Raw genomic sequence first — 57671 nt, forward strand, 5'->3', positions numbered from 1 at the left:
TATTAGGGGAAAGATTTTGAAAAAGCTTAACATGTATTTATTTTTACATAAATGTAAGATGTAGTAAATTGATAATGTTTATACTTACTATTACTAATATTCAATTAAGATAGTTAATACTATTTATATAGTGTTAACTGGTGTATAGTACAGTATAGATTTAGAAATTTAATATTAGATTTCATTTGTTAAAAAAGTTAATAGATATATTATTTCAAATTCTAACTAACATTTAAACGATTTTAATTGAAATTGGTTGTGTATTAACCTTTATAAGCCAATAAAAGTAAATAAAAGTAAATAAAATAAACAAAGACCCTGTAATAAATACAGGGCCGGGTACAGGGTTAAGGGAACGCATAGTTTCTTAATATCATAGTAGCATATATTCTTTGTATAGCTACATGAGGATTTTGACAGAATTAAGAACAAGACAGAAATTCTGTAAGAAAGCAAATATAGTGCTGGAAATGTGATTGGAAATTAAGTTATAAGTATATTGAAATAGATGAAAATTCTTGAGTGTATGATTAAATTACCTTTAAATATGAGGCTTAGGTTAGAGGGCTAATTGGATCTTACTAAATAGGAGAAATGTTTTTTAGATTAAAAGAAGAAAAGACACCTTTTGGTTGTCTTTTCTTTAGGTAAACAGTTCACATATTGCTGAATTAGATACGAAACTATAATTCGACTACGAAGTAAATCCTAACATAATCTGAACAGAAAAAATATGTAATATTACATTTTTAGTTTTTAATTATTTTATTCAATATAGAGAAGCAACGTAAATAAAAGGGCATGCAGTCGTATCTGCAGCCCTTTTTAGGAGGAATTCAAGACACCATTAGGACACGTATCGGTAAACAGGTTCAAAAATAGTATGTGTGAAAAGAAAAAGTCCTATACCAAAAGTAGACAGGATCTTATCTTTTTTACATTTTTAAAAATGAAATGCTGTCCTTTTGAAATCAGTACAGCACACATTTGGTTTGTAATGAAATTAGAAAAAGTATACATGAAAATGGCAGACAACTATTTTGTTGCCTGCCGGTGCCAGTGGATTGAATGAGTTAGTCAATTCAATAAATTGTGCTATCTCATTACCAGAAGAGTGAAGCCGCTAGTTCAAACGGCTTAGACATAGTTTGTCTAATAAAGAAAAAATTATGAGTAGAAATTTTGTTTGCTCTATATGAAAAGATAAATAGATATTCATCAGACAAGGATAATTTAGCATATCTTGAATAGGGTGTAGGAACGAATTAAAGAAAGGGATATTTGTTTAGGAAGGGACTGACTCAGGAGTGGGACTTTCGGACAGGGTTTGGGGAGCGGTGATTGCCTTTGGCATTGCGACTAATATCGTTGCTTGTATAATGGCGGTATACATTCAAAAATATGAGCTAATGATAAATCATCTTACAAATATTTTATTTTTAATAATTATCTCTTTAACGTTTATAAAGATGAAAATTAACAGATGGGTGGCTTTAGGATTTACATTAGTTGTAATAGAGAAAGGTATTAAAGCGGGCTATGACTTCTACACACATAATTATTATAGTGTCAGTTGGAGTTTAGCTATCATTGTCTATTGCATATACGAGATGGAAAAGTATCATATTGAAATAAACGAATAGGCGCAACAAAAAGGTGTTAGTAGGTGGAATTCTTTTTAAAATACTATAAAAAAGACACTACAAGAGTGTCTTTTTTTTGAAAATACTCTATAATTAACTTTGGGGAAGGTAATGTTAGAGTATTCGTTTAGCATTATCTTTATATTTGATAAACCATGAAATCGAAAGATTTTGTGGTTTATTTTATGAACAATAGATATTACAGTATTGGCAGTGAGTTATTAACCATTTTAAGCATTAGGGGAGAATGGATTAAAAGTCTAACATCGAATAACGGTTCCGGAATATAGTGTTGCGAAATGATCTCCCATATCCCAAACGGTACTTGCCTGTATATAGCCCTTAAAGCCTTCTGAAGAATAATAAATCTCTTTTGGTATACTTTCTTTAGTTTGGAAATGTGCTTTAGAGTACTTTACATAATGGTTTTTAACAACTTTTGCTTCTGGAACAATAGTGTTTTTTTGTTCCAATTTTGGCCTAGCACTAGAAGGTGGTATGAATTTTATATTGTCTTGGTAATTAGGATCTAAGGTGTCAGCTTGTACACTGTGTGACGAAACAAAGGTGCTTAGACTACTTCCCGCGATTAAAGTTGCAAATACTAACTTTGAGAATTTTGTTAATCTACTCATTCTATAATCTCCTTTTTATTATTTTGTAAGGTATCTCCTTACACCTCACAGTCTATATCCACTACAAAAGGGTGTACATACATATTGATAGACAAAATTCTACAAAATACCGCATGTTTTTGGGATTTATGTATAATAATCCAATGTCTAATAATCTATCAAAAGTAAAAAGGTAGGTCTTATATAAAAGAAAATGAATAATTTATGCAGGTAATGTATATGGAATTATTGTTTAAATATTCTAAAATGAGTTGATAAAGATGTTGGTAGTTTTTTTGGAAAACAAATAATTCCCTAGGTGAAATTTGGAAGGAAGATTCTCTGTTAGAGTTTTTATAAGGGAATTCATTTTCGTAGATTCAAAATGTAAAAATAACTAAAAGAGCAAGTGTTTCAATGGGTAAAAAGCTATGTTGAGTCTTTTTTCTCTGTCGGTGGTCGTCTAATCAATGAAATGACGGATGCTTATGATAGTTTGTGTCTAGCAACATTCGTGTATAAACGAATGAATTAAGAAAAGGGTGAAATATTGGATAACTCGAAATGGATGCCTTTAAGTAATGTTGATGATGATGAGGAAATTTGGGTAGGAGCAAGAGTTAGGGTGTACAATGTTGGTATGAATAGAGAAGATAAAGAAAATAATTTCTATGAATATATTATTTCTTATATCTACGACAACACTAACTACTTACAACTAACTAATTTAACAACAGGAAAAGCAGGTTATATTATTTGTGTCATTGAAAAAGAATTACCAAATAATTATGCTTTGGTCAGAACATTAAAGCAAAGAATAGGTTTAGAAAATACCTATTTTAGATTTGAATAATCAACAAATAAGGGAAGCACCAACTCTAAGGTGTCTTCCCTTATTTAATACTTTTTATCAATAATCAATATTAACAGAGCCTAAATAAAAAAGTGAGAAAAATGATAAACACTCTTCTCACTTTCATCAATTAGGGTGGCATATACATAAATATGCGTTTGGGTGGATTTTGGATGAAAAATCCACATGCATAGTATAACAAAAAAATTATGGCTTTTCGCATGTAATATTGCATATGAAAAATAGTAAAGTTTTAAATTTTAATATTAACAACTTATATATATGTGTTACAATGTAATTCTCTAATTTATTTTATTCTCCTATTTAGAATTTATAGTTTAGTGATTCAATAATACAAAAGTGGTTGTAATAAATAGATAAAACGATGAAATAATACAGTTAGAATGGTTAAAAGGCAGTTGAATATAAGTATTAAAAGAAATAAATTTACTTATTTATGTTTAGTGAATGTATTATGGTAAGAATTTCATCCGATTGGATTAGCGCTAAACTAGATTTTTATCCAAACAAATCCAATAATTATTTTTTAAATGAAGTATATGTTGCATCAAGTTTATTTGGAATAATTCGTAGTCTAATAATTGCTGAATCTAGAAAAATAACATATTCGAAAGGAGAGCAGATAAAACTCTGTCTGTGAAAATTAAATCTCTAAATTATAAAGTACGGATAATAGGATGTAATTGTGGTTTCATTTCGAATGGTACCATAAATGAATGTGGAAAAGTAAAGGAGAAAAATTTAAATAAACTATATAAGTAGTAAAAATGAAAAGGAGAAGTAGCTAGTGTTTAATATAAAAGAAAGATTGGGGCAAATAAAGCTTAAAACGAAGTTGTCTATGACATTTATAGCAATATTAATTATACCAAGCCTTATCGTAGGAGTATCATCTTATAATAAAGCAAAAACAGATCTTAATGAAACAATTCTACAATCAGCAAAAGATAATATAAGTATTTTAGATAAGATTGTTGATGATGAATTAGAAAATAAGCATACAGATATCACTCATTTTGCAAAGGTACTCACACAAGGGGATTATAATCCTGAACAATCGCAAAATGTACAGAATAAATTTGATCAATATATACAGTTACATCCAGAGATAGAAACGATTTATACGGCATCCAGTAACAATCAATTTATTCATGCACCTGTTGGAAAAATACCAGAAGGGTTTAATCCGCTAGAAAGCAGTTGGTATAAGGATGCAGTAAAAGCAGATGGAGAGATTATTGTTTCATCTCCATATAAATCAAAGTCTACAGGAAATATGGTAATTGCAATTGCAAAGCAGAATGCAGATAAAAGTGGTGTCATTGGCGTAGATTTGAATATTAAAGATATCGTAAAAACATCCAAAATGATAAAAATTGGGAAGCAAGGATTTGTATCTATAGTTAGTCAAGATAAAACTATAGTTGTTCATCCATCACTAAAACCTGGAGAGAAATTAGATAAAACTTTAGTGGATGAATTGTACAAGACAGAAGATGGAGTAATTACTTATAGCCTCAATGGTGAAGATCGAAACATAAGCTTTAAGACAAATAAAAAAACAGGTTGGAAAATAGCTGGCGTAATGCCTACGAAAGAAATTGAAGAAGCTACCAATCCTATTTTTTATAAAACGCTCACTATAATAGGTGCTTCATTATTGTTAGGTGGAATTGTAATTCTATTCATACTCAAATCTATAATTACTCCACTAAGACAATTAGTCATTTCAGCTCAAAGAATTAGTCAAGGAGATTTAACCGAGAAAATAGATATTCGTTCAAAGGATGAACTTGGTCAATTAGGTGGTAGTTTCAATACAATGGCAGAGTCGTTACGTAATATTATTTCTCAAATTAACACATCTGCAGGACATGTAGCTGCGTCTTCTGAGGAACTAACTGCTAGTGTAGAGCAAGCAAGTGTTGCGACAGAACAAATTACAAAAGAGATGGAAGAAATCTCGAACAGTGCAGAGGTTCAAAATAATGAAGTTGAGTCTGGAGCTGAATTAATTGGTGAGGTAACACGAAATATTCAATACGTAGCTGAGAATGCTTCTGAAGTATCGGCTTCATCCATATACACTAAACAAAAAGCCAATGAAGGTGAACAATTAGTAGAACAAACTGTAACACAAATGCAGTCTATCCATCACTCTGTTTCTCAATCCGATAATGTCATAAAATTATTAGATAAGAAATCACAGCAAATTGGCAGTATATTAGAAGCGATTCAAAATATTGCGGAACAAACAAATTTATTAGCATTAAATGCAGCGATTGAAGCAGCTAGAGCTGGGGAACAGGGGAGAGGATTTGCAATTGTTGCCGATGAAGTTAGAAAGTTGGCGGAGCAATCATCCGGATCTTCAATGGAAATTGGAAGTTTAATTAAGGAAATACAAGCAGACGTACATGAGACTGTAAAAGCTATGAATGAAGTAGGCGTAGAAGTACAGTCGGGAATTAAAGTTGCTAACGATACAAAACAAAGTTTTTATGAGATTTCAAAATCTGCAAATGATATTGTGTCAAAAGTGCATGGTATGGTGGAACTATCTAATACAATGACTACTGATGCAATGAAAGTCGATACATCGATTGATCAAATAGCTATGGCTGTAAAAGAAAATTCTTCAAGTATGCAAACGATAGCTGGTTCATCTGAGGAACAACATGCTTCTATGGAAGAGATAAATTCTTCAGCAATACAATTAGCACAGATGGCGGAAGAACTTCAAGAGTTAATTGGTGGATTTAAGATTTAAGTTGAGATTCTAGGAGAGAATGCTAGAATCTTGTTACAGAGTGGAAATGAAAAATCTTATAACATAGTAAATAAGTATAATATGTACTCTCTATGCGTATTGAACAGGCAGATAAGCCATTTAAAAACCCTCCATTTGGAGGGTTTTTAAATACATTTACATTAAATTTGTGGTGGTGCACCACCATAATCGCCAACACTATATGAAGGAGCAGGATAATGCCCATGAGTAGCAAGCTGATCTGTTTTAGAAAACTGAAAAATTCCCACCGTTAATACCCCAATAAAAGCAATGCTTGATAATAATAAGCTAATTTTTTTCATTATTTTAACACTCCTTTTGCGATTGATTTTTGTCTTGCTTGATAACAAATATGGAAATAGTCACTTACTTTTTGGTGGTTCTCTAATTGTCTACATTTTGTGGCAAATAATTCGGCGTATTCGACAACATATTCCCATAATTCTTCTTCCTCAAAGTATAAGATTCCTTCTTGAATGATTTTTTCTAATTCTTCCAATGGAATATTTTCATTTAATTTTTTTAAAATAGAGAAGTGGTGTGTATATTCTTCGTTATGAATCTCTCTGCAAATCTGTAGTCCCTTATCAATGAGTTGGCTGGCCGTTGATTGTTCTCCTAACTTATAATGTTCCTTAGCTTGTAGGAAGATGGCCTTGAAGTGTGTAGGGATTTTCTCTGTTACTTCTGAAAGGTGACGAATAGCTAAAGTAGACATACTTTGATCAGAATACAGCCACCCCATAGTATTTTTTACGTATAACAAGGAATCTTCTTCCCTATTTTTTTGTAGTAAATCAATTGCACAATGTAGATATTCTTCTGCTTGTTCGTACTGTTTTAAATAGATGCAGCAACCACCTAGCAAACTATTACAAAAGGCTGTTTTTACTTCATAACCTTCGTACTTTGAAAAGATTGCTCTCGATTTATTTGCGTATTCGATAGAAGCGAGATTGTTATAGGTATGGTGATAGAAAGTAGCAATTCTATAGTAAAATTCGGCGTGTTCAATTTCATCTGGTATAGCTACCAATATTTTTTCTGCTAGTTTATAATGTTCCTCTGCCTCAGTATAATTTGATATAAAAGTGGAATGAATGGATTTGAAAAAATGATAATAGAATTGTAGAAATTGATCTGTAGGCATATCATAATCGCTAATAGTATCAAAACTATTTTGTTGAATACCAAGGCTATCTGTTAAGACCTTGTAACGAAATTCGAGTAGTGAATAGTATAGTAACAAATTTTGATCCTGATGCTCTTGATTCGGTTCAATGCTTAACTTATTAATTTTTTCATCAATTTTCTTTTTTAGATTAGTAGCTTTTATAACTTGCTGAGATAGCATAGATCGATACCAGTCGTTCAATAGAGAGGTTAATTGCTCATTTCCTTTTACTGAGACACTCATAATATACGCCCCCATTTTCTAAAAAAATCCTAATCCAATTTAATTATAAACATCATAACAAAATAGAAGAAAAAATGGAGTGATATTACAATATTTTTCAAGAAAATTCATAAAAAACAATCAATTTGTGTCGAATATACGTAGAATAAAACATCCAAAAATAATCAAAAGATGATATGAGTCTTTATACGTTCTATTAGGTGAACTAAGAAACTGTGATTGAAGATTTATGAAATTTCTTTTTCTTAAAACGATCAATTATGTGTTAATTTTTAGATTATTTTATCGGATAAATATAGTATGTATCACCACCAAATGTATAAATCTTGCGTATGTAAATAAGAAGAGAATAAAGGAAATAAAAAAGAACTTGTAAGAATTCCTACAAGTTCTTTTTTAGATAATGTAAAAGGTGAAACAGACTATGTCATTATTTGTAATAGTAAAATTATCTTACGTATGGTTTTGTTTTATTTTATCATTTTAGCCAAGAAGACTCCCTCCATAAGGAACTCACAGCAAGTATGGGTAAGTGGGAAGTAGTTCAAAGCATGCAATATTGTTTGATTTGGCTAATACATAGATTTCTCATCTCAGAACTGGTGTAAGAATTATAATGTTTATACCATTCTATTGTATTTTCTAAAGTCTGTTGTAGGGACCATTTTGGCTGCCAATTAAGATTGAATTTTGCTTTGCTAATGTCAAGGTTTAGTAAATTTGCTTCATGAAAATTTATTGGACCTATATTTTCTGCTGTCCAATCCCCGCAGCCCCAAATATCTAGTAAACTGGTCACTAATTTTTCTACTGAAACAATATTGCTTAGGGATGGCCCGAAGTTCCATGCTCCTGAAAAAAGGATACCATTATTTATAATTTTTTCTGTAAGGAGTAAATACCCGCTTAAAGGTTCTAGTACATGTTGCCAGGGTCTAATAGCAGTAGGATTTCTAATAATAATCTTTTTGTTTGATTCTAATGCTCGTATACAATCGGGAATAATTCTATCTATTGACCAATCACCACCACCAATTACATTACCAGCTCGAACACTTGCAATTATTTTCTTGTGTTGAGAAAATTTTTCTTCTGAAAAGTAAGAATTACGATAGGAAGAAATTAAAAGTTCGCAGCATCCTTTGCTTGAGCTATATATGTCATGGCCGCCCATAGGGTCAATTTCACGATAACCCCAAGGCCATTCTTTATTTTCATAGCACTTGTCACTTGTCACCATAATTCCTATTTTAGCTGATTCATGTAATCGAATTGCCTCTAGTACATTCATAGTTCCTACAACGTTTACCTCGTATGTTTCTCTAGGATATTCATATGAATACTTAACTAGAGGTTGGGCAGCTAAATGGAATACAATTTCAGGTTTATAATCTGTAAAAACCTTATTTAATTTATTAAAATCTCTAATGTCTCCACGAATATCAATTATATTATTTTGGAGGTTAGTAATGTTAAAGTTATCATTTTTATTTTTAGGATCTAATGAATATCCGATTACAGCAGCACCTAATTCATTCAACCATAGGGATAACCAAGAACCTTTAAAACCAGTATGTCCAGTAATTAAAATTCTTTTTCCGTAAAAAGCATTATTAAAGTTTTGGTTTAACAATTAGTCCACCTCCTTTAGTACCCTATTTTTAGGGAGTTAGGTATAAATGTTTATTATTTTTATACCAATTAACAGTTTTTATAATTCCTTCTTCAATATTAATTCTAGGTTCCCAGGAAAGAGAGTTTTTTATTTTTTGCACATCCGCTTCAGGAACCCATCTTTCATTTGTTCTAGAGGAAATTGCACCGTAATTTGGTCTGGAATTGGTTTTCAAATGTTTGAATAATAATTCTACATAATGTTTCAAGGGGTGAATAGTGCCGCTCCCAATATTAAAGATTTCATTTTGTACAGTAGTATTTTCTACTGCTAGGATACAGGCATCTATTACATTTTCTATATAACAATAATCTCTTAATTGATTACATAAAGTTAAATTTACATCTTTGTTTTGTAATACTCGCAAGATTATATAGCTAAAAATTTTATGCGGCTCTTCGCCTTCTCCGAATATGCCAAAAGGTCTTAATGTTATAAGATTAATATTGTTTTCGCTAGCAATTTGATGGGCGAGTATAGTAGCAGCAGCTTTGGTACTTCCATAGATGTCCACAGGAGTTAGTAACATATTTTCATGAATAGGTTCCATCTTGTTACCGTATTCAGAACTACTCCCAAAATTGATGATTTTTTTACAATTCACCAATTTTGCTGCTTGAATAATGTTACAAGTCCCTATAACATTTGTTTCTATAGCATGGATGTAATCTGTATGGGCAGAATTTACACCATAGGCTGCCAGGTGAAAGATATAATCGGGATTAATTTTCTTTATTGCATCTTGTACTTGTTTTTTATCTCGTATATCTATTTCATAGGTTTCAATATATTTTAGAATATCCTTTAGTCTCCAAGAGTTTGATGGTGTTCTTATGAAAAGAACAATTTTTGCTTGTAAATTTAAAAGTCTTCGTGCCAAGTGAGAACCAATAAAACCGTATCCACCAGTAATAAGGAAAGTTTTATTTTTAAATGAAGCAATCATAGTGATAATCTATCCTTTATTAAGATGTATTTTTAGTTGCTGAAATAAATAGATTTATTTTTAAATAAGGAAAGTATCAGTCTTAATTGTGATGAGGGGAGGGGTATTTAAAATAATTTTTTATTGTTGTTGTATCAATTTGGTCAGTAAATAAAGAGGAGGGAGATTTTTGAAAAGTATTATGAAGGGTATGACATGTCTTGTTCAATTGTTCAATATAAGGAATGTATATATAATCTAAAACTGCTGGAGGTAATTCTAAAGTTTCTTGTTTCCATAAATCGAACTCATTTGGATTAATAATTTGCATACTTCCAAAATGAAAAGCTATTAATTCATCTTGATCAATAAAAACTTTATTATCTGTTTTGGATATAGAACTGCTATTTAAAATGACATTCCAAGGTGCTGCATCAATACCTTTATGAGTCATGATTTTTATATTAGAAAAGATGTTAGGAATGTGATTTAAATATTTTTGGTCACCCCATCTATTCATTTCAACATCATATTGATTATTGCAATATTCTAGGCATTTATCTTTCCACCATGTTAAAATTTCTTTACTATTTTGATCGTTTTTGAAGCCTACTAAACCAGCTTGGTATATACCGTGTATGCTTTCAATTTCAGTAGAGCTTCTTTGAGGGCAAAGGAATACAGAGTACTTCCACCATTCATCAAGAATGATATTAGGTGCTGTAAAGAAATACATATCAGCATCACAATATATAATGTGATCAACTTCCGGATAAAGACTAAGGACATGTAGACATAGGGGCGCTTTTAATGTCCAACAATATTCTTGTAAACTTCTATCATTTTTTATACTGAGGAGTTCATGATTTTCAATATCCTTTACCGGAATTAGTATGGCATGCTTTAATTTTAATTTCTCTAATATTTGATACGTTAGATCATCCATACAACAAATCCATACAGTAAATTTAGCGTTGAAATTTTCTAAGGAATAATAAGAAGTCAATCCTTGGATTAATCGTTCTTTACTTATAATCATGGAAAAGTTCATAAAATGATTGGATTGATTCATTTTTCTTCTTAATTGTGAATCTTTATATAAAGTTTGAGCTTTATTTATATCTTTTTTACTTAAAAATTGTTTAGTATCTTTATTGAATTTATCCTTTAATTGCTTTAAAATAAATTGAATTCTCTCTAAATACGGAGTGTAAATATGGTTTAATATATTATTGGGTATTGAAATTTCTCCCAAAGACCAAAGATCAAAATCATTTTCAGTAAAGATAGTAATACATGCAAAATGGTAAACAACTAGTTTGTCGTTTTCAATAAATATATCGTTTTTAGTCTTGTCAATTTTATAATCGTTATTATATATACAGTTCCAAGGCGCAGCATTTATACCTAAGTTATTTGAAATTTTTACTTTTGGAAAATATATAGGGATATAATCTAAATACTTTTGGTCTCCAAATTTCCCCTCCTCAGCCTCGGCACTGCACCAATCTATACATTTATTTTTCCACCATCTTACACTTTTTAGTCCATAGAGATCATTCTTAAATCCAATTAGACCAGCCTGATATTTTCCATACATTTTTTCTACCCAATCACGATCTCTTTGGGGGGTTAGGAAAATAGAATGGTCACCCCATTCCTCAAAAATAATATTAGGGTCAGAAAAAAAGCATAAATCACCATCACAATATAGAATAGATGGTAAATCATAATTGACCAATAAATATTCTATCAAGACAGATTTTAAAGTCCAACAATATTCATTTACTTTTCTTTTTCTCTTAATTGCTTTTAGTTCACGATCTTCCAATTCTTCAACTTGTAAAAGGTTTACATTAATTAAACTCATTTCTTTTAATAGTGAATATGCAAAAGGATCTATACAACAAATCCACAATGTGAATTTTTCTGAGTACTGCATTAATGATTGCTGTAAAGCAATAATTTTCAAGACATACTCACTACCTACAATGACGCAGAAATGATTATTTAGATCATGTTGTTGATTATAGAATTGGGGATCAATTCTTTTTTGAGTATTTTTTTTGGAGAGATTTGAAGCTTTAATTCCTGTTGAAAGTGGGTTAACTATTTTCTCATTAGAGGGGATATACAATCGAGGTAAACTTATTTTTTTATCATTAGAGTTCAATGCTTATTCAGTCCTCTCCACTAAAATTTATTTGGATTCCAACTTTCATTTACAGTTTTTAAATCTTTAGGTGTATCGACACTAGCCCAAAAGTCATTGTGTTCATAGACTGCGAGCTCATTGTCTTTTATTAAATTTCGAAGAGGATCTTCTTCTAGAACACAATCATCATTACTACTTAAATAATCGAATATTTCTTTGTTAAATACAAAAAAACCGCCATTAATTACTTCATCAAGTAATGGTTTTTCTTTAAAATCAATAGCAATTCCATCTTCGACCGCCAATAGGCCGTATTGACTATTTTTTTTAATTCCAGTTAATGTAGCAATTTTTCCTTTTTCTTTATGGAATGCTATTAGTTGATCAATATCTATATTGGCTAATCCGTCACCATAAGTTAATAAAAAGGTTTCACCCTGTACAAAGGATTCAAGTTTTTTTAGTCTTGCCCCGGTCATTGTATCAATTCCTGTATCTATAAAGTGTATATTCCAATTTTCTAATTTCTGAAGTAGCGTATATTGACTGGTTTTAAAATTCAAACTAAAGTCATTCTCTTTCCAGCTAAAGTCCATAAAATATTCCTTAATTTTCTCACCTTTATATCCTAAGGGCAAAATGAAATCAGAATGTCCATATTTTCTATACCAATTCATTATATGCAAGAGGAGAGGCTTTCCTTGAACTCGAACTAATGGTTTGGGAATGTCCTCTAAAATTCCTTGCATCCGAAGCCCTTTTCCGCCACACAAAATTATGACTTTCATAGATTTATTTCCTTCCTCTCAATATATTTTACTAATTTAAACTATGTAGTTTGTTTGGTAAATGTATACACGGTTGTACCATAATGACAATCAACTAAAAAAAATATGTTAGATTTATAATTCAGATGTTGATTAAACGTGGAGAATACACATTGTAGTTTATCATTAATTATATGTAAATTAGGTTCTTTTAAAATCTATGCTTTAGTTTATTTAATATTAATGAAAGAAATTGCTTGTTCTTAAGATAAAAGAAGGGGAAGGAAATCAAGGGAATTGAAGAAGCTTATAATGAAATATCCAAGAAGACAAAATATAAGATAAAGTATGGAAGTAAGTAGTCGTGAATGCACTACATAAGCAGAATATGCTGATTGCATAAATGATTATACAGAAATCAACAGAAGAATAACAAAGGGAATTAGCCATTTGAAGGAAAATGGAACAACTATTTTTACATTTTATAAATTCAAAAAAGAGCACCGCATAAAGGTGCTCTAGTGATGGAACTAATTTTGTAAAGAACTATTTATTCAATAAAGAAGGACTTACGAATTATTATATGAACGTTTTGTTAATTAAGTGTGTATCAATTAGACAGGAATTTTATTTCTCTACACCTATTTGATTTTACGGGCCAAATCATGTTAAAAGTAAGAAGAAAATTATTAAGTTAATGTTATTTTGTTTAAAATAGCATTCCAATCGGAATCATCACCTTCCCATCTATCCTGATAACGTGGGAGTTCAATTGAACAAACCCTCGATATTCCCCAATTTTGTTCAACAATATTAGATATACCCTCCTTGAAATTAACAATAAGGATATTAAAATCCTTATTTGTAATTTTAGATAATACGTTTTGTAATTCAACCGCTTCATCTCGATTTCCCCAAATTCTAATGAATAAAATGGATTCACTACTATTTATTTTTTCAAGGAATTGATTAATTCTAGTGTCTAATTTAGCTTTAAAAGAAGGATAGGTTGATTTCAAATCCTTTTCTGAATTAATAGGAAAATCATGCATTGAAAAACAATTATAATAAGTGTCCTTTATACAGTAGGTAATTCGTTCTGCCCATTTAATTTGATTATCAAATTCTGATTCAATAAGACCGTAACTTTCTGAACCTTCTATAATCATATTTTCCAACTTCATAAATTTTTTAAATCGATTTTGAAGTAATCTGTTTACATCTGAAAGTGATGGATAATAAAACCAATCTAAAGGTCCAGAAAATGTTCTTAAATTGTGTCTTTTGATTTGGTTGGTGACTTGACACAATCCTCCTAAACTTACAATTACGCCATAGGATTTTTGTATATCTTCTAGGTTCATCCTCATCATCCTTTATAAAAGTAATTTAAATTATCTGTTCAGTATATGATGCAATAACATATTGATGTGGACCTATATATCACAGTACATAGAGCTAAGACATTTGTATAAATTTAAAAAGTCAAATACCTAAGTTGAGGGATTTCATCTTTGATGTTATATCATGGAGTTACTATTGGAATGAAAGCTGGTAGGGATATTGCGCCAGAGTTATATTTTCTGCAGTAACTTAATTTAGAAAACTGTTCTTGATTACTGTAGTAAAATTGTTGTTTTTAAAACATTACTTATCCGGATTCATGAAAAGTATTTTAATATATTATCTTATATAACAATATATAGTTTTGATATTAAAACTAAAATATGGAAGTAACATAGTGGATTTACGCATATAGTAATGTTGATGGTAAAATTAACAAAATTTTCATTTAAATCAGATAAAATTATGGTGTTTTTAACTTATAATAATGTTACTACGATGAAAAAATGGCTACTAATTAGTTAATTTAAAAATCAATTTTAGATAGGAAGAGGATAATGAAGACCAGAGATAGTTATAAAATTATTGTAATTGGTGCTGGGACAGCAGGACTATCTTCTACTGCACATTTATTACGAAATGTACCCCTATTGAAAGAAAGTATAGCAATTATTGATCCATCAAAAAAACATTACTTTCAGCCACTATGGAGTTTAGTGGGGGGAGGAATTGTTTCAAAGGAAAGTACGATGCGTAATCAGGAATCGCTTATTCCAAAAGGGGCAACGTGGATCCCTAAAAGTGTTGTTAAGTTATTTCCATCTGAAAATAAGATACTTTTAGATGACGGACTGCTACTTGAGTATGAAATTCTTATTGTAGCAGCTGGTATACAAATAAATTGGGACAGTATTAAAGGCTTAAAAGAGTCTATTGGCACTAATGGGGTATGTAGCAATTATTCTTATACATATGTTGATTCTACTTGGAGAGAAATCGAAAAATTTAAAGGAGGAAATGCGCTTTTTACCCACCCTAATACTCCTATTAAATGCGGTGGTGCTCCACAAAAAATTATGTACTTAGCAGAGGAGTATTTTTGTAATAGTGGTGTAAGAAACAGAAGTGAAGTAATGTTTTATTCTGCAAACAATAACATATTTCAGGTTCCACGATATGCAAATACTTTAGAACAAGTACTAGAAAGAAAGCAAATTATAACGAATTATAATAAAAATTTAGTGGAAATTATCGCCGAAAAGAGAGAGGCAATTTTTGAAGATACGCAAACACTAAAAAGAGAAACCGTACCATATAGTATGATACATGTTGTTCCACCAATGGGGCCACCTAATTTTATTAAAGAGAGTGAGATAAGTGATCATCAGGGGTGGGTAGATATAAGCCCTTATACTTTGCAGCATGTGCAATATAAAAATATTTTTGGACTTGGAGATTGTACCAATTTACCTACCTCTAAAACTGGAGCAGCAATTCGAAAACAAATACCCGTCTTAAAACAAAATATTATGGACGTACTTAGCGGAAGAGATTTACAGGCTAAATATGATGGATATACATCATGTCCGATTGTTACAGGATATAAAAGTCTTATACTTGCTGAATTTAACTATGAACATGAGCCTCAAGAAACGTTTCCATTTAATCAAGCGAAAGAACGGTATAGTATGTTTTTACTTAAAAGATATATGTTGCCATATATGTATTGGAATTTAATGTTGAAAGGGATTCTATAGGAGAAGATAAAAAGTGGTTACAAAAATTGAAAATTAATTTGAAATAACTAATTGGAGGGAATAGCTATGCTTTTAAAATATTTTTATGATGAAAAATTAGCACATGCTTCCTATTTAGTCGGTTGTCAGAAAGAAGGCGTAGCAATCGTTATTGATCCTAGTCGCTATATAGAACAATATGTAGAATTTGCTAAGAAAGAGGGGATGGAAGTAATTGCTGCGGCTGAGACTCATATTCATGCTGATTTTCTTTCTGGGTCTAGAGAACTTTCTAATCTTTACCATGCAAATTTATATGTATCTGATGAAGGAGATTGTGATTGGAAATATCAATATCTTAACGAAGGTCGATATAAATTGGTTAGAGAGGGCACAGAGTTTAAAGTAGGTCATATAAAATTTAATGTAATTCACACCCCAGGGCATACGCCTGAAAGTATTTCTTTTTTAGTAACTGATACAAGTCAAAATAATTATACGAATGATAAACCGATAGGAATATTCACAGGTGATTTTATATTTGTAGGAGATATAGGAAGACCGGATTTATTAGAAACTGCAGTCGGTATTAAAGATACTGCAAAAATAGGAGCGAAACAATTATTTGATTCTATACAAAAAATAAAAATACTTCCTGATTATTTGCAAATATGGCCATCACATGGTGCGGGAAGCGCATGTGGAAAAGCATTAGGAGCAATTCCAACTTCTACATTAGGTTATGAAAAGATGTTCAATTGGGCATTTCGGTGTAATGAAGAAAGTGATTTTATATCGACTTTATTGACGGGACAGCCAGAGCCTCCAAAGTATTTTTCATTAATGAAGAATTTAAATAAGTATGGTCCGCCAATTCGTAAGAAGAGAAAAAGTACTGCTATTAATACAGTAGAAGAACTTCAAGAAATTTTGAAGAGCGTTTATCAAATAGTTGATATAAGGGATGTAGAGAGTTTTGCTGCAGGTCATATCGAGAAGTCAATTAACATACCTTATAACAATTCTTTCACAACTTGGTGTGGATGGTTATTAGATTATAAAAAAGAAACTTTAATAATTCTAGATGAGGAAAAAGTTAAAGTAGAGGCAGTTATTAGAGAATTTGAATCTATTGGGTTAGATAATATTATTGCTTTTGCACCCTTAAAAGTAATACAAAGACTTGATAGATTTGAAAGTTACAAAGAAAAAACATCGATTGAATTATATCCGCATATAAAAGGTGGAAGCGTTAAGGTTATCGATGTGCGTAGTAAAAAAGAGTGGGAGGAAGGACACCTTCATGATGCAATACATATCACTTTAGGTAATCTATTTGAACAACTAGATTATATACCGAAAGATTTTCCAATAGTTTTGCAATGTCGAACCGGATTACGTTCCGCTATAGCAGCTAGTATTTTACAAAGAGCTGGTATAAAGGAAGTAGTGAATTTAAAGGGAGGATTTCTTGCATGGAAAGAAGAAGGGCTTCCTTATACAACATGCAATCTCAATGTGTAGGAAAATATTATATGCTAGGTAAGAATAATTAAAAGAAGTTATAGATGACGTGTTAGAAAAGGGAATCATAATTGTCGCAGATTCAGGAAATACATTAGGATTATTAATTGATTATCCAGTTAAATATGAAAATGTAATATTTGTTTTAGCATTAAATAATTTAACATTGGATCCATCTTTTATGGAATGGCAGTGTTGGAAGTACTTAGGTATTATCAATAAGAACCCAATTTAAAATTCTCTTGGATGCAAGAGAATTTTTTTATTGGGAATAGTAAGGGGGAGGGGAGGTGCATTACATATGGGAAAAGGTAGAAGTAATAATGCTGGTAAAAAGCAACCGAATTTTGATGATTCATCTAATTTTGCTAAACAAAGCCAACCGACAGAAAAGAAGAAGAAATAAGAACAGGAGCTCTCTTGATAAAGGGAGCTCCTGTTAAAAGTGGACTGACGTTTCAGAATAACATATCGATGGATTAACCCAATAGCCATAAATACAAGGTTTTAATTTTTCGAAGAGCACCTAATTTAATATTATTGTCCCGCTTTTTTATACTTATTGACGCGTTAAATCCATTTAAAATGCTCCTTAATGGTGTTGGGCGTGACCTTCATTAAAATTTTTTAAACCTAATGGGACTTACCATTAAGAGGGCGAGGATTAAAGTAATCCATGCATTACTATATGAAAACAATGCCATACCAGCCAATGATAATCCTGCAGCTGGAATAGGTAATCCCTTAAAATATCCAATAGTTGGTTTAATACTAAATTTAGCTAATCTTAAAGCACCCATTGTTGGGAATAGGATAAATGCCAAAGAAGTTAAAATAGAAGGTGTTGCTATCGTATGAAATAAAAGCGCAGGAGCGACGCCGAAACTAACAATATCAGCTAAGGAATCCAATTCTACGCCAAACTCACTGTTCACTTTTAATTTTCTTGCAATTCTTCCATCAAGAAAATCTAAAACAGCTGAAAAGAAAATGAGAATGGAGGCTGCTCCTAAATATTCACTCATATTCAAGGTGATTGAGAAAACACCGCACAATAAATTTCCAATCGTAAATAAGTTCGGTATAACTTTTACAAGCTGATTAAACAAGTTTGTTCCTCCTAAATTAATTAAACTTCACATTTCTGTAGCAATTTCTATATATTCTTCCGTTATTCTTAAAAATATATGACCACTGTATTACTGTAAGCTAATTAAATTTCGATAAGAGAAAAATTGATTTCTTAAATGTTCCACGGGTTTATAAAAATGTTTAATCATTTTCAGTACGCGTTATTGAATATTAGCACCTGATAGTTGATATTTCGAGTAGTCAGGGATTTTCCGGTTCTGGTGCAAAAAATTAAAGGTAATTAAAAATAATCTCTAAAAAGGAGACATAATGATACTATTATTTTAAAAAGGTTCGTGGTTGGTATCGAATATAAAAAAATAGAATTTTTATACAAAAATCACCCGAAAGGGTGCCTTTTGTACCTCTTAAAATGACTGAAGATGTGTTTACTTGAGTTCATTAGGTAGTTAGAGGTTGATAGACTATCTTTAACGAAAATGTTGAGTAGTTCATCTTCATTATATATCAATTTAATAATGATTGGGGATTTAGAAAGTTCCATGGAAAGTACATATCAACCTGATTGGAAGATTGGAAATTTAATAACTGGTGATACATTTTACTTAACGCAACATTTTGGTGCGCAAATGAAAATTTTTAAAGTCCACACAAATGTTACCCTAGAACGATTCCAAACAATAGAACCAGAATTAAAATAAAATTTTTGTAGCATCAATTAAATTCATTTCTTTTTATGCAAACACACTTTCAGCGGAACTAACTTCTTCACTATTTTGCGCTGGAAAGACTGTATAAAAAATGGTTACGTTTTCTGATCTTGAAATAACCCTCTCAAATTGCAATCCTGCTTTTTCTAAAAGCTTTACTGCATCAACAATAGAAGTAATTGATACAAAAGTTTTTCAAATAAAATTTATAAAAGCTTGATAGGTAATACCAAGGGAAAAGACCGTAGCTACTATATGTGCAGTCCATTTAGGCATATTTAAATTTAATACGGTATTGTACAACATTCCATATACGATACAAATGATTAATATGAATGCAATGAATTGAAGAACTAATAAAAATAGCGGTTGTTCCATTTATTCCCGCTTCCTTTATTTGACATATTAATATAATTTATTTAAATGTGAAAGTTTTATTTCTATGAATTCCCAAAAAATGTGATATGAAAGGCATAGTGATAATCACAAGAATTACTGCAAAACTATAAATGGAACTAAAAGTATTATGACGAGATCAGTAAAATAGTAAAGAAGGTCACCATTCACGGCGACCTTCTTTACTATGCGTTATACCCAAATAATTTTAAATCTTCTCCTGAATCTGAAATGATTTTCTCAAATCGTAATCCTACTTTTTCTAAAAGCTTTCCTGAGGCGATGTTATCTACAGAAGTAATTGCTACAATTCGTTTCATGCCGAGCTTTTGTACACCGTATTCGATTATCGCAGAAGCTGACTCGTAGCCATATCCTTTTGAACGGAATGTCTCTAAAAAGGCAAACCCGATATCAACGTCTTCTAATGAATCTCTTTTAATAAGGCCACACATACCAAGTGGAGTGAGATCTTTTTTTCGTTCTACTAAGTAAAGGCCGAATCCAAGTTTGTTATACATATCGATGGGACCGTTTACAATATAATTTTTTGCATCTTCTAAGTTACTAACTCCTTTGTCACCGATAAACTGAATCCATGCAGGATCGTTTACTAACTCAAGAATAAAAGGAGCGTCTTTTATATCAAACCAGCGAAGATTAAGACGTTCAGTTTCAAGAACTATCAATAATTACACCACCTTTAAAAAGTTATAACAATTAGTATGGATTGTGTAAAACAAAAGTGCAACATATTTTAATGGGGGTGTTTGTTCACATAAAGTTCGTTTGTTTTGTATAGAGAGATATCTTATAATTAGGATTAATTGTAAAGAGTGAGATGCTTATACAATGACTCCTAGGTGACTAGGAGTTTTTACTATATAACTATCATTATTACTAAATATGACACACTATACATTCTACTCAAGGAGGTACATAATGAAGAAATTATATAATGCATCGTTTACGTATTTGATTATCGGTTTATTATCAGGGATTTTCGCTAGGGAGTATGGTAAGTATAAAGGGATTTTAGGGTCTACTTTGTTAAATCTTTTGCATACGCATACACTTGTACTTGGCTTTTTCTTCTTTTTAATTGCTTTAGGATTAGCAAAAGTATTCGCGTTTCATGAAGTGCAAGGGTTTAATAAGTGGTTTGTTTTACATAATATTGCATTAACATTAATGTTAGGTTCGCTAGCAGCGAGAGGGCTTCTTCAGTTAAATGGAGCTGACTTTAAAGGGTTAACTTATATTGTAGGATTTTCTCATTCGTTGATGGCAGTTACTTTAATTTGGTTTATGTTGTTAATAAAGAAATCGTTTAAAATGTAGTGAAAAAGAACATGTAGCGTGTGCTGCAGGTTCTTTTTTGTATGTTCAGGTTTAATAATCTTATTTTTCTAATTATTTTGTATAAAGATGGTATACTTGTTTTAAAATTAAAAAGGAGAGTTGATTATGGAAATAACAATTGAACATGTAGTAAATGAATTAAAAGGCATACTTCCTGAAGATCGAGTAGTAATAAATATGACAGTACGAGAGTTACATAGTAAAGATGAATCTTACCATAGTAGTAGTTTACCTGATGTAGTTGTTTTTCCAAAAACGACCGAAGAAGTTAGCGCGATAATGAAAATAGCGATTCAGCACGGAACAGCTGTCGTTCCATTTGGAGTAGGGTCCAGTCTAGAGGGACATGTAATTCCTTACGAAAAAGGAATTACAATGGACTTTTCTCTTATGAACAAAATACTTGAAATAAGAGAAAAGGATTTTCTTGTGAGAGTACAGCCAGGGGTGACGCGCTCTCAGCTTAATAAAGAATTGAAAAAGTATGGATTATTTTTTAGTGTAGACCCAGGAGCTGATGCAACGTTAGGAGGAATGGCTGCTACAAATGCGAGCGGAACGACAGCGGTAAAGTATGGGGTAATGCGTGATCAAGTTCGAGATTTAGAAGTCGTTCTTGCTGATGGAGGAGTAATACATACCGGGAATTTAGCAGCGAAGTCATCGTCAGGTTATCATTTAAATGGTATTTTCGTAGGCTCAGAAGGAACACTTGGATGTTTCACGGAGTTAACTTTAAAAGTATACGGTATACCAGAACATGTTATGGCTGCGAGGGCATCGTTTCCAACTATAAATGATGCAGTAGAAGCTGTAATTAACATATTACAAGCAGGTATTCCAATCGCGAGAATTGAACTCGTTGATGAATTATCTATGAAACAAGTAAATTATTACAATGAAACAAGTTACAGAGAAGAACCGACACTGTTTTTAGAGTTTCACGGCAATGAAGCAGGGTTAAAGCAAGATATTGAATTTACGAAAGAAATCGTTCTTGATCATAAATGTATAGAAATTGCGTTTGAGACGGAAACAGCAGCGAGAAATAAGCTGTGGGATGCAAGACATAACTTAGCGTACTCTTACGTGCATAGTTATCCTGGTAAAAAGCTAATGAGTACAGACGTATGTGTACCAATTTCGGAATTAGCTGGAGCGATTCAACATGCGAAAGAGGTATTACATAAAGTAGGGCTTATTGGCGGTATTCTCGGTCATGTTGGGGATGGGAATTTCCATGTACTCTTAATGATTGACACAAATGATAAGGAGGAAGTGAAGAAGGCAGACGAAATAAATGAAAGTATCGTTCAGTATGCTCTTAAACGAGGAGGAACGTGTACAGGAGAACATGGCGTTGGAATCGGGAAACGAAAGTATCAAGAAGAAGAACATGGGGCGGCATTATTTGTAATGGAGAAAATAAAGAAAGTTCTTGATCCGCAAAATATTTTGAATCCGAAAAAGGTGTTTCAATTAAAAGATAGGGGCTGAGTGGATGAAAGTACTAGAAGCGATAAGTAATATAGCTGGAAAGTATTTTGCATTTTGGGTTATTTGTATTGCAGCTATTGCATATTTCATTCCCGCGCCATTTCTCGGGTTAACTAGTTACATAACGATTTTACTTGGGGTTGTCATGTTTGGGATGGGATTAACATTGAAGGCTGTTAATTTCAAAATCATAGCTACAAAACCATTACCAGTTATTATCGGTGTATGTGCTCAGTTTATTATTATGCCACTTGTCGCATACGTACTAGCCTACGTTATGAATCTGCCAGCGGAATTAGCAGCTGGGTTAGTGTTGCTCGGTTCAGTACCGGGTGGCACTGCATCAAATGTTATGGTTTATTTAGCAAAAGGGAACTTAGCGTTGTCTATTGCAATGACTTCAGTATCAACGTTACTAGCACCAATTGCTACACCGCTCATTCTACTATTACTTGCAGGGCAATGGATGCCAGTAAATGCTATGTCCATGTTTCTTTCTATCGTACAAGTCATTATTGTGCCTATTATTTTAGGACTAGTAGTGAAAAAGTTTTTCCCTCATATCGTTAATAAAGGAATGACTGTTATTCCTTTAATATCAGTTGTAGCAATTATCATAATTGTTTCTGCAGTTGTTTCAGCAAATGTAAGTAGCATTACTTCTTCAGGACTTCTTATCTTTATTGCGGTGATGCTCCATAATGCTTTCGGTTTTTTGCTCGGATATATAACTGCGTTCGTACTTGGACTAGACGAAGGGACAAGAAGGGCTATTTCAATAGAAGTAGGAATGCAAAATTCAGGTTTAGGTGTTGCGCTGGCGACAGCACATTTTGGACCGGTTGCTGCACTCCCAAGTGTATTAGCGGCAGTATGGCATAACATTGCAGGGCCAATATTAGCAACCATCTGGTCAAAAAATACAAAGAATACTTTCAGCGATGAAAATGTATCAATAAATATAGAAAAATAGGAATGATAAATAATGCAAAAACGTATTGTACATTTTGAAGGAATGGTTGTATTTTTAGCCACGATTTATATGTATTCGATATATGAGTTTAGTTGGATTATATTTTTTGTATTCCTTTTAGCGCCGGATCTATCAATGTTAGCATATGGGATTAATAATCACGTTGGTGCGAAAATATATAATGTATGTCACACATATATCATATCCATATTAATTGTTCTAATAGGTGTCTATTTTAAGATGGATATCGTTATAATGATTGGCTTAATATGGACAGCACATATTGGAATGGATCGAATGTTTGGATATGGATTGAAATATGAGACGGATTTTAAGGATACTCATATTCAGAGGTTATAAGAAAAAGTATTCATATTTACAGCGGGTCTATTAAAATATTGAACAAAATTCAGTGAATGAATTTCGTTCAATTGTTGAGAAATATATATATAGATAGATATAAATAATCGAATTATGTTATTTTTATGATAATTAAAAGAAGGAGAGTGGATTTGATGAATATACAAATCACTGGCAATGAATTAATTAATAAGATGCTGAATGATTGGTATCGAGATATTAGAGCTCAACGTATAAGTGAAGCAAAAAAATTAAAAGAAGAGATCGATAAAAAGCTTTATATTATCGAATCAGATATAAAGGTTTCATTTCACTATTATCTGTTAGAATTTCGATATAAAGTGCTAATAGATGGTTTAGGTAATTTGAAAAAAGCTTTTGATAAAATAGATGCATTGCCTAAACCAAATGATGAATATTCTAATTATTATTATTATTTATTCAAAGCCATTCATTATACAATTCTTACTAATTATAGTGAAGCTAGCAACTATTTTGAAAAAGCTGAAGGGTTATTAGAGCATATTTCAGATGAAATTGAATATGCAGAGTTTAATTATAGAGTTGCTATATTAAAATACCACTTGCATTACGCATATTCAGCTATTGAATACGCTTCAAAGGCAAGAGATATCTTTGTTAAACAAGCAGGGTATGAAGTGAACATAGCGCTGTGCGAAAATATATTAGGATTATCTTTTTCGGAATTAAAGCAGCATGATAAAGGTGAGGAATATATTGCGTCAGCAATAAACATTTTACAAAAAAATGATGCAGAAATGTTAGTATTAAGAATCAGACATAATTTAGGTTTATTGTATGCGAGTCAAAATCTTTCAGTTTTAGCAATTAGACACTTATCTGAGGTTTCTAAAAAAATGCCTACTCATTATAAGGCAATCTTTTTAGAGGCAAGAGAATATTATAAATTAGGTGAAATAGAAAAAGCGAAGGAATTAATTGAAAGTGGATTGAAGGTTTGTGAGGAATTAAAAAATGATGAATATAGATATCACTTTTTAATTCTAAAGGGATTTTGTCAGCATTTAGAGGTAGAAAAAATAGAAAAAATTATTCTTGAAGGTTTTTCTTACTTTGAAAGAAAAAATTTATCGGAGTATATTCACGAATATACTGAAAGTCTGGCATTAGAGTTTCATAAAGTAGGTAATATAGAAAAAGCAGAAAAGTATTTTTTTATGAGTTATGAAATAAAAAAGAGAATATTTGAAAAAGAAGCATTAAAATAAAGAAAAAACTTGGATTATCTATAATGGGAATAGCAGCTGGAGTTATGGGGTTTTATGGTAGAAGGTCTTTGCAATAAATTAGCTCACAGTGGATATGGTGGAACGTTTATAATTATAAAACCTAATGAAAATCCATATGCTGTCTCTGAAGATACAACGATGCCTGCAAAACAAACCTTCTATTGAACGTGGGTAATTAAACAAGTCACAAATTATAATTTGTGACTTGTTTAAGGTTGGATACTAAATGTGTTGCTTTCAATATTGAAAGCAACTTTTAAGTTTGTGATTAATAGTTAACTTAATAAATTTTGGGTTAAAATAAAAACAAATTTTTAATCAAGTCCCACAAAAAGTACGATAAGGGCGATTCGTCGGTGCAGGCGGAATGCAGTATTCTTCTTGATCTGTAGAATACGCATAAGGATTTGATAAAGCTTCAAGAAGTTTCTCCATTACGCTATAGTCGTCATTTGTAACAGCTGCTTCTAGTGCTTCTTCTACACGGTGGTTCCTCGGGATGATTGATGGGTTATTATTTTTCATCATCTCGTAGGCGTTTTCTTTCGATTCTTCTTGTTTTTCTAATCGAGATTGCCACAGTTTGTACCATTCTTTAAATTCAGGACTATCGAATAGAGGGATATTTTCTAACGTATCAAGAGTTAATGAACGGAATGTATTAGTGTAATCTGCTTTATATTTCTCCATCATTTTTAAAAGTTGCTCAATAAGTGATTGATCTTGTTCTTCGTTGCTAAATAGTCCTAATTTCTTTTTCATTCCAAGGAACCAATTGTTTTCATACTGTACGCTAAATTTCGAAATTTCGTCTTGAGCGATTTTTAGTGCTTCTTCATCATCTTCGTGCAGAATCGGTATTAAAGATTCTGCTAGTCGTGCGAGATCCCATGCGGCCATATATGGTTGATTTCCATATGCATAACGACCTTGTGTGTCAATAGAGCTAAATACGGTTCCTTGGTCGTAATTGTCCATAAATGCACAAGGACCGTAATCAATTGTTTCGCCACTGATCGTTATATTGTCAGTGTTCATTACACCGTGAATAAATCCAACAAGTTGCCATTTTGCGATAAGACTAGCTTGTCTTTTAATGACTGCTTGTAGTAATGCAGTATATCGGTTTTCATGGGATTCAATTTCTGGGTAATGCCTTTTTATCGTATAGTCAGCTAGTGATTTCAGGTCCTCTATTGAACCACGAGCTGCAGCATATTGAAATGTACCGACGCGTATATGGCTACTAGCTACTCTAGTTAAAATTGCTCCAGGTAACTTTGTTTCACGATATGTTGCTTCACCAGTTGTGACAACTGCTAAACTGCGAGTAGTCGGAATATCAAGTGCATACATTGCCTCACTAATGATATATTCACGTAGCATCGGACCGAGTGCAGCACGGCCATCTCCTCGGCGTGAATAGGGAGTAGGGCCAGAACCTTTCAGTTGAATATCGAAACGCTCACCTGAAGGAGTAATTTGTTCGCCAATTAAAAGAGCACGACCGTCGCCTAACATATTAAAATGTCCGAATTGATGGCCAGCATATGCTTGAGCTAATGGATGAGCTCCTTCTGGGAGTGCATTACCAGCGAAAATAGCAATTTCAGCTTCCTTTTTCAGTTCTTCAGGGGTCAAGCCAAGAGATATCGCTAATGAATGGTTTAGTTTAACTAACTCCGGTGAACTTACGGGAGTAGGGGGGATTTCTGTATAAAATGATTGTGGTAAAGTCGTATAACTATTATCTAAATTCCAACCTGTTTCATTATTTTTAGTCATTGTATCTCCTCCTTTTTGTATTTTAAGTTATGTATTTGTACGTATGTATTCTTTGTAAAGTTAACTAAAAGTATAATATAATATTTCCCCTTGCAATCTATTGTAAGGACTTCATTGCACTATGTCTATTTAACAGCAAATTTAAAACCTCCATTTTAAGAAAATGGAGGTTTTATTATTATTTAATTTTTACAATTATTTTTCCTTTTGCTCTTCCAGACTCTGAATATTCCATTGCTTTTTGCGCATCTTCAAAAGGGAAGACTCGATCAATTACCGGTTTGATTTTTCCGGCTTCAATATAGTTTGCAATAGTACGTAATTGATCTCCGCTTGGCTTCATAAATAAAAATGAATATTGAGCATTATGCTTTTTTTCAAGTGCAGTAAGTTTTTTGCTGGCTAATGAAAATAAGAGAGTTTTAAAGAATCCTGAACCAAATTCTTTACCGAAGCGAGCATTCGGCATACCTGAAACGGAAACAATGTTTCCTCCGCTTTTTATAATATTGAATGATTTTTCAAGTGTTGCACCGCCGATTGTATCAAATACCGCATCATAATTTTGTAGTATATCTTCAAATTTTTCTGTTTTGTAATTAATAATTTCATCTGCGCCAAGAGACGTTACTAAATTTGCACCAGCTTCACTAGCAGTCGTTGTAACAATGGCACCCATTATTTTTGCTAACTGAATTGCGAAAGTACCAACACCACCGGATCCAGCGTGAATTAAAATCTTTTGACCTTTTTGTAATTGCATGATGTCATGTAATGCTTGATATGATGTTAAGCCAACGAGTGGAATCGAAGCCGCTTCCTCAAAACTTAGATTTTTTGGTTTTAAAGCAATATCATCTTCATGAATGGCTATATACTCCGCGAAAGTACCAATCTTATTTTTTCTTGGACGAGCATATATTTCATCACCGACTTTAAAACGAGTCACTTTTGATCCAACCTTCGTGATGACACCGGAAAAGTCATTCCCAAGGATTAGAGGCATTTCATATTTCAGTAACATTTTAACTTTTCCATCACGTATTTTAAAATCAATTGGGTTAATACTAGCTGCATGAATTTCTGCGAGCACTTCATACTCATTAATTTCAGGAGTAGGTACCTCTGCCATACGCATTGGGACTTTTCCATATCTATCAATTATCATTGCTTTCATTTCTTATACCTCCAAGTTTTAATAAAAGTTTTGCAATAGCTTCTCAATATCTAATACAAGATTTTTTAATAAACCTAATTTTGTACGTATATCAATATAATAAAAATTCTTTGTACCTTCTTTTCTCATTAAAATAATGCCAGCTTCTCGTAAAATCTTAAGGTGATGTGATACTGCTGGACGGGAAAGGTGTGTTTGCTTCGTAATTTCTCCTACACGTAATCCGGTTTGACATTCCGTTTCCATTAGCACTAATAAAATAGCTTGACGTGTTTCATCACCAATTGCCAATAATACTTTTTGAGAATCAATAAAATCTTTTTTTATAATATTTAATTGTTCTTGTTTATTCATTTCAATCACTTTGCCTCCAGGTAATTAGTCGAAAGGTTTAAGATGATGAACCATTACTTCGATACGGTAATGCTACATGATTGTTGCATGAGGTGCAATATTGAGAAAGAAAATCGAGACGAATGAATTTTTTATTGTTGAAAATTATAGGGAGATAGAAAAGGGATTGGAAGGATTACATAACACAATAGATGAAGTTTTAAAAACAAAAAATGATGTAACAATAAAATAAGCGGTCGTAACCTTGTATAATCCATAAGGTTACGACCGCTTATAATGTTTGTATTATTTTTGATTTTTACGATAGAACATGGTTCAACGTAAAGTACATTCTTTTGTTTTACACTTTCATACAGACACAATTCAGGTGGATTATAGATGTATGAAAAGGTAAAAGGAATTTTGGGGCGTAATCTATTTATATGATAATTCAAAATGAAATATAAGTCTATATTTTAATGTTTTTTTTGATTATATTTATGTCACTGAGCTCAGAACAATGATGTGGAGGGTAAATATATGAAATCGAATTATGTACCAGTTTTAATTGTTGGAGGGGGATTATCTGGGTTAGCGTCTGCGTTATTTCTTGCAAAACATAATATTGAGTACTTACTTATTGAAAGGCATCCGTCTACTGCCATTCATCCGAAAGCAGGCGGTCTTACTTTACGTACAATGGAGTTATTTCGAGAATTAGGCTTGGAAAAAAGAATTAAATTGGCAGGTAAAGCATTAGAGAACTGCAGAGGAAGAATAGCGGTTCATACAATAGCTGAGGCGAATAAAGAAGAATTGGAACAAATGAGAGCGACGCAATACGGAAACGATGAAGAGTTACTTCAAAAAATAGAAAAGATTAGTCCATCAAAACAAACTGCGTGTTATCAAATTATTTTAGAAGAGATGATGTTACAAGAAGCGAAAACATTAGGCGAGCAACTATCTTTTTATCATGAATTAGTTTCATTTGAACAAAATGAAAACGGGGTAAAAGCAACGATTCGAAATCGTGAAACAGAAAAAGAAAGTGTCATACATTGTGACTATGTAATTGCAGCGGATGGAGCGAAAAGTAAAATACGTGAGCAGTTAGGGATTAAAACTGAGGGTCGTGGAACCATTGGTGGCTATTATATGAATATTTATTTTGAAGCTGATTTAAGTGAGTTTATACAAGGAGATGCATTCGGTTTTTCGATGGTACTTCATCCGGAGGTTCTTGGTGCACTTATCCCGGTTGATAACGTAAAAAAATGGATTTATCATGTAGCCTACGATCCATTAAAAGGAGAGGGGCTAGAGGACTTCACTATAGAACGTTGTAAACAAATTATTCAAATAGCAATTGGAAGTACAAATGTTGAATCAAAAATATTAAGTGTTTTACCGTGGGAAGCCGCTGAAAGTACAGCGGTGAAATTTCAAGGAAATCGAACCTTTTTAGTTGGCGATTCTGCACATATTATGCCGCCAACAGGAGGATTTGGTTCAAATACAGGAATACAAGATGCGCACAATCTAGCTTGGAAATTAGCGGCTGTTATAAAAGGGAAGGCAAAACCAAAATTGTTAGAAACATATCATGAGGAGAGACACTCTGTTGCAAAATTAACGACAGCTTATGCAAGTAGTTTACTGTTTCGTGCTGCGAATAGAGAGGAAGGCAGTTTGAATAATATGGATGGTTTAGCTGTTACAGTTGGATATCAGTATTGTTCAGAGGCGATTATAGATGATTCAGTCACTCCGCATAGAATGGATAGCATAGAGTTGAACGGAAGACCTGGAACGCGAGCGCCACATTTATGGGGAACGTATGAGGGGAAGAAAGTTTCTACATTAGACTTATTCGGTAACAGTTTTGTATTACTTACAGGAGTAGAAAATAGTTCTTGGGCTGAGGCAGCACATGCTGTTTCAGCTAAATTAGGAATACATCTAAAAGGGTATCGTGTTGGCTTAAGTGGAGACTTTATTGTTCCAGAAGATATTTTTAGCAAATTATATGGTATAGAGAATGGAGGTGCTGTATTAATTAGACCAGATGGCTTTATCGGATGGCGTTCGGAAAAAACGGTAGTAAATCCAGATATAGTATTGGAAGAGGTAATGAGAAATTTATTATGTGATTTTTAAGTAACTACAGAAATATTGTTTTATGTACTTCACTGTACTGAAAAAAATATTCACAAATTTCAATAGGTTTGATATGATTAAATTCGACAAGTTAATAGAGGCCGGAGATATTTGAGAAAAGCCATAAATTTATTTAGGGATACAGGAGTGTATTCTAAATAATTTATGGCTTTTTTTATTGAATGAACCGTACAAAATAGGGAGTTACATGTGAAAAGGAGGGCTATAGAAATTAAATAGGATAATACTAGTTTTCTATATTAATAATATAGAAAACATTTGTAAGATTGGAATTTTAATATAGGTTTATAAAAATAATGAAAGTGTGTCTTCTATTTCGTGTAAATCTCATTAGCTTGTTGAAATTTGCAACGTAGGAAGGGTTTGAAGGATGAGAAAGATTATTAGCGTTTTAGTTATTTTCTTTATGACAGGAAGCATCTTTGCTGGGGGAGCTGTTCATGCGAAAGCAGAAGGAAAGCATGAATGGAATACGAATAAGTTTTTAAATATTGCACATCGCGGAGCAAGTGGACATGCACCTGAGCATACTTTTGCTTCTTATGATCTAGTGAAAAAAATGAAAGCGGATTATTTAGAGTTAGATATTCAATTAACAAAGGATGGCCAATTAATTGCAATGCATGATACAGCAGTTGATCGCACTACAAATGGAACAGGCGAAGTACGAGATAAAACGTTAAGCGAAATAAAGAGTTTAGATGCTGGATCATGGTTTAATAAAGCGTATCCAGAAAAGGCTAAGCAAGAGTATGTTGGGCAAAAGGTTCCAACTCTTGAAGAAATCTTCCAAAAGTATGGAAGAAGTATGAAGTATTATATTGAAACAAAATCACCAGATGTGTATCCAGGAATGGAAGAGAAATTGTTGGCGTTGTTACAAAAATATAATTTAGTAGGCCAAAACATGTCTTCTAGCCGTGTTATGATTCAATCATTTAGTAAAGATAGTTTGAAAAAGATTCATAGTATGAATGAAAATATTCCGTTAGTTCAATTGCTTTGGTATTATCCAAATGAAAACAATGAAATTGTTGAATGGTCTGGTATTACACATGAACCGAAAAGTGTAACAAATGATGATTTTCAAGAAATTAAAAAGTATGCAGCTGGTATTGGACCAAACTTACGTAATGATAACGGAGAACTAATTATTGATGAGTCATATATGAAAATGGCTAGGAAAAATGGACTGTTAATTCACCCTTATACAATTAATGAGAAACCCGATATGAGACTGTTAATCAAATGGGGTGCTACAGGAATGTTTACAAATTATCCGGATCGATTACATAGTGTATTAAAGGAAAAATAAGTGGAAAAGGGTATACCAGTGTTTTAGGTATACCCTTTTTAATTTAACTCCCCGATAAACGTAATCTCTTTTTCATAGCATTCATCTGCATCATAAATAATTTCTTGAAAGTGAAGCGTTTTGAAGGAATGACAAACTGAAATTTCCCATGTCTCCCAAAAATCAATTTCATTTGAAAGAAGAATCCATTTTTGAAATTCACTATCTCTATTAAAGAAATTATGAAAGTAGTCCTCATTTTTAAATATAATGATTTGCGAATCCCACAAATTATTTATAGAAATCAAAACAACAACTCGATATGTATGTGTATCGCTCGGTTTCATATTTATTAAATGATTTGCTTGATTTAATAAGGTTTGAATACATAATCGTTTTACTTTTCTAGGCGTTTTACAAGAATCGATAAAAGCTTGAGAAACTGGTAAAGGCATATTCCAGTATTCATCGTTATAGAAAGTAGAAGGGAACATTTTTGTATGTTCCTCAATTCGCTTTATCATAGTGTTTGTTTTTCGTTTCATACCACGTATTTTCTTTTCACGCATTGTGATTCATCTCCATAAATTTTTGTAATGCAGCAGAGTGATATATATCTTTTCTAGTAATAAAAGTAGTAGGAACTTTTTTGAAGCTATTTGGTAAAGGATTGAATGATATGTCATGTTTATGACCATTTAAAATAGACTTCATCATAATTGCTATGCCCATACCTGATTTTACACATGCGAGTATCGCTTCAATTGTTCCAAACTCAAATACTCGCTTAGGTGAAATTCCTTCTTCTTGAAGCCAATCTTCTAATAAATTTCTATAATAGCACCCGTGACTAAATGCAAGTAAATTCATGTCTCCTATGTCTTTAAAGGAAGATAAAGGCTTTTTGCTAATGAGAACTAATTCTTCTTCACGAAATATATTTGTATGAAGTTCAGCATGCTGAGTAGAGCCAGCTATAAACGCTCCGTCCAGTTTTCGTTCTAGTACAAGCCTAATTAATTGTTCCGTCGTATTTGATTCTAAAATTAATTCGACTTTTGGGTATTTCTCATAATAGGCCATTAATATAGATGGAAGTCTTACAGCGGTTGTAGATTCTGTACATCCAATTTTTAAAGTGCCTCTTGGTTCGATCCCATTACTTTGAACTGCTTTAACAGATTGATCCATTAAGTGGATAATTTGTTTGGCGTATGTTAATAAAATCTCACCGTTAGAAGTTAAAGTTACACCTTTTCCGTTTCGATAAAATAAAGGCACACCTAATTCGTTTTCTAGTTGTTTCATACGCATTGTTACGCCAGACTGTACATAGTTTAAATTTTTAGCTGCATGAGATATGTTTTTTTCTTTCGCAACTTCGTAAAATACAGTTAAATCTTTTATATCCAAGTATCATCCCTCCAGAAAAGGTATCATTTTTTTTGATGGATTACATGATAAATCTTTATTTTATATGATATCAGAACTTTCATACAATGGAAGGGGATGGAGGGATTATTGTGTTAATGGAAGAAAGGGTGAATAGTACTTATAAGTGGGTTATGTTAATTTTTGCGACGGTTGCTCAAACAACAGCGACACTTATAACGTATGGTGTTGGAGCGTTTGCTTTATTTTGGAAAGAAGAATATGCACTTACGAATACGGAGATTGGATTGTTAGTAAGTGTTGTAAATATAGGACCGCTATTTTGTATGCTTTTTGTCGGGCGGCTACTTGATCAATACAATGAAAAGTTGTTAATTTCGATAAGTTCATTTTTACTAGGAAGTTCGTTTTTACTGACTAATATGGTCAATGGATTTAATGGGTTACTCTTTGTACTTTTATTAGTAGGAACGTTTTATAGTGTTTCGCAGCCAGGAGGAAGTAAGGTGATAATGAAGTGGTTCTCAAAAGAAAATCGCGGGTTAGCGATGGGGATTAGACAAGCCGGTATACCGATTGGTGGTACATTAGCGGGAGTATTGATCCCGTTTCTTACAATAAAATATAATATGGCCTATGCGGTAAATAGCATTGCATGTATTTGTATAATTGGAGGGTTTTTATTTTTTATATTTTATAAGGAACCATATATTCAAGAGAAAGTTAAACAAGAACGTAGTAAACTTTCTTTTTGGATGCAGTTAAAAGAAGTGATGTGTAAAAAAGAATTGTATGCAATTTATATAACTGGCATTTGTATGATTTCATTGCAAATGGTGTTAGTTGCACACTTTATAAAATTTTTAGTATTGGAACAATCAATCACGCCAATTTTAGCTGGAAAAGTATTTTCCGTTATGTTCTTTTCTGGAATGGTTGGTAGGGTTATATTAGCAGCTACTAGTGATTTGTTTTATAAGGGAAATCGGCGTACCCTCTTATTTATAACTGTTTGTATTTCTATTTTCTTCATTCTAATATTAGTAATGAGCATACATACAATAACGAATGTATTGTATGGTGTAAGTGCATTGTTAGGGTTCTTTTCAATTGGATGGTTTAGTCTTTTTATAACTGAAGTTGCGGAATCAGCAAGTGAAGAATCGGTAGGGATGACAGTGAGTTTTGCACTTACATTAAATCAAATTGCTATTATTGCTGCGCCTGCTTTATTTGGTTATATTGTAGATAAGAAGGGATATACGTATGCGTGGTTATGCATAGTTGTATTACTAACTATTTCAGCGGTTAGCTTATATAGGAAGTATAGAAAATGAAGGAATGTTAGCAATGTAAATTTTTTATGAAGAAAGTCTAAAGAAATGTTGAATGAGCGACATTTCTTTTTTTATTTGTTGTATAATCAAAATGTAAATGAGATTCGTTTTCAATTTCGTTCATTACCTCTTTTGAAATTACCTGTAATTTTAGCCATAATTAGCTGTTTTTCTTTATTGTTATTTGCATGATTTATTTTATTTAAAAATTTTTCAGCATCATTTCCTTTTAATGCCATAATCTGTTTTCTGTAATATTCAATTAATAACATGTTATTTTTTGTTATCCGATAATGAAACATCTTATCATCTAAACAATTGCGTTTATCGGTGTTTTTCATATTACATCTCCATTCTTTTTAGTATGTAACAAATGTTACAAAAGAATTTGAAATTATATTGTAATGCATCCGATTGTATGTTGGAAATTTTGCGAGAAAGAAATACAATAGAGAGTAGTCAAAATTGAAAGTGAGAAAAAGGAATCTAGTTTTAACAGAGTGAATATTAAATAATATTATAATATACTTGATAATTAAAAGATATAAAATAGAATGGATGTACGTTAAGTGAAACTAGATAAAAGAGGGCTCCTAGTATGTTAAAGAAATGGTTAATCATTTTCTTTATTTTTGCTGTTTTTTGTGGAAGTGTTGTTACACTAATACATGCAAATAAAGGAAAAAAATATGATGCAAAGGCATTTTCTAATGTAAATAGTAAGCAAAAAGATGTTAAGCAGGAAATTGATGCGAATGAGAAAAAGCGTTATGAAATTGCAGCTGGAAAACTAGATCAGTACTTAAAAGATAAAGGATTTAATGGGAGTGTTCTTGTAGCAAGTAAAGGTCATGTCATTTTACGAAAAGGCTACGGTTATGCGAATGTGAAAGATCAAGTACTAACAACGCCAAGAACGAAATATCGCATTGGCTCTATTACGAAAACAGTTGTTGCAATATCTATTATGCAACTAAAAGAAAAAGGGAAGTTGAACATTGAAGACAATGTAAATAAATATATCCCATCGTTTCCAGCAGATAAAAACATTACGTTACGAAACTTGTTAACACATACGTCTGGATTACCAGAACAGGGACAAGGTAGTGTTGACGCAGCATCACGGTTAAAATTAGTAACGTGGATTGGGGCACAAACGTTACAATTTCCAGCAGGGACAGGATGGAAATATACAGATTATAATTATATGGTGCTTGCATATATTGTAGAAAAAATATCAAATAAACCACTTGCTGAATATGTGAAAGAAAATATTTTGAATCCTGTTGAAATGCATGAATCTGGAATGGGCGCAACACTCCCAGAAGATATTTTCTTAGCAGAAGGGTATACGAAAAAAGATAATAAGTTAATAGCCACACCTCGCTTAAAAATGAACTGGCTGTATGGTTGTGGTGAAATGTATACGACTGTTGAAGATATGAAAAAGTTAGATGAAGCTATTATGGATGGTAAACTACTTTCTAAACAAAGTGTATCAGATATGTTTTCTGCATCACCTGCAAGAAAATATGGATTTAGTTTCTATATTTACCCAGATTATTATCATAACCACGGTGTATTAGCTGGCTGGAACACTTTTAATAATTTTAACTGGGATAAACGAACGTTTGTCATATTATTTTCTAACGTCCAAAATGGTATGAATGATGCATTTAATCAAGAATTTAGGAAAATGGCGAATGATTTAATAGAAGGAAAATAATTATAAAAAATCGGTATTGATATGGAATTATCAATACCGATTTTTTTATTTTGTAAATTGTTACTTACTGAATAAAGTGAAACTTTAATCAGTGGAGAGGCTTTGTTCATCCACCACTGAGTAGAAGCCCTCATCAATCGGGCTTTTACGGGCAACAGGGCCCCACTTAAATTCTTTGCTTCCGCTGAATTTTGAGGTGGGGGTCTTACTGCCCATAAATAACGGGATAAATAGGTAAGAAAGGCGATTGGCATTTGAATAAATCTAAATAGGTAGTTAAATGTTAAGTAATGCAAAGAACAATTGGTAATTTTTACATTGATAAAAAAGCTTGAGCTTCACACTATGTGAAGCTTTACATTATTGGAGACAAGAACAGGAGGTTGAAAAAATGAAAAAAGCAATAAAGTTTTGTTTAATAGCTACATTATCTACAACGATTATTAGTGGATGCTCTTTTGAGGGGAACAATGAAAATGTTAAAGGGAAAGAAGGGGAAAAAGTAGAGGTACAGAAAAATGCTGGGAAATATACGATGCCAGATGAAAAAGATAAACATGAAGGTACATGGCTGCAATGGCCACATGAATACACATATGGTGAAGAGTATAAGAAGGAAGTTGAACCTATTTGGGTTAAGATGGCAAGTGCTTTAACTGAGGGTGAGAAAGTCCACATTGTTGCATATGACCAGGAAGAAAAAGAAAGAATCAATAACCTTTTAACAGATGAAGGGTTAAATATGGAGAAGATTGATTTCTTTATCGCGCCTACTGATGATGTATGGGCAAGGGACAGTGGACCAATTTTTATTTATGACAGCAATAAAAATCTCAAAATATTAGATCCAGCATTTAATGGTTGGGGGAAGAAAACACCGTATAAAAATGATGCTCAAATACGTAAAAATGTTAGTAAACAATCAGGAATTGAAAGAGTTGATTGGGGAAAATTTGTCCTTGAAGGCGGCGCAATTGAATTAGACAGCAATGGGACTGCTTTATTAACTCGAAGTGCGGTGACGAATAAAAATAGAAATCCTGATTTATCAGAAAAGGAAATTGAAAAATATATAAGTGACCTTGGGGTATCAAACTTTATTTGGTTAGACGGAGTACCTAATTTAGATATTACGGACTTTCATATTGATGGATTTGCTAAATTCCATAATAAATCTACCATTGTAACGATGAAAGAAGATGACCTAGCCGAATGGGGTTTATCTAATAAAGATATGGATACATTGTTAGATGCAAAAAATGCTTCAGGACAGAAATATAAGTATGAATACTTGCCGCTTAGTAAAGAAAAGGTTGCTTTAGAAAATGGAAAAACTCTCGATTATAAGGGGTCATATATCAATTATTATATCGGAAATACAGTTGTATTAGTGCCTAATTATAATGATCCGAATGATAAAATCGCAAACGATACGATTCAGAAGTTATACCCAGGTCATAAAGTAGTCGGTATTGATGTGAGAGAGTTGTATAAAAACGGCGGTATGATTCATTGTGTGACACAACAACAACCCATTGCATTGAAGTAATTGATTGTAATTTCGTTGTTCTGCTATATAGACAAAATAGGTGGAATCTTATTACCTATTTTGTCGTTCCTTATTATTTATAATGATAAAATTTTAATGTAATGATAAATAAATTATAGTGTATATTCGCTTTTCGTTTTATATGGTAAAGGAGAAAAATGTTTGTGTTAAAGAATTTTAAAATAGTTTTTTCGTATTTCCCTATCGTTTTACAGTACATTTTAAATGTAGCTTTAATTTGCTTAGGGGTTGTTCTAAGTGTGTTTCTTATGAAAGAAGTCATTCAGTTTATACAAGAACTGAAATTGGATGGTAATGAATCGAGTTATCATTTAATCATTTATTGTTGTTTTAAAATATGGTATTTAAAAAACTTGTCAAGAGTCAATTTAAGGCTTAACGTCAGCCTTATATTTTTTATATAAATATATAATATTTCTCCATGCTATAATCCATTCATAAAATGTACATGTTGCATGAGTTGTAACGACAAAAGACATAAAATTAGGAATAGTTGACTTTGTAAAATCAGTTATGTAACTACTATTAAAAAGTGAGGTAAATAATATGGAACAAAAACATAATGGCATTATTTTTACTGCAATACCAGACGAATCAAATGAATATTATCAACCATTTTATGAAGACTTGATTTACTTTAATGAATGTTTAAATGAAAAGAAATCAATTGCGGATCAACTTATATCTTTATCTGTTGAAGAACAAGACTTTCATACGAGCTGTTTTGAGTATGATGATATTTGGCTAAGAGATGTTGCACCGGTTGTCACAAATCATCTAGTTAAATTTAAATATCGACCAAATTATTTGCCAAATGATCAAGGGCGATATTTAGATCAACAATTTAATAAATGGTTGAAAAAGAATGACTTTGAATATGTAAAATCCCCATTAATATTAGATGGTGGTAATCTTATTTGGAATAAAAAAGATACTGTAATATTAACAGAACGCATATTTGATGATAACGATGATTGGACAGAAGAGGAAATTATTGAGCAGTTAGAATGGGATTTAGATGTGAGCCGAGTTATTATTATTCCTGCTGAGGAAGGGGATGTACTAGCACACGCAGACGGAATGGTTAAATTTATTGATGAACATACAATGTTTATTAGTGATTTTTTAGGGGATCATGAATTTAGATATAGTGTTCAAGAGATTATTAAAGAACAAATGCCAAAAGCTGAATTTATAGTTGTTCCTTCATCATATACAGAGAAAGGACAATATGATCAAGAGATAGCATCGGCAAAAGGGTTGTATATAAATATGTTAGAATCATGTGATGCTCTTTATGTTCCTAAGTTTGGACTAGCTAAAGATGAGGAAGTTTTACGATATATTCAACAGTATACGGAGAAACAAGTTATTCAAATTCATGTAGGAGAAATATCAACAATGGGAGGCGCGATGAATTGTTTAACGTGGTATTGTCCAAGTCATTTGTTACCTTCGAAAATGAGAAGATTGAAAAATCAGAATGAAAATTTTTCAATGAAGAAGATTTTTGATTGGTTTTAATAAATAAGTAATGAAAAGAAAATATATTCAAGGAGTATTGATATGTATACCATCGCTGAGTTTTCTCGGATTTGTAAAATGAGTACGCGGATGTTAAGACATTATGACAAAGAGGAGATATTAAAACCGGCATATGTGAATCCGGTTAATGGGTATAGGTATTATGAACAAGAGCAGCTGGAAGTAGCATTGAAAATAAAAAAGCTAAGGGAGTATAAATTTCCTCTTCCAAAAATTAAAATTGTTTTGCAGTCATCGGATCAAGATTCGTTTGTTCAACATATACAATCACAAATTATCGAGTTGTCTCAGGAAGTGAAGCAAAATTTACAGGTTATTTCAGAAATGAATGAAATGGTAATGGTGAATAGTAGTCTAAATATTGCACGCCATAGAAGTTACGATATATTAATGGGAATGAGTAACGAAGTAACGTTAATTACTCAAAGAGTAAAAATAGATATAGATGATATGGATGATTATTTTTATGACTTATATGAAGAGGTACAAAAAAATAACTTTCAAATAGTCGGTTCTCCATCTGCAGTCTTTTATGATGAAGAATATATTCCGAGTAACAGTGATATTGAGTTAAGAATTCCGGTTATGCAGGGGAATGATGATGACGTAGCGCAAGAGTATGAAATGAAACAACTAAGTCCACATCATATCGTTACTACTATGCATTATGGAAGTTACGACTATATAGGTTACGCTTATATAGCGTTAGAAGAATGGATTGAAAGAAATGGGTATGTAATAATTAATTCGCCATATGAGGTTTATATAAAGGGACCTGAATGTGATTGTTTAGCAGAAGAGTATGTGACACAAATTTGTTTTTTAGTTATGAAAATAGAATGAGAATAAGGATTGATATTAACATTATGTCAATCCTTATTCTATGTATGAAAGCAATTTATCATAATAAAAAGGAGAAATAAAGAATCACCTTATAAAGTTGCTCTACAAGTAAATGAAGATATTCCTGTTGACCTTAACACGATGTCAAAGTATAGACTGTACGTACATTCATATAAGGGGTGAACACGTATGAGAAATATAGAAAATAGTTTGTTTTATATGCCTGCGGAATGGGAGAAACATGAAGGTACATGGCTCCAATGGCCACATGATAAAGCACATAGAGGTGAAGGTTACAGAGCTAAGTTAGATGATATTTGGATATCGATGGCAAAGGAGCTTCACTATGGAGAAAATGTCCATATTGTTGTATGTGATGAAGAAGAGAAAATACATGTCCAATCGAAGTTAATTGTAGCTAACGTGAATATGGATAAAATTGATTTCTTAATTCAAGAAACTGATGATATTTGGATACGAGATAACGGACCAATTTTTGTAACGGATAAGGAAGGGAATCGCTGCCTAACGCACTGGATATTTAATGGTTGGGGAAATAAATATCCGTACGAAAAAGACGCTAATATTCCGAATAAAATAAGTGAAATGTATCGTATTCCAAAAGTTGAATCTAGTGTCTGTCTAGAGGGTGGGGGAATTGAGATAAACGGAAACGGGACCTTAATGGCGGCGAAAACGTCTATTATAAATGAAAATAGAAATCCCACACTAAGTCAGAAAGAAATTGAAATGGAGTTAACGAAATATTTAGGAGTAACAAATTTTATATGGATAACTGGTATACGCGGAGAAGATAATTATGATGAAGATACGGATTATTATATTGATGGCGCGGCACGGTTTGTAAATGAAAATACGATACTGTATGAATATGATCCTTTCGATGAAGGAGAGCCATACCTTTTGGAGGCGTACGAAAAGCATTATCAAGAATTGCGGCAAGCGAAAAATATAGATGGAAAGCCATTTCAGCTCATTCCAGTACCAGTAACAAGAAAAGTGGTAAAAGAAGCAGATTGTAAAGGATCGTACTTAAATTTTTACATTGGTAATGAAGTTGTATTGGTACCTATATACGGTGATGAACATGATAAATTAGGGCTTCAAATCATTGAAGGTCAATTTCCAGGGAGAAGAATTGTCGGTATATATGTTAACGAATTGTATGCATACGGTGGTATGATTCATTGTGTGACGCAGCAGCATATAGAATAGAGTAATTCAAATAAAAAGCATGCAGAGCATATACTCTGCATGCTTTTTATAATGTTGAAAACTCCTCAACAAGTTGAGTGAATTGTTTTAATGCACTTTCAATCGGTTCTGGCGTTGTTAAATCGACGCCAGCTTTTTTCAATAAGTTTAATGGGTAGTCTGAACTTCCGCCTTTAAGGAATTCAATATAATTTTTCTGAGCATCCGGATCACGGCTTAATAGTTTATCAGCGATTTGAATGGCAGATGCGAATCCAGTTGCATATTTGTATACGTAAAACGGGCGATAGAAATGAGGGATTCTAGCCCATCCGTATTTTACTTCTTCATCAAATACAAGTGAATCACCGTTATATTCTTTAAATAGCTTTTCATAAATTTCACTGAAGACTTGTGCATGTAATGGTTTACCTTGTTCAGCCATTTCATGTGTGATTTTTTCAAATTCTGCAAACATAATTTGTGTAAAGAAAGTACCTTTAAATTTCTCAATAAAATGGTTAACTAAATGGTTACGCACGTTCGTATCTTTTGCTTCTTTTAATAAATAGTGAATTAATAACACTTCATTTACTGTAGAAGCGACTTCTGCGACAAAGATAGAATAATGTGCAGAAATTCTTGGTTGGTATCCATGTGAATAGTGCGTATGCATACCGTGACCGCATTCATGAGTAAGAGTGAACAGGCTGTTTAAATCATCGTGATGATTTAAAAGAATGAAAGGATGAACGCCGTATACACCAAAGTTATAAGCACCAGAACGTTTCCCTGGTGTTTCTCTTACGTCTATATATCTTTTATCTTTAAAACTTTTTAATGTCTCAATATATTCTTCTCCTAAAGGAGCTAGTGATGCAATCATAATGTCAAATGCTTCACTATATGGGATGTCTTGTTTTGCACCTTCTACTAAATCGACGCCTAAGTCGTATTGTCTTAGTTCATCTACGTTTAATTTTTCTTTTCGAATTTCATTGTATGTATGTAATGTTTGAATGTTTTTTTTCGTTGTATCAATTAGGTTTTCATATACTTCTTTCGGAACCATATCGCCAAATAATGATTTCTCTAGCGCTGATGGATAGTTTCTTAATTTCGAAACAGTAACATTATTTTTAATAGCAGCGGATAAAGTAGATGCGATGGAATTCTTTAACTGAACATATGGTTTGTAATATGCTTTATAAGCTTCTTTACGCTTTTCACGATTCGTATCTTCTATTAACTTTGCATACATTCCGCGTGTTAAGTTCACTTTTTCTCCATCGTCAGTCGTCACTTCACCAAATAATATATCTGCATTATTTAACATACCAAATGTGTGCTGTGGAGAAGAAAGAGCTTCACCCATTTGTGATAAAATTTCTTCTTGGTCCTTATTTAATACGTGTTTTTTATAACGGTATAATTCAAATAAGTCTTCTTTATAATATTGTAAGCCTTCTGTTTCTTCTATGTAAGAATGTAATGTGTTTTCGTCTATGCTAAGTAAGAAGGGGGAAAAGAAAGATTTCGCTGCACTTACTTTCACGTGTAATTGTGATACTTTATCGACAAGAGATTGCGCGTCAGTATCGCGTGTATCAAGGTCAGATTGTAATCGTGCATAAGCGAACATTAAAGATATTATGCTAGAAACTTCTTCACTCTTCGTTAAATAAGCTAATAAACTATTGCCATCGTGAATATTTCCATTAAACTCGTGTAATTCCTTCGTTAATACTTCAATTTTATGAAAATCACTTTCCCAATCTTCAATTGTATGGTAAATGTCTGTTAAATCCCATTTTTCTATATCAGCTACTTGTAATCGATCTTTAAGTTCTGTCATAATCATTTCCTTTCTAAACATGTAGTTATATTTCTATATAACTATGAAATACAACAAATTGCAAAAAATCCCTGCTGAAAATTGAAAAGCCCTGCTGAAATAACAAGGCTTACTTACTTATAGTGTAATTCCGAATTTTGAATGTAAAAGGTTTGTATATTGCATGTCTGTAACGGTTTCTTTCGTTTTTTTACCATTTTTTGCTACTGTAAGGCTATCTTTCGTTAAAGAGGCATGCCCATCTTCAGTTAGTTTTACAATAAGAGGTACTTTATTAAAGGGTGATCCTTCATGTTCAACGATAATTTTTTGTGCTGTATTTGCTTTTTCTTCATCCACTTCTTCTATATAAAATGCATAGCCTAACGTCCAATCATCAGCAGAAGATTGATCCAAGAACTCATTGTTTTTCCGCATCTCTAAAATGTAGTTTCCCTTTTCGGTCATTTCTTTACGAATACGATAATCTCCTGTAATAGAGTGAATGACTTCACCTGAGAAAGAGACAGGGGCAAGAGGTAAGTATGATCCGAATCCTACTTCAATTAAATAAAGTTCATTATGATGTGTTAAAACGGTTGCGATATGGCCAGAATCAACAGCCCATATGGAGTTTGCAGCGTTATAAACTGTTCCTGAAACGAGATGAACATCGAATCCAGAATCTTTCAGGAAGTAATACATAGTAGGGTTGAGTTCATAACAAAGACCGCCACGGTTATTTACTAAAATTTTCTCTTTCAAATTTTCTTTTGATATTTCTTTAAAATTCTTTTCGAGAATATTTAAGTTTTCAAAAGGAACAGTTTGTGCCATTGCGTACATAATGTTAGATAAATCTTCAAATGAAACTGTGTCTTTTTCTTCTATATGTAATCGTGCGAAAAATTGTTTTTGAAAGTCTGTCATCGAAATCCCTCCGTTATGCTTTTATAGGTAAATTGTAAACAATCTTGAATAGGATGTGAAATTAAAACTACGTTGAATATTTGAAATTAGATTAAAAATAATATGAGAGAGTGAGAGATTGCTACTTTACTAACGGTGGGACGAATATTATAATAATTCTGATAAACTATGCAAACGCTTTCTTGGAAGGGGATGGTGTACAGATGTTTAAAAGAATAACAATAGTCGGATTGTCAGTTGTTATGTTTTTACCTAGTATATATGGGGGGAGTAAAGCATATGCAGATACAGTTAACAATGGAACGTTAATGCAGTATTTTGAGTGGTATGCTCCGAATGATGGAGATCATTGGAATCGTTTGCGTACTGATGCTGAAAATTTAGCGCAAAAAGGAATTACATCTGTTTGGATACCACCTGCATATAAAGGAACTACGCAAAATGACGTAGGATATGGAGCATATGATTTATATGATTTGGGGGAATTCAATCAAAAGGGAACAGTGCGGACGAAATATGGGACGAAAGCACAATTGAAGTCTGCAATTGACGCTTTACATAAGAAAAACATCAATGTATACGGTGATGTAGTTATGAATCATAAAGGTGGGGCTGATTATACAGAAACTGTCACAGCAGTTGAGGTAGACCCGAGCAATCGGAATATTGAAGTATCAGGTGATTATGAAATTAGTGCGTGGACGGGATTTAACTTTCCAGGGCGTGGAGATTCTTATTCTAATTTCAAATGGAAATGGTATCATTTTGATGGAACGGATTGGGATGAAGGAAGGAAATTAAACCGAATTTATAAATTTAGGGGCATAGGTAAAGCATGGGACTGGGAAGTGTCTAGCGAGAATGGGAATTATGATTATTTGATGTATGCGGATCTTGATTTTGATCATCCAGATGTTGCGAATGAAATGAAAAAATGGGGAACGTGGTATGCGAATGAATTAAATTTAGATGGTTTTCGTTTAGATGCTGTTAAACATATTGATCATGAATACTTGCGCGATTGGGTAAATCACGTTAGACAGCAAACAGGGAAAGAAATGTTTACAGTAGCTGAATATTGGCAAAATGATATCCAGACTTTAAATAATTATTTAGCGAAGGTTAATTATAATCAATCTGTGTTCGATGCACCACTTCATTATAATTTTCATTATGCTTCAACAGGAAATGGAAATTATGATATGAGAAATATTTTAAAAGGAACGGTAGTTGCGAATCATCCTACACTTGCGGTTACTCTAGTTGAAAATCATGATTCACAGCCTGGTCAGTCATTGGAATCTGTAGTGAGCCCTTGGTTCAAGCCGCTGGCATATGCATTTATTTTAACGCGTGCAGAGGGGTATCCTTCTGTTTTCTATGGTGATTACTATGGTACAAAAGGAAATAGTAACTATGAAATTCCAGCGTTAAAGGATAAAATTGATCCGATTTTGACGGCACGAAAAAACTTTGCATATGGTACGCAGCGTGATTATTTTGATCATCCAGATGTGATTGGCTGGACAAGAGAAGGTGATAGTGTACATGCTAATTCTGGTTTAGCAACATTAATCTCTGATGGACCAGGAGGGTCAAAGTGGATGGATGTTGGGAAGAATAACGCAGGTGAAGTATGGTACGATATTACGGGTAATCAAACAAATACTGTAACAATTAATAAGGATGGTTGGGGACAATTCCAAGTAAGTGGAGGATCAGTTTCCATATATGTTCAGCAGTAATTTGGTGATGAAAAAGAAGAGGTAGACTGAAATATAAGTTTTCCTCTTCCTTTTTACATTCTGTATAGTTATAAAAGTATGACACCTTTACTTCTCACGTAACATATAGTATGATGATTTCAATAAATTAGATTTCAATGACTATAATATAAATTAATGAGAGGTGCTTTTTGTGAGTGCGGTAGGTATTAAATAGGAAAAATTTAATGAAATAAATCGGATAAGACCAGGGGATTTTTATGTACATCATACCCCTAATTTTGTCATGCCTTTATTTCAAAACCTATGAAGATACCTACAATACTTTATAAAGCGTGTAATAAGGGACTGCCATCTATTTTTTATGGCTTATTTCCTCATATGTTATTACAAATGCCTTGTAAATGTAAAAGCTGCGGTATCCCCGCAGCTTTTTTGTATATATTTTTATTGTATAATTATGGAATTTTATATATGACTCATTGGAATCTAATGAGTAGGTATCTTCATTTATGATAAAAATCAATCATAGTGAGGAGAAACAAAATGAATACGATGACTTTTGAAAAGCTACAATATAACGAATTAAAGGATATAGTGAAATCTTATTGTGTAAGTGGATTAGGTAAGGAATTATTAAACAAATTAGAGCCGAGTACGAGTATAAAAGTAGTGAGAAATCGGTTGAATGAAACGACAGAAGCACGAGCTATATTAGATGCAGAAGGGCATGTTCCTTTCTTCGGCATTTCTAATATTGCTAGTACAATTCAAAAATTAGAAAAAGGGATGATTTTAGATCCAGAAGAATTAGTCAGTGTTTCAGACTTTTTACGCGGATGTAGAAAGATTAAAAAGTTTATGTTAGATAAAGAATTTTTTGCACCAGTATTAGCTTCTTATGCAAATTCAATGACTGAATATAAAAGTATTGAAGAGGAAATTAACTTTTCAATTAAAGGAAATAGTATTGATGCAGCTGCAAGTAAAGAGTTAAAACGAATTCGAAATAATATCGATTCTGTAGATGGGAAAATAAAAGAACGTTTAACGAAGTTTTTAAATAGTAGTGCAAATAAGAAATTCATTCAGGAATTCTTTATTAGTAAAAAGGATGACCGTTATACGATTCCAATTAAATCTTCCTATAAAAACCAAGTTGCTGGAAGTATTATTGAAGCCTCGGCAAAAGGTTCTACTGTATTTATAGAACCACATACGGTTACGAAATTGAATGCGGAACTAGCGGGTTTGAAAGCAGAAGAAGCGGTTGAAGAATATCAAATTTTAGCGACTTTATCAGGAATGGTGTTAGAAAACATTTATAGTATAAAGATTAATATGGAGCTAATTAGTCAGTATGATATGGTATTTGCAAAAGCGAAGTTTAGTAAATCGATTGATGGAATAGAACCGAAGTTAAATGATCATGGCTACATTCATTTAGTGAATTGTAAGCATCCGCTTTTAACAGGGCAAGTTGTACCCTTAAATTTTAAAATTGGTCAAGAGTATCGTAGTTTAATTATTACAGGGCCGAATGCGGGCGGAAAGACAATTGTGTTAAAAACGATTGGATTGTTAACATTAGCTACAATGTCAGGTCTTCATATTGCAGGAGATAAAGGTACAGAAATCGCTATTTTTGAAAATGTATTTGTAGATATTGGTGATAATCAAAGTATCGAAAACGCATTAAGTACATTTTCATCTCATATGAAAAATCTTTCTGAGATTATGAGGATGTCAAATAATAATACGTTACTTTTATTTGATGAAATAGGAAGCGGTACAGAACCGAATGAAGGTGCAGCACTTGCAATATCTATTTTAGAAGAGTTGTACCTTACGGGATGTATTACCGTTGCGAGTACGCATTACGGAGAAATTAAACGATTCTCAGAAATGCACGATGACTTTATGAATGCAGCGATGCAGTTTAATAGTGAAACGCTAGAGCCGCTTTATAAATTAGTTATCGGAAAATCAGGAGAAAGTAATGCACTTTGGATTGCGAATAAAATGAGCGTAAAAGAACATGTGCTGAAAAGAGCGAAAGAGTACATGGGAAATAAAGAATACGCTTTAGAAAAAGTGAATGAAAGTAAAATTAGAAAACCGAAATTTGTACAAGAAAAAAGAGAATTTCATTATGAGTACAAAATCGGCGATCGTGTGAATTTATTAGATTATGATGATTTTGGTATCATCTATAAGGAAAAAGATAATTTTTATAACGTCGTTGTATATTATAACGGTGAATTCGTTGAAGTAAATGTAAAACGTATTACTTTAGAGGTAGCAGCGAAGGAGTTATATCCAGAGGGATACGATTTAAATACACTATTTGTCGATTATAAAGAGAGAAAAATGCAACACGATATTGAGCGCGGATCGAAAAAAGCACTTCGTAAAATTCAAAAAGAAATAAGAAAGAATAGAGGATAAGTTAAAATGGTAACGATTAGACAAGAACAAAAAAATGATTATAGAAAAACAGAAGAAGTTGTAAAAGAAGCATTTTTACATGAAGAGTTTAGTGATAAAAAGGAACATGAACTTGTAAAACGTATTAGAGAGTGTGACGCATTTATTCCAGAGTTATCAATCGTTGCAGTAGATGAGGAAATAGTCGGTCACATTATGTTATCTAAAATTGCGATAGAACAAGATGGAACTTCTGTAGAATCGTTAGCACTTGCACCAGTTTCAGTTGCTAGGGGCCATCAGAAGAAAGGAATTGGTGGAAAACTGATTACGGCTGCTTTAGAAAAAGCGAAACAACTTGGATACGGATCAGTTGTAGTATTAGGACATCCAGAGTACTACCCGAAATTTGGTTTTAAGAAAGCAAGTGAGTGGAATGTAAAAGCACTGTTTGAAGTGCCTGAAGAGGTATTTATGATAATGGAATTAACAGAAAATTCTCTTCGAGGTGTAGAAGGAATTGTACAATATTCGAGTGCTTTTGCTGAATAGGAGTACCAGTTAAGAAATGTAATCATAAAAGATGCTATCTTTTTGTATGGATATACAGAAAGATAGCTTTTTTTATTAAGCGGATCTACTGACGTATATTTTGCTCAATGAATAATTGAGGTGGTAAAATTGATATAGAAACGTAAAGGGAGAGAATGAAATGAATAAGCGAGAAACACATAGCAATGAGAATGTAGTGACGTTATATGTTACAAGACACGGTAAAACAATATTAAATACGAATCATCGCGCGCAAGGTTGGGCAGATTCTCCTTTAGTAGAAAGAGGTGTTGAAGTTGCCACAAATTTAGGAACAGGATTAAAAGATATTCATTTTATGAATGCGTATAGTAGTGATAGCGGCCGCGCAATTGAAACTGCTAATTTAGTATTAAAATATAGTGAGCAATCAAAATTAAAACTTGAGCAAAGAAAAGATTTGCGAGAATTAAATTTCGGTATTTTTGAAGGTGAAAAACTTGAGAATATGTGGGATGTGGTTGGAAAAGCTGCAGGCGTTGCATCACCAGAAGAACTCTTGAAGCTTTCTATTCAAGAAGTGATTAATCTTATTAGAGTAGCAGATCCGACAAAACAGGCGGAAGATTGGGAATTGTTTTCTACTCGTATAAAAACAGAGATAGATAAAATTAGTGAAGAAGCTGCTGAAAATGGTGGCGGTAACGTCTTAGTTGTCGTTCATGGGCTTTTGATTACTACCTTAATAGAAATGTTAGACAGTAGCAAAACAAAACTTGGAGTGGAAAATGCTAGCGTGACGAAGATTGTATATCAAGATGGAACATACACAGTGGAGTCGGTTGGAGATATGAGTTATGTTGCAAAAGGGAAAGAAAGTGTGGAAATATAATACTATCTTAAATAGATATAAGAAAAGGAAGTTAGTAAAATCTAGCTTCCTTTTTATTTTTTAGTGCATCATTTATAAGGTTATATTGGGATATTATAATGAAACTTTCTATTGTGTAGAACGTTTCTTTGTTCAACAATCGGGTCATTTAATTGAATAAGGGCGTATTTTTTTGAATAGGACCACTTTGTTAAAAAGGATACATCCAATTTTTAGCGAATACAGGGTTATAAATAAGAAAAAGTGGTGAGATAAATAGGAAAAGAATGTAATTCCTTTTTGGACAATAAAACGGAAAAATGTATAATTAACAGACTTCAGAGCGCGGGTTGTGTTTTCGCAGAAGAAGAGACCCGGTTACTTATTTCAGCAGCCCGAACTCCAGAGGAGCTCAAGAGAATGGTGGAAATGCGAGCCAATGGTTTGCCACTTGAATATGTTGTTGGATACGCAGAATTTTGTGGGTTGCGGATAGAAGTCGACCGAGGTGTTTTCGTACCTCGTCAACGTACCGAGTTTCTTGTTCGCCAAGCAGAAGCTCTGTTATGCTTTGGTGATATCGTCGTTGATCTATGTTGCGGTTCAGGTGCTGTGGGTGTAGCTCTGGCGGCAGCTTTAGGACGAATTGAATTGTATTCTGTTGACATTGATCCTGTCGCAGTACGATGTGCTAGCCGCAACGTAACAAATTTCGGTGGCCATGTTTTTGAAGGTGACTTGTATAAAGCTTTGCCTCACGCACTTAAAGGCCATGTGAATACCCTAGTTGCAAACGTACCTTATGTTCCTACCGAGACAATAAAGCTGCTTCCACAGGAGGCCCGTCTACATGAACCGAAAATGGCGCTAGACGGAGGAGAGGATGGACTCGACATTCAGCGAAGAGTAGCAAAAGAAGCATTTCTCTGGCTCGCATCGGGAGGGCATCTTTTAATAGAGACGAGTGAAATGCAGGCAACTCAGACCTTTGAAATCTTTGCTGGTGCTGGGCTTACCACGAAAGTGACTAGAGATGAGGAATTAGATGCCACTGTTGTTATAGGATCAAAATCTAGTTTTTAGCTTAAATCGGTACGTAGCCTTATTCATAAATAAAAATGATAATTTTCTAGCAATATACAAATAAAAGAACATATGCAATTAAAGGGAGTTTTAATTGAGAAAAGAGCTCAAAAATTATTCGAGTGATACATGGGATCGTTATTTGAAGAAGTAAGGACATAACATATTAGTTATATAAAATATGTTATGTCCTTTCATTTATCAATTTTTTTCACTATAGGTCTTCACAAAATTTTAATCTAGCTTTCTTTTCATTTTATGAATTATGGGATCAATAAAATCTTCCCAGTACTTTTTCTGCTCTCTAATAATTCATGTGCACGGGCACCGTCTTGTAAAGAGAATGTAGTAGGACTTGCAATGTTCAATTTTCCAGTAGCGATCCAATCAAATAATTGAGTAGAGCGCTGTTTACGTTCTTCAAAAGTAGTAAGTACGTTCCAAAGGTCTCCGCCAGTTAAAGTTTTCGAAGTATCCATAAGCATACGTGGATCAATGGGCGCAGGATTACCACCGGCCATTCCGTAAAATACGACAGTACCACCGATTTTAGTAGCGTTAAAACTTTTCTCTAGTGTAGAGCCTACTGATTCATATACAACATTTACTCCAGTACCATTTGTTATTTCAAGTACTTTTGAATGCCATTTTTCAGTATATAAAAATACGTGATCAGCCCCAACTAACGTGGCTACTTTGGTTTTTTCGGTTGATGACGTAAGACCGATTACTGTTCCACCCTGTAGTTTAATCATTTGAATAAGAAGTTGACCAACGCCACCAGCCGCAGCATGGACTAAAGCTGTATCACCTTGTTTTATTTGATAGCTATCTTTCGTTAAATAATGTGCCGTTAGACCTTGCAATAAGATAGAAGCGGCTGTTTCAAAAGAAATTGAATCTGGAAGCGGGATTGCTTTTTCTGCTGGAACGGCAACTAATTCTGCATTTGCGAATGGAACGTCAGCAAATGCAATACGGTCTCCAGGATTGATAGTAGTAACGTTAGCACCTACTTCTTCAACGATACCAGCGCCTTCATAACCTAATATATAAGGAGGGTTACCAGCGAGGTGATAATCACCACGGCGTCTATAAATATCTGCGAAATTTAGACCGATTGCTTTCGTGCGGATAAGAATTTCATTTGGATTAATGATTGGATCAGGGATTTCTTTATATTGAAGTACATCAGCATCTCCGAATGTTTCGAAACAAAGTGCTTTCATATGGAATACCTCCATTTTATTGTTTGTCGATGCTCTTTATCATACAATATAAATATCAATAGACAAAGAGGATTATTCCGATGAAATCAATCGGAAATATCGATTGAAAAAGAGGGATGATAAATGGAGATAAAACAATTAATTACATTTAAAGTAGCAGCAGATACTTTGAACTTTACACAAACTGCGAAGAAATTAAACTTTGCTCAATCGAGCGTTACAGCACAAATTAAAACGTTAGAGGCTGAGCTCGATACACCACTATTTGAGAGATTAGGGAAACGTCTTTTCTTAACTGAAGCAGGAAGAAAGTTTCAACTATATGCAGACAAGATAATCGCACTTAGTAACGAAGCAAAGACGGCCGTGAAAGATGATGAGGAAATAGCAGGTACGTTAATAATTGGTGCACAAGAAAGTCAATGTACATACAGACTGCCTTCTATATTAAAGAGGTTTAAAATACAATTCCCCAAAATAAAGCTTATATTTAAACCAGCACATTCCAATAAAGATGCGAAGGAACAATTGATGGAGGGAAAAGTAGATCTTGCATTTATTTTGGACGAATGTAAAACAGAAGATGTTTTACATGTGGAACCACTTATGAAAGAAGAATTAAAAGTAGTAGCTGCTCCAGGGCATATTTTACTTGAACAGACTACTGTTTCTATAAAAGATTTAGAGAGTGAAACACTTTTATTAACAGAATTAGGCTGCTCATATAGAACTTTATTTGAAGAGCTATTTCGCGGGGAAGATCTATATCCAGCAAATAAAATTGAGTTTGTTAGTGTGGAAGCAATTAAACAATGTGTTATTGCAGATTTAGGTATAGCCGTTTTACCAGCGATAGTAGTAGAAAAAGATATACGGGAAGGGACGTTAAAGGAGTTAATGTTAAACGAAACAATACCTCCAATTTATACACAAATTGCTTGGCATAAAGATAAATGGATGACAGCACCACTGCAGCAATTTATTGATGTAACGAGGGAGTTTTTTACAACAAATTAAGTGGAGAAATATTTATTTTATATAAAAGAAAAAATGGCAATTTTGTATAAAGAACCGATGCTTGAATATAACAAGTATCGGTTCTTTTATGTTTTAAATAAAGGATGCTATAAAATGTGTATTTCTCAACTTTTTTTCTTACAAGGATAAGTAAAGTTCTTCGTATATTCCAATAATCATAAGGGAATTTACAACGTTAATTCGTTTTTGTAAGATGCCTCTAGGAAGCATGGAAGGAGGGCTGACACAGCAGTATAGGTTGTGTTTAGTATACATAATCATTTTGAGGGGGAATTAAAAATGTTTAAAAAGTTAATGAAAGTATGTGTGTTAAGTGTAGCGAGTGTAGGGGTATTATTTAGTTTTCAAGAAAGTACATTTGCAGCTACCGATCTGAGTAGCTATTATGACGGAAAAAATCCAGCAACAACGAAAGTATACGGGGGAAGTACAACATGTGATGCAGATGGATTTAATGCAAAGTCTACAGCGGTGTACGAAGGTAGTAAAAAAGTAGGAACAGTGTATTTACGTTACAGTAATACATGTCATGCGGCATGGTCTAAGCTTGTTTTAGATCAACCAGCACCTTCTGTTTCTGGAGGAGTATATGCTTACGCTGTTATTAATAAATATAAAAATGGTGTATTCCAAAAATCAGTAGATTCTAATAGTGGTAATGGAGCAATTAAAACGGGGCAAACGAGCACTTATACAGGAATGGTGTTTGATTTAACTGCTGATTTTGGTTATACAGCTGATGCCGAAGCAGTGACGATTAATAATGGTTACGGGAAAACTGGACGTTATTAATAAAGGAGTGGAATCCTGTGAAACTTATTAAAAAGGTAAGCGCATGTCTTTGTCTGGCATTGCTCGTCGTAACTAGTGTGTTTAGTACGACCAATAATGATAAAGCATTTGCAGAAGACCATTCGTATGATGGGAAAAGTCCGTATTACAATAGTTGTGATCAATCAGCAGTAACGAAAGAAAAGAAGTGGATTGATTCAAATTCTTATGTGGAATTAAAATTTAGCACGACGTGTAAAACAGCGTGGGCAAAAGTTACTGTAACTCGCCTGGCAGTTTATAATAATGAAGCTGATGCAAGGATTGTTAGAAAAACAGATGGAAAGGCATACACTTGCGGAAGTGCTGGAGGAAATGGTGTTGTAAATAAAGGGCAAACATCATGCTATACGCCAATGGTATATGATTTAGATCCAAGAAAAGCACAAGCGCAGGGGAAACATGCAATTCCGAATAGTGATGCATATAATTATGCGGAGACTATTTGGTATTGATACGATTATACATGTTTTAAGAGCTGTTATTTGATATAAAAATGAAAGAGCCTTACTGCATTTTATTGTGGTAAGGTTCTTTAAAATTGTTTAATAGATTAAGTACATTCATTTACAAAGGTCTCTCTATATAATCGCTTTTAAGTATGGCCATAATAATTTCATCTGAGTATGTATCGTTATAAAATAAAGATTGACGTAAGGTTCCTTCTTTTGCAAAACCAACTTTTTCATAAGCTTTAATTCCGCGTAAATTATGGCTAAATACTTCTAACTGTAAACGATTTAATGATAGTTGTTCAAAAACAAATCTTAAAACGATTTTAATAGCTTCAGTTCCATAACCTTGTCCTGTTAATGCTATGGAAAGCATTGATATTCTGAATCCTGCTCTTTTGTTCTCCTCATCGATATCTAAAATCGACAACTCTCCAATCATCTCTTCAGTACTTTGTAAACAAATAGCGAAATCATAGCGACTTGAATCATTATTTATATGATCTATATGTTTCGTAATTTGCTCCAATGAAAAAGTGGACTTAGTTCCAGTCATATATCTTATTTCATCATCCATTGTACTTTCTAATATAATAGGAGCATCTAGCTGGCAAAGAGGCCTTAAATAAATTCTTTCGCTCTCTAATCTCATTATAATTTTCTCCTTTAGTTAGTAATTGAATGTATAAATACTTAAACTTTCTTCAATGAGTTACATAAAAAATATGAACCTTAATTCGATGTTACATGAATTTTATAATGGTATGGTATACCTAAAACAAATAATAAAAGTTTTATACACAACAAAATGTATCAACGAGTTTTTTGATCATACTATTATTCTTGCTACTCATTCCGCTTTGAAATGAACATGAATGTATTAACTAAGGTCTGTATCAGGAGGAGTATATCCAAGGTGCCTAGCCATTGATACAATTTGTCCTTTATGATGAAACTCATGGGTTTCCGTATGAGTTAAAAGCCATAGCGGAGTTGTACTCCAAGGCCCTTTTTGCCACTTTACTTCATTTGCAATATTTTCGAGCCAACGGTCATTGTATTCATCTAAAAAACGTTGTACAGTCTCATCTACTAACTTAAATCTAGCGCGAACTTTTTTCACATCTGCATGCTCAATTTCGTAATCGCTAGCAAATGAAAAGTCTACTCGCTTTTGTTTAAATGCGAATGATCCAAGCCAGTATCGGTAGCAATCGGCTACATGAATATGAGTCTTTATAATGCTACCGCTCCCGAAATTAGGAACTGTGCTATGTAATTTTTCTACTGGGATTTCTTCCAAAAACGAAAATAGAGTTTCTCTTGTAGAGCTAATAAGATTATATTGCTGTTTTAAAACATGTAACATGAAATTAACACTCCTCTTTTATTTACTAAACTATTTGTGTAATAAGTAATTCTATATGTACGAGAGGTGAACCTTTTTATTATTTTTACTAAGCATATTAGATGTATTTCTTCATTGTTTCTGATAGATTAAACAAAGTGAAACTTTAATGAATTGAACATTCTTAGTTCATAATAAAATGTACATGAAGAAGGAGAACGATAAAATGAATAGAATAATTGGTCTAAAACAATTTGAAATAACGCGCGGGGCATTACTTAAATTTATGGAGACGCTAGATGATAAAATTGCAGATACGCAGCCAGAGGGTTTTAACAATACAATTCGTTGGCATATCGGTCATGTATTAACGGCAGCAGAAGTTTTCATGTTTGGAAAAGAATTCAAACAATTACCAACTGAATATCCAGGTATGTTTGGATATGGATCAAGACCATCTAAATGGACAACAGAAGGACCATCATTAGAAGTGTTAACGGTCCAATTAAAAGAACAAGCAAAACGTATTAAAGAAATTCCAGCAGAAGCATTTGAAAATAAACTGCCAGAGCCATTTCTAGGATTGGAAACAGTTGGTGAGCTTTACGGTATGATGCTTTATCATGAAGCTGATCATATTGGACAAATGAAGGCGATGGAACGTATTATTAAAGCTCTTTAGTCTTAATTGCATATAACAAGCAATACAGGTGTAATGTTAAATGATATAAACAAAAAAGGTAGATAAATTATTATCTACCTTTTTTGTTTAACTTCTTGAAGGATTAGGGATTATCATCGTGATGCTGATGAAGAAGGATAAGAGGATTTTATAATTTTTATGGTGTGATTATTAATTGTAGTATTCCTAAATATGGAATATAAGTATAATGATAGAGAAGAACTAGAAATAGGGGTGAATACTATGATTACATTAGAGCAAAAGTTGGAGCAATATAAACATACATATGTACAGTTAAAGGGAGAACTAAAATGGAAAACGAGCGATTCTCGAACAGGAATGATGATTGCTGCTATGTATGCAGGTAGTGATAAACTGTTTGATCTCGGACGTTTTTTAGAAATTAGTAGTTATATTAAGAATCAGGTAGGGATGTTTTCATACTTAAAGTCTTATCATCGTTTTGTAGTGGCAGCAACATTAGATATTCACTTTACAGATTACAAGAAAGCTTTTCGGGAGTTTTTAGATTTATATGAACAATTGGTCACTGGTGGGTTTAGCCGGAGTATATTTACTTATCTCGCAGCAGCTGTACTTTTAACAGAAGAAAATGAACAGCATGGCGCGCACATTCAACGCTCGATGCAAGTATATAAACGCATGAAAAAGGATCACCTCTTTCTTACAAGTACAAATGATTATCCGCTCGCGGTTTTATTAGCAGGACAATCAGAGAATGTAGACACACTTATGGACCGAGTGGAACGCCTTTATCAGAAACTAGCGACAGCTGGTTTGCATAAAGGGAATGATCTTCAATTTTTGAGTCATATTCTTTCACTAAAGAAGGATGTCAGGGAAGAACTGTTAGTCGCAAAATGCACAAATATATGGAATTTGTTAAAGCAAGAAAAGGTAAAAGTAAAACAGATGCATTACCCAGCTATCGGGTTACTAGCGTTACTCGAGGATGGAGAAAAAGAGATTCATTCTATTAGAGCATTTATTGAAAAATTGCAGGGGGATAAATTGTTCCGTTGGCATACAGATACAAATATTCTTATTGCTATTCAACTGTTCGTAAGTCAGAAAGGTGAGGAAAGTAAAACTACCAACACAGGTTTACAAACAATGATAGAAGTCCTCATACAAGCACAACAGGCT

Annotated in this window: 55 protein-coding genes (1 of these 55 cut by a window edge); 33 read left to right on the plus strand and 22 right to left on the minus strand. The window is 32.8% G+C overall.

Going from position 1 to position 57671, the window contains the following annotated elements; genetic code table 11:
• Window positions 1-1307: 1307 nt before the first annotated feature.
• The gene (locus tag AC22L0_RS19195) at window positions 1308-1643 is read left to right on the plus strand and encodes a hypothetical protein (protein WP_000524431.1); all 336 of its coding nucleotides are present in this window, start codon (window positions 1308-1310) and stop codon (window positions 1641-1643) included.
• Window positions 1644-1903: 260 nt separating this feature from the next.
• Here the strand turns inward: AC22L0_RS19195 and AC22L0_RS19200 are convergent, their stop codons facing one another.
• Window positions 1904-2278: a hypothetical protein gene (locus AC22L0_RS19200; RefSeq protein WP_000088957.1), complete on the minus strand. Its 375-nt coding sequence runs from the start codon at window positions 2276-2278 to the stop codon at window positions 1904-1906.
• Between the two features lie 388 nt (window positions 2279-2666).
• Here AC22L0_RS19200 and AC22L0_RS19205 point away from each other — a divergent pair, with 388 nt between their 5' ends.
• The 3 genes from AC22L0_RS19205 (at window position 2667) to AC22L0_RS19215 (ending at window position 5901) form a co-directional block, all read left to right on the plus strand.
• Window positions 2667-2792, plus strand: coding sequence for a hypothetical protein (locus AC22L0_RS19205; RefSeq protein ID WP_002026153.1), 126 nt, complete (start codon window positions 2667-2669; stop codon window positions 2790-2792).
• Between the two features lie 33 nt (window positions 2793-2825).
• On the plus strand, window positions 2826-3110 hold the full coding sequence (locus tag AC22L0_RS19210; RefSeq protein ID WP_002005513.1) for a hypothetical protein: 285 nt from the start codon (window positions 2826-2828) through the stop codon (window positions 3108-3110).
• Window positions 3111-3918: 808 nt separating this feature from the next.
• Window positions 3919-5901, plus strand: coding sequence for a methyl-accepting chemotaxis protein (locus tag AC22L0_RS19215; RefSeq protein WP_139894595.1), 1983 nt, complete (start codon window positions 3919-3921; stop codon window positions 5899-5901).
• 161 nt (window positions 5902-6062) lie between these two features.
• Here the strand turns inward: AC22L0_RS19215 and AC22L0_RS19220 are convergent, their stop codons facing one another.
• From AC22L0_RS19220 to AC22L0_RS19250, 7 genes are all read right to left on the minus strand, one after another.
• Window positions 6063-6224, minus strand: a complete 162-nt coding sequence (locus AC22L0_RS19220; RefSeq protein WP_000724116.1) for a hypothetical protein — start codon at window positions 6222-6224, stop codon at window positions 6063-6065.
• Window positions 6224-7339: a Rap family tetratricopeptide repeat protein gene (locus tag AC22L0_RS19225; protein WP_000116962.1), complete on the minus strand. Its 1116-nt coding sequence runs from the start codon at window positions 7337-7339 to the stop codon at window positions 6224-6226. The genes AC22L0_RS19220 and AC22L0_RS19225 overlap by 1 nt, the downstream gene beginning before the upstream one ends.
• Before the next feature lie 544 nt (window positions 7340-7883).
• On the minus strand, window positions 7884-8972 hold the full coding sequence (gene rfbG, locus AC22L0_RS19230) for a CDP-glucose 4,6-dehydratase (RefSeq protein ID WP_000934338.1): 1089 nt from the start codon (window positions 8970-8972) through the stop codon (window positions 7884-7886).
• Between the two features lie 28 nt (window positions 8973-9000).
• Complete coding sequence (locus tag AC22L0_RS19235; protein ID WP_000561952.1) at window positions 9001-9960, minus strand: NAD-dependent epimerase/dehydratase family protein; 960 nt, start codon at window positions 9958-9960, stop codon at window positions 9001-9003.
• Window positions 9961-10042: 82 nt separating this feature from the next.
• Window positions 10043-12112, minus strand: a complete 2070-nt coding sequence (locus AC22L0_RS19240; protein ID WP_487272406.1) for a glycosyl transferase — start codon at window positions 12110-12112, stop codon at window positions 10043-10045.
• 20 nt (window positions 12113-12132) lie between these two features.
• Window positions 12133-12882, minus strand: coding sequence for a sugar phosphate nucleotidyltransferase (locus AC22L0_RS19245; protein WP_000864433.1), 750 nt, complete (start codon window positions 12880-12882; stop codon window positions 12133-12135).
• Window positions 12883-13550: 668 nt separating this feature from the next.
• Window positions 13551-14225, minus strand: coding sequence for a papain-like cysteine peptidase (locus AC22L0_RS19250; RefSeq protein WP_087965045.1), 675 nt, complete (start codon window positions 14223-14225; stop codon window positions 13551-13553).
• Between the two features lie 537 nt (window positions 14226-14762).
• Between AC22L0_RS19250 and AC22L0_RS19255 the strand changes: the two genes are divergently transcribed.
• From AC22L0_RS19255 to AC22L0_RS19265, 3 genes are all read left to right on the plus strand, one after another.
• Window positions 14763-15962 (plus strand): FAD/NAD(P)-binding oxidoreductase, encoded by a 1200-nt coding sequence (locus AC22L0_RS19255; protein WP_084064067.1) that lies wholly within the window; start codon window positions 14763-14765, stop codon window positions 15960-15962.
• 66 nt (window positions 15963-16028) lie between these two features.
• Window positions 16029-17465: an MBL fold metallo-hydrolase gene (locus AC22L0_RS19260; protein ID WP_087965043.1), complete on the plus strand. Its 1437-nt coding sequence runs from the start codon at window positions 16029-16031 to the stop codon at window positions 17463-17465.
• Between the two features lie 49 nt (window positions 17466-17514).
• Window positions 17515-17700: a hypothetical protein gene (locus AC22L0_RS19265; protein ID WP_000890300.1), complete on the plus strand. Its 186-nt coding sequence runs from the start codon at window positions 17515-17517 to the stop codon at window positions 17698-17700.
• Between the two features lie 382 nt (window positions 17701-18082).
• On the opposite strand, the gene pssA is transcribed toward AC22L0_RS19265, so the two are convergent.
• Window positions 18083-18574 carry a CDP-diacylglycerol--serine O-phosphatidyltransferase gene (gene pssA, locus AC22L0_RS19270; RefSeq protein ID WP_000483080.1) on the minus strand — a complete coding sequence of 164 codons (492 nt, stop codon included), beginning with the start codon at window positions 18572-18574 and terminating at the stop codon, window positions 18083-18085.
• Between the two features lie 501 nt (window positions 18575-19075).
• On the opposite strand from pssA, the gene AC22L0_RS19275 reads away from it, so the two are divergent.
• Entirely contained in the window at window positions 19076-19258 is a 183-nt protein-coding gene (locus AC22L0_RS19275; protein WP_033690255.1) for a DUF5065 family protein, read from the plus strand.
• A 204-nt stretch (window positions 19259-19462) separates the two neighbouring features.
• Here the strand turns inward: AC22L0_RS19275 and AC22L0_RS19280 are convergent, their stop codons facing one another.
• Together AC22L0_RS19280 and AC22L0_RS19285 are read right to left on the minus strand one after the other, a co-directional pair.
• Complete coding sequence (locus AC22L0_RS19280) at window positions 19463-19645, minus strand: hypothetical protein (RefSeq protein ID WP_000437513.1); 183 nt, start codon at window positions 19643-19645, stop codon at window positions 19463-19465.
• Between the two features lie 203 nt (window positions 19646-19848).
• Window positions 19849-20352 carry a GNAT family N-acetyltransferase gene (locus AC22L0_RS19285; RefSeq protein WP_000636208.1) on the minus strand — a complete coding sequence of 168 codons (504 nt, stop codon included), beginning with the start codon at window positions 20350-20352 and terminating at the stop codon, window positions 19849-19851.
• 253 nt (window positions 20353-20605) lie between these two features.
• Between AC22L0_RS19285 and AC22L0_RS19290 the strand changes: the two genes are divergently transcribed.
• The 6 genes from AC22L0_RS19290 to AC22L0_RS19315 all read left to right on the plus strand — a co-directional run bounded on the left by AC22L0_RS19290 (window position 20606) and on the right by AC22L0_RS19315 (window position 25291).
• Window positions 20606-21004 (plus strand): DUF2871 family protein, encoded by a 399-nt coding sequence (locus AC22L0_RS19290; RefSeq protein WP_000737896.1) that lies wholly within the window; start codon window positions 20606-20608, stop codon window positions 21002-21004.
• 126 nt (window positions 21005-21130) lie between these two features.
• Window positions 21131-22522: an FAD-binding oxidoreductase gene (locus AC22L0_RS19295; protein ID WP_000406571.1), complete on the plus strand. Its 1392-nt coding sequence runs from the start codon at window positions 21131-21133 to the stop codon at window positions 22520-22522.
• Window positions 22523-22526: 4 nt separating this feature from the next.
• A complete protein-coding gene (locus AC22L0_RS19300) occupies window positions 22527-23495 on the plus strand; it encodes a bile acid:sodium symporter family protein (RefSeq protein WP_087965039.1) in 969 nt (322 codons plus the stop codon).
• 12 nt (window positions 23496-23507) lie between these two features.
• Complete coding sequence (locus AC22L0_RS19305; protein ID WP_001172065.1) at window positions 23508-23855, plus strand: DUF4260 domain-containing protein; 348 nt, start codon at window positions 23508-23510, stop codon at window positions 23853-23855.
• A gap of 155 nt (window positions 23856-24010) precedes the next feature.
• The gene (locus AC22L0_RS19310) at window positions 24011-25105 is read left to right on the plus strand and encodes a response regulator aspartate phosphatase (RefSeq protein ID WP_001025499.1); all 1095 of its coding nucleotides are present in this window, start codon (window positions 24011-24013) and stop codon (window positions 25103-25105) included.
• A gap of 54 nt (window positions 25106-25159) precedes the next feature.
• Window positions 25160-25291 carry a hypothetical protein gene (locus AC22L0_RS19315; RefSeq protein ID WP_000229164.1) on the plus strand — a complete coding sequence of 44 codons (132 nt, stop codon included), beginning with the start codon at window positions 25160-25162 and terminating at the stop codon, window positions 25289-25291.
• A gap of 153 nt (window positions 25292-25444) precedes the next feature.
• Here AC22L0_RS19315 and AC22L0_RS19320 read toward each other — a convergent pair whose 3' ends face one another.
• From AC22L0_RS19320 to AC22L0_RS19330, 3 genes are all read right to left on the minus strand, one after another.
• Window positions 25445-26911 carry a protein adenylyltransferase SelO gene (locus tag AC22L0_RS19320; RefSeq protein ID WP_087965037.1) on the minus strand — a complete coding sequence of 489 codons (1467 nt, stop codon included), beginning with the start codon at window positions 26909-26911 and terminating at the stop codon, window positions 25445-25447.
• Window positions 26912-27089: 178 nt separating this feature from the next.
• Window positions 27090-28088 carry an NADP-dependent oxidoreductase gene (locus AC22L0_RS19325; RefSeq protein WP_000646441.1) on the minus strand — a complete coding sequence of 333 codons (999 nt, stop codon included), beginning with the start codon at window positions 28086-28088 and terminating at the stop codon, window positions 27090-27092.
• Between the two features lie 18 nt (window positions 28089-28106).
• Window positions 28107-28451 (minus strand): ArsR/SmtB family transcription factor, encoded by a 345-nt coding sequence (locus tag AC22L0_RS19330; RefSeq protein WP_000571870.1) that lies wholly within the window; start codon window positions 28449-28451, stop codon window positions 28107-28109.
• 91 nt (window positions 28452-28542) lie between these two features.
• On the opposite strand from AC22L0_RS19330, the gene AC22L0_RS19335 reads away from it, so the two are divergent.
• From AC22L0_RS19335 to AC22L0_RS19345, 3 genes are all read left to right on the plus strand, one after another.
• Entirely contained in the window at window positions 28543-28674 is a 132-nt protein-coding gene (locus tag AC22L0_RS19335) for a hypothetical protein (protein ID WP_001227549.1), read from the plus strand.
• Between the two features lie 287 nt (window positions 28675-28961).
• Window positions 28962-30581: an FAD-dependent oxidoreductase gene (locus tag AC22L0_RS19340; protein ID WP_000841674.1), complete on the plus strand. Its 1620-nt coding sequence runs from the start codon at window positions 28962-28964 to the stop codon at window positions 30579-30581.
• 391 nt (window positions 30582-30972) lie between these two features.
• A complete protein-coding gene (locus tag AC22L0_RS19345) occupies window positions 30973-31917 on the plus strand; it encodes a glycerophosphodiester phosphodiesterase (protein WP_001226340.1) in 945 nt (314 codons plus the stop codon).
• A 38-nt stretch (window positions 31918-31955) separates the two neighbouring features.
• On the opposite strand, the gene AC22L0_RS19350 is transcribed toward AC22L0_RS19345, so the two are convergent.
• Window positions 31956-32465, minus strand: coding sequence for a DUF3916 domain-containing protein (locus AC22L0_RS19350; RefSeq protein ID WP_087875628.1), 510 nt, complete (start codon window positions 32463-32465; stop codon window positions 31956-31958).
• Window positions 32458-33309, minus strand: a complete 852-nt coding sequence (locus AC22L0_RS19355) for a LysR family transcriptional regulator (RefSeq protein ID WP_087875627.1) — start codon at window positions 33307-33309, stop codon at window positions 32458-32460. Before AC22L0_RS19355 ends, AC22L0_RS19350 begins: the two co-directional genes overlap by 8 nt.
• Window positions 33310-33395: 86 nt before the next feature.
• On the opposite strand from AC22L0_RS19355, the gene AC22L0_RS19360 reads away from it, so the two are divergent.
• The gene (locus tag AC22L0_RS19360) at window positions 33396-34625 is read left to right on the plus strand and encodes an MFS transporter (RefSeq protein WP_002000388.1); all 1230 of its coding nucleotides are present in this window, start codon (window positions 33396-33398) and stop codon (window positions 34623-34625) included.
• Window positions 34626-34735: 110 nt separating this feature from the next.
• Here the strand turns inward: AC22L0_RS19360 and AC22L0_RS19365 are convergent, their stop codons facing one another.
• A complete protein-coding gene (locus AC22L0_RS19365) occupies window positions 34736-34966 on the minus strand; it encodes a hypothetical protein (RefSeq protein WP_087875626.1) in 231 nt (76 codons plus the stop codon).
• 257 nt (window positions 34967-35223) lie between these two features.
• Here AC22L0_RS19365 and AC22L0_RS19370 point away from each other — a divergent pair, with 257 nt between their 5' ends.
• The 5 genes from AC22L0_RS19370 (at window position 35224) to AC22L0_RS19390 (ending at window position 41545) form a co-directional block, all read left to right on the plus strand.
• The gene (locus AC22L0_RS19370; protein WP_000915165.1) at window positions 35224-36351 is read left to right on the plus strand and encodes a serine hydrolase domain-containing protein; all 1128 of its coding nucleotides are present in this window, start codon (window positions 35224-35226) and stop codon (window positions 36349-36351) included.
• A gap of 391 nt (window positions 36352-36742) precedes the next feature.
• The gene (locus tag AC22L0_RS19375; protein WP_000709177.1) at window positions 36743-37900 is read left to right on the plus strand and encodes an agmatine deiminase family protein; all 1158 of its coding nucleotides are present in this window, start codon (window positions 36743-36745) and stop codon (window positions 37898-37900) included.
• Between the two features lie 567 nt (window positions 37901-38467).
• A complete protein-coding gene (locus AC22L0_RS19380; protein WP_016111440.1) occupies window positions 38468-39445 on the plus strand; it encodes an agmatine deiminase family protein in 978 nt (325 codons plus the stop codon).
• Window positions 39446-39487: 42 nt separating this feature from the next.
• Window positions 39488-40309, plus strand: a complete 822-nt coding sequence (locus AC22L0_RS19385) for a MerR family transcriptional regulator (protein ID WP_000287985.1) — start codon at window positions 39488-39490, stop codon at window positions 40307-40309.
• A gap of 189 nt (window positions 40310-40498) precedes the next feature.
• Window positions 40499-41545 (plus strand): agmatine deiminase family protein, encoded by a 1047-nt coding sequence (locus AC22L0_RS19390; protein ID WP_087965035.1) that lies wholly within the window; start codon window positions 40499-40501, stop codon window positions 41543-41545.
• Window positions 41546-41591: 46 nt separating this feature from the next.
• Here AC22L0_RS19390 and pepF read toward each other — a convergent pair whose 3' ends face one another.
• On the minus strand, window positions 41592-43379 hold the full coding sequence (gene pepF, locus AC22L0_RS19395; protein WP_000137545.1) for an oligoendopeptidase F: 1788 nt from the start codon (window positions 43377-43379) through the stop codon (window positions 41592-41594).
• 117 nt (window positions 43380-43496) lie between these two features.
• On the minus strand, window positions 43497-44288 hold the full coding sequence (locus AC22L0_RS19400; RefSeq protein ID WP_087965033.1) for an arylamine N-acetyltransferase family protein: 792 nt from the start codon (window positions 44286-44288) through the stop codon (window positions 43497-43499).
• A gap of 203 nt (window positions 44289-44491) precedes the next feature.
• Between AC22L0_RS19400 and amyS the strand changes: the two genes are divergently transcribed.
• The 5 genes from amyS (at window position 44492) to AC22L0_RS19425 (ending at window position 50924) form a co-directional block, all read left to right on the plus strand.
• Window positions 44492-46033: an alpha-amylase gene (gene amyS / locus AC22L0_RS19405; protein ID WP_087965031.1), complete on the plus strand. Its 1542-nt coding sequence runs from the start codon at window positions 44492-44494 to the stop codon at window positions 46031-46033.
• 525 nt (window positions 46034-46558) lie between these two features.
• Window positions 46559-48460, plus strand: coding sequence for an endonuclease MutS2 (locus AC22L0_RS19410; RefSeq protein ID WP_001095188.1), 1902 nt, complete (start codon window positions 46559-46561; stop codon window positions 48458-48460).
• 6 nt (window positions 48461-48466) lie between these two features.
• Window positions 48467-48991 (plus strand): GNAT family N-acetyltransferase, encoded by a 525-nt coding sequence (locus AC22L0_RS19415; protein ID WP_000256464.1) that lies wholly within the window; start codon window positions 48467-48469, stop codon window positions 48989-48991.
• A gap of 160 nt (window positions 48992-49151) precedes the next feature.
• A complete protein-coding gene (locus AC22L0_RS19420) occupies window positions 49152-49862 on the plus strand; it encodes a histidine phosphatase family protein (RefSeq protein WP_001042056.1) in 711 nt (236 codons plus the stop codon).
• A 279-nt stretch (window positions 49863-50141) separates the two neighbouring features.
• On the plus strand, window positions 50142-50924 hold the full coding sequence (locus AC22L0_RS19425) for a putative protein N(5)-glutamine methyltransferase (RefSeq protein WP_002196763.1): 783 nt from the start codon (window positions 50142-50144) through the stop codon (window positions 50922-50924).
• A 263-nt stretch (window positions 50925-51187) separates the two neighbouring features.
• Here the strand turns inward: AC22L0_RS19425 and AC22L0_RS19430 are convergent, their stop codons facing one another.
• Complete coding sequence (locus AC22L0_RS19430; protein WP_000645263.1) at window positions 51188-52153, minus strand: quinone oxidoreductase family protein; 966 nt, start codon at window positions 52151-52153, stop codon at window positions 51188-51190.
• A 123-nt stretch (window positions 52154-52276) separates the two neighbouring features.
• Here AC22L0_RS19430 and AC22L0_RS19435 point away from each other — a divergent pair, with 123 nt between their 5' ends.
• From AC22L0_RS19435 to AC22L0_RS19445, 3 genes are all read left to right on the plus strand, one after another.
• Window positions 52277-53170: a LysR family transcriptional regulator gene (locus tag AC22L0_RS19435; RefSeq protein ID WP_048568285.1), complete on the plus strand. Its 894-nt coding sequence runs from the start codon at window positions 52277-52279 to the stop codon at window positions 53168-53170.
• Between the two features lie 300 nt (window positions 53171-53470).
• Window positions 53471-53983 (plus strand): DUF2690 domain-containing protein, encoded by a 513-nt coding sequence (locus tag AC22L0_RS19440; protein WP_000473748.1) that lies wholly within the window; start codon window positions 53471-53473, stop codon window positions 53981-53983.
• Window positions 53984-54000: 17 nt separating this feature from the next.
• Window positions 54001-54477, plus strand: coding sequence for a DUF2690 domain-containing protein (locus AC22L0_RS19445; RefSeq protein WP_000767004.1), 477 nt, complete (start codon window positions 54001-54003; stop codon window positions 54475-54477).
• A 112-nt stretch (window positions 54478-54589) separates the two neighbouring features.
• Here the strand turns inward: AC22L0_RS19445 and AC22L0_RS19450 are convergent, their stop codons facing one another.
• On the minus strand, window positions 54590-55126 hold the full coding sequence (locus AC22L0_RS19450) for a GNAT family N-acetyltransferase (protein WP_001235431.1): 537 nt from the start codon (window positions 55124-55126) through the stop codon (window positions 54590-54592).
• Window positions 55127-55354: 228 nt separating this feature from the next.
• Window positions 55355-55843, minus strand: a complete 489-nt coding sequence (locus AC22L0_RS19455) for a DinB family protein (RefSeq protein ID WP_000903461.1) — start codon at window positions 55841-55843, stop codon at window positions 55355-55357.
• Between the two features lie 184 nt (window positions 55844-56027).
• On the opposite strand from AC22L0_RS19455, the gene AC22L0_RS19460 reads away from it, so the two are divergent.
• The gene (locus AC22L0_RS19460; RefSeq protein WP_002196761.1) at window positions 56028-56504 is read left to right on the plus strand and encodes a DinB family protein; all 477 of its coding nucleotides are present in this window, start codon (window positions 56028-56030) and stop codon (window positions 56502-56504) included.
• Between the two features lie 192 nt (window positions 56505-56696).
• On the plus strand, window positions 56697-57671 hold the 5' portion of the coding sequence (locus AC22L0_RS19465; RefSeq protein ID WP_002196760.1) for a DUF4003 domain-containing protein. 63 nt of this gene lie beyond the right edge of the window; the window shows 975 of its 1038 coding nt (coding positions 1-975); the start codon lies at window positions 56697-56699; its stop codon lies off the right edge, out of view.

Source organism: Bacillus sp. LQ01 (genome assembly GCF_057624735.1).

What these genes read in the sequence shown, in the direction of transcription:
- AC22L0_RS19200 (WP_000088957.1), bottom strand. Translation starts at nt 2,278, where the DNA reads ATGAGTAGATTAACAAAATTCTCAAAGTTAGTATTTGCAACTTTAATC.
- AC22L0_RS19210 (WP_002005513.1), top strand. Translation starts at nt 2,826, where the DNA reads ATGCCTTTAAGTAATGTTGATGATGATGAGGAAATTTGGGTAGGAGCA.
- AC22L0_RS19220 (WP_000724116.1), bottom strand. Translation starts at nt 6,224, where the DNA reads ATGAAAAAAATTAGCTTATTATTATCAAGCATTGCTTTTATTGGGGTA.
- AC22L0_RS19225 (WP_000116962.1), bottom strand. Translation starts at nt 7,339, where the DNA reads ATGAGTGTCTCAGTAAAAGGAAATGAGCAATTAACCTCTCTATTGAAC.
- AC22L0_RS19235 (WP_000561952.1), bottom strand. Translation starts at nt 9,960, where the DNA reads ATGATTGCTTCATTTAAAAATAAAACTTTCCTTATTACTGGTGGATAC.
- AC22L0_RS19245 (WP_000864433.1), bottom strand. Translation starts at nt 12,882, where the DNA reads ATGAAAGTCATAATTTTGTGTGGCGGAAAAGGGCTTCGGATGCAAGGA.
- AC22L0_RS19250 (WP_087965045.1), bottom strand. Translation starts at nt 14,225, where the DNA reads ATGAACCTAGAAGATATACAAAAATCCTATGGCGTAATTGTAAGTTTA.
- AC22L0_RS19255 (WP_084064067.1), top strand. Translation starts at nt 14,763, where the DNA reads ATGAAGACCAGAGATAGTTATAAAATTATTGTAATTGGTGCTGGGACA.
- AC22L0_RS19260 (WP_087965043.1), top strand. Translation starts at nt 16,029, where the DNA reads ATGCTTTTAAAATATTTTTATGATGAAAAATTAGCACATGCTTCCTAT.
- AC22L0_RS19275 (WP_033690255.1), top strand. Translation starts at nt 19,076, where the DNA reads ATGATTGGGGATTTAGAAAGTTCCATGGAAAGTACATATCAACCTGAT.
- AC22L0_RS19280 (WP_000437513.1), bottom strand. Translation starts at nt 19,645, where the DNA reads ATGGAACAACCGCTATTTTTATTAGTTCTTCAATTCATTGCATTCATA.
- AC22L0_RS19290 (WP_000737896.1), top strand. Translation starts at nt 20,606, where the DNA reads ATGAAGAAATTATATAATGCATCGTTTACGTATTTGATTATCGGTTTA.
- AC22L0_RS19295 (WP_000406571.1), top strand. Translation starts at nt 21,131, where the DNA reads ATGGAAATAACAATTGAACATGTAGTAAATGAATTAAAAGGCATACTT.
- AC22L0_RS19300 (WP_087965039.1), top strand. Translation starts at nt 22,527, where the DNA reads ATGAAAGTACTAGAAGCGATAAGTAATATAGCTGGAAAGTATTTTGCA.
- AC22L0_RS19305 (WP_001172065.1), top strand. Translation starts at nt 23,508, where the DNA reads ATGCAAAAACGTATTGTACATTTTGAAGGAATGGTTGTATTTTTAGCC.
- AC22L0_RS19310 (WP_001025499.1), top strand. Translation starts at nt 24,011, where the DNA reads ATGAATATACAAATCACTGGCAATGAATTAATTAATAAGATGCTGAAT.
- AC22L0_RS19315 (WP_000229164.1), top strand. Translation starts at nt 25,160, where the DNA reads ATGGTAGAAGGTCTTTGCAATAAATTAGCTCACAGTGGATATGGTGGA.
- AC22L0_RS19320 (WP_087965037.1), bottom strand. Translation starts at nt 26,911, where the DNA reads ATGACTAAAAATAATGAAACAGGTTGGAATTTAGATAATAGTTATACG.
- AC22L0_RS19325 (WP_000646441.1), bottom strand. Translation starts at nt 28,088, where the DNA reads ATGAAAGCAATGATAATTGATAGATATGGAAAAGTCCCAATGCGTATG.
- AC22L0_RS19340 (WP_000841674.1), top strand. Translation starts at nt 28,962, where the DNA reads ATGAAATCGAATTATGTACCAGTTTTAATTGTTGGAGGGGGATTATCT.
- AC22L0_RS19345 (WP_001226340.1), top strand. Translation starts at nt 30,973, where the DNA reads ATGAGAAAGATTATTAGCGTTTTAGTTATTTTCTTTATGACAGGAAGC.
- AC22L0_RS19350 (WP_087875628.1), bottom strand. Translation starts at nt 32,465, where the DNA reads ATGCGTGAAAAGAAAATACGTGGTATGAAACGAAAAACAAACACTATG.
- AC22L0_RS19360 (WP_002000388.1), top strand. Translation starts at nt 33,396, where the DNA reads ATGGAAGGGGATGGAGGGATTATTGTGTTAATGGAAGAAAGGGTGAAT.
- AC22L0_RS19365 (WP_087875626.1), bottom strand. Translation starts at nt 34,966, where the DNA reads ATGAAAAACACCGATAAACGCAATTGTTTAGATGATAAGATGTTTCAT.
- AC22L0_RS19370 (WP_000915165.1), top strand. Translation starts at nt 35,224, where the DNA reads ATGTTAAAGAAATGGTTAATCATTTTCTTTATTTTTGCTGTTTTTTGT.
- AC22L0_RS19375 (WP_000709177.1), top strand. Translation starts at nt 36,743, where the DNA reads ATGAAAAAAGCAATAAAGTTTTGTTTAATAGCTACATTATCTACAACG.
- AC22L0_RS19380 (WP_016111440.1), top strand. Translation starts at nt 38,468, where the DNA reads ATGGAACAAAAACATAATGGCATTATTTTTACTGCAATACCAGACGAA.
- AC22L0_RS19385 (WP_000287985.1), top strand. Translation starts at nt 39,488, where the DNA reads ATGTATACCATCGCTGAGTTTTCTCGGATTTGTAAAATGAGTACGCGG.
- AC22L0_RS19390 (WP_087965035.1), top strand. Translation starts at nt 40,499, where the DNA reads ATGAGAAATATAGAAAATAGTTTGTTTTATATGCCTGCGGAATGGGAG.
- pepF (WP_000137545.1), bottom strand. Translation starts at nt 43,379, where the DNA reads ATGACAGAACTTAAAGATCGATTACAAGTAGCTGATATAGAAAAATGG.
- AC22L0_RS19400 (WP_087965033.1), bottom strand. Translation starts at nt 44,288, where the DNA reads ATGACAGACTTTCAAAAACAATTTTTCGCACGATTACATATAGAAGAA.
- amyS (WP_087965031.1), top strand. Translation starts at nt 44,492, where the DNA reads ATGTTTAAAAGAATAACAATAGTCGGATTGTCAGTTGTTATGTTTTTA.
- AC22L0_RS19410 (WP_001095188.1), top strand. Translation starts at nt 46,559, where the DNA reads ATGAATACGATGACTTTTGAAAAGCTACAATATAACGAATTAAAGGAT.
- AC22L0_RS19415 (WP_000256464.1), top strand. Translation starts at nt 48,467, where the DNA reads ATGGTAACGATTAGACAAGAACAAAAAAATGATTATAGAAAAACAGAA.
- AC22L0_RS19420 (WP_001042056.1), top strand. Translation starts at nt 49,152, where the DNA reads ATGAATAAGCGAGAAACACATAGCAATGAGAATGTAGTGACGTTATAT.
- AC22L0_RS19430 (WP_000645263.1), bottom strand. Translation starts at nt 52,153, where the DNA reads ATGAAAGCACTTTGTTTCGAAACATTCGGAGATGCTGATGTACTTCAA.
- AC22L0_RS19435 (WP_048568285.1), top strand. Translation starts at nt 52,277, where the DNA reads ATGGAGATAAAACAATTAATTACATTTAAAGTAGCAGCAGATACTTTG.
- AC22L0_RS19440 (WP_000473748.1), top strand. Translation starts at nt 53,471, where the DNA reads ATGTTTAAAAAGTTAATGAAAGTATGTGTGTTAAGTGTAGCGAGTGTA.
- AC22L0_RS19450 (WP_001235431.1), bottom strand. Translation starts at nt 55,126, where the DNA reads ATGAGATTAGAGAGCGAAAGAATTTATTTAAGGCCTCTTTGCCAGCTA.
- AC22L0_RS19455 (WP_000903461.1), bottom strand. Translation starts at nt 55,843, where the DNA reads ATGTTACATGTTTTAAAACAGCAATATAATCTTATTAGCTCTACAAGA.
- AC22L0_RS19460 (WP_002196761.1), top strand. Translation starts at nt 56,028, where the DNA reads ATGAAGAAGGAGAACGATAAAATGAATAGAATAATTGGTCTAAAACAA.